The 56,893-nt window shown below is 63.2% G+C and carries 51 protein-coding genes, 1 tRNA gene and 1 pseudogene (1 of these 53 cut by a window edge); 21 read left to right on the top strand and 32 right to left on the bottom strand.

Annotated features, from left to right (window positions below; all coding sequences use genetic code 11):
• The 6 genes from NKI24_RS21090 to hisS form a co-directional block, all read right to left on the bottom strand.
• Positions 1-188: the start of a calcium:cation antiporter gene (locus tag NKI24_RS21090; RefSeq protein ID WP_352450970.1), read on the bottom strand. 916 nt of this gene lie to the left of the window's left edge; only the first 188 of its 1,104 coding nucleotides appear in the window; its start codon is at positions 186-188; its stop codon lies off the left edge, out of view.
• 175 nt (positions 189-363) lie between these two features.
• A complete protein-coding gene (locus NKI24_RS21085) occupies positions 364-585 on the bottom strand; it encodes a cysteine rich repeat-containing protein (RefSeq protein ID WP_352450969.1) in 222 nt (73 codons plus the stop codon).
• A gap of 67 nt (positions 586-652) precedes the next feature.
• On the bottom strand, positions 653-2,419 hold the full coding sequence (locus NKI24_RS21080; protein ID WP_352450968.1) for an AMP-binding protein: 1,767 nt from the start codon (positions 2,417-2,419) through the stop codon (positions 653-655).
• 407 nt (positions 2,420-2,826) lie between these two features.
• On the bottom strand, positions 2,827-3,528 hold the full coding sequence (hisG, locus tag NKI24_RS21075; protein WP_352744035.1) for an ATP phosphoribosyltransferase: 702 nt from the start codon (positions 3,526-3,528) through the stop codon (positions 2,827-2,829).
• Entirely contained in the window at positions 3,525-4,643 is a 1,119-nt protein-coding gene (locus NKI24_RS21070; RefSeq protein WP_352744036.1) for an ATP phosphoribosyltransferase regulatory subunit, read from the bottom strand. The genes hisG and NKI24_RS21070 overlap by 4 nt, the downstream gene beginning before the upstream one ends.
• Positions 4,644-4,814: 171 nt before the next feature.
• Positions 4,815-6,374: a histidine--tRNA ligase gene (gene hisS / locus NKI24_RS21065; RefSeq protein WP_352747994.1), complete on the bottom strand. Its 1,560-nt coding sequence runs from the start codon at positions 6,372-6,374 to the stop codon at positions 4,815-4,817.
• Positions 6,375-6,605: 231 nt separating this feature from the next.
• Between hisS and NKI24_RS21060 the strand changes: the two genes are divergently transcribed.
• The gene (locus NKI24_RS21060) at positions 6,606-6,857 is read left to right on the top strand and encodes a hypothetical protein (protein ID WP_352450964.1); all 252 of its coding nucleotides are present in this window, start codon (positions 6,606-6,608) and stop codon (positions 6,855-6,857) included.
• Between the two features lie 4 nt (positions 6,858-6,861).
• Here the strand turns inward: NKI24_RS21060 and NKI24_RS21055 are convergent, their stop codons facing one another.
• A complete protein-coding gene (locus NKI24_RS21055; RefSeq protein ID WP_352450963.1) occupies positions 6,862-7,497 on the bottom strand; it encodes a DNA-3-methyladenine glycosylase I in 636 nt (211 codons plus the stop codon).
• Positions 7,498-7,719: 222 nt separating this feature from the next.
• Between NKI24_RS21055 and NKI24_RS21050 the strand changes: the two genes are divergently transcribed.
• On the top strand, positions 7,720-8,454 hold the full coding sequence (locus NKI24_RS21050; protein WP_352450962.1) for a L,D-transpeptidase: 735 nt from the start codon (positions 7,720-7,722) through the stop codon (positions 8,452-8,454).
• 261 nt (positions 8,455-8,715) lie between these two features.
• The gene (locus NKI24_RS21045) at positions 8,716-9,636 is read left to right on the top strand and encodes a bifunctional 5,10-methylenetetrahydrofolate dehydrogenase/5,10-methenyltetrahydrofolate cyclohydrolase (RefSeq protein ID WP_352747990.1); all 921 of its coding nucleotides are present in this window, start codon (positions 8,716-8,718) and stop codon (positions 9,634-9,636) included.
• A 9-nt stretch (positions 9,637-9,645) separates the two neighbouring features.
• On the opposite strand, the gene NKI24_RS21040 is transcribed toward NKI24_RS21045, so the two are convergent.
• From NKI24_RS21040 to NKI24_RS21015, 6 genes are all read right to left on the bottom strand, one after another.
• Positions 9,646-10,653: a hypothetical protein gene (locus NKI24_RS21040; RefSeq protein ID WP_352747987.1), complete on the bottom strand. Its 1,008-nt coding sequence runs from the start codon at positions 10,651-10,653 to the stop codon at positions 9,646-9,648.
• A gap of 31 nt (positions 10,654-10,684) precedes the next feature.
• Entirely contained in the window at positions 10,685-11,986 is a 1,302-nt protein-coding gene (glcF, locus tag NKI24_RS21035) for a glycolate oxidase subunit GlcF (protein ID WP_352747984.1), read from the bottom strand.
• Between the two features lie 68 nt (positions 11,987-12,054).
• Entirely contained in the window at positions 12,055-12,438 is a 384-nt protein-coding gene (locus NKI24_RS21030) for a DUF4870 family protein (protein ID WP_352747982.1), read from the bottom strand.
• Positions 12,435-13,691: an FAD-binding protein gene (locus NKI24_RS21025; protein WP_352747979.1), complete on the bottom strand. Its 1,257-nt coding sequence runs from the start codon at positions 13,689-13,691 to the stop codon at positions 12,435-12,437. Before NKI24_RS21025 ends, NKI24_RS21030 begins: the two co-directional genes overlap by 4 nt.
• Positions 13,692-13,913: 222 nt before the next feature.
• Positions 13,914-15,410, bottom strand: coding sequence for an FAD-linked oxidase C-terminal domain-containing protein (locus NKI24_RS21020; RefSeq protein ID WP_352747976.1), 1,497 nt, complete (start codon positions 15,408-15,410; stop codon positions 13,914-13,916).
• 136 nt (positions 15,411-15,546) lie between these two features.
• Positions 15,547-16,881: a DUF3422 family protein gene (locus tag NKI24_RS21015; protein ID WP_352747974.1), complete on the bottom strand. Its 1,335-nt coding sequence runs from the start codon at positions 16,879-16,881 to the stop codon at positions 15,547-15,549.
• Between the two features lie 212 nt (positions 16,882-17,093).
• On the opposite strand from NKI24_RS21015, the gene NKI24_RS21010 reads away from it, so the two are divergent.
• From NKI24_RS21010 to NKI24_RS21000, 3 genes are read left to right on the top strand one after another with little or no spacing between them, the layout of a single operon-like run.
• Entirely contained in the window at positions 17,094-17,897 is an 804-nt protein-coding gene (locus NKI24_RS21010; RefSeq protein WP_352680841.1) for a FadR/GntR family transcriptional regulator, read from the top strand.
• Positions 17,898-17,953: 56 nt separating this feature from the next.
• Complete coding sequence (locus tag NKI24_RS21005) at positions 17,954-19,090, top strand: alpha-hydroxy acid oxidase (protein WP_254819311.1); 1,137 nt, start codon at positions 17,954-17,956, stop codon at positions 19,088-19,090.
• A gap of 38 nt (positions 19,091-19,128) precedes the next feature.
• Positions 19,129-19,899 carry a metallophosphoesterase gene (locus tag NKI24_RS21000; RefSeq protein WP_352748058.1) on the top strand — a complete coding sequence of 257 codons (771 nt, stop codon included), beginning with the start codon at positions 19,129-19,131 and terminating at the stop codon, positions 19,897-19,899.
• Between the two features lie 28 nt (positions 19,900-19,927).
• On the opposite strand, the gene NKI24_RS20995 is transcribed toward NKI24_RS21000, so the two are convergent.
• Together NKI24_RS20995 and NKI24_RS20990 are read right to left on the bottom strand one after the other, a co-directional pair.
• A complete protein-coding gene (locus tag NKI24_RS20995; protein ID WP_352748062.1) occupies positions 19,928-20,068 on the bottom strand; it encodes a hypothetical protein in 141 nt (46 codons plus the stop codon).
• Positions 20,069-20,355: 287 nt separating this feature from the next.
• Positions 20,356-21,054 (bottom strand): type 1 glutamine amidotransferase, encoded by a 699-nt coding sequence (locus tag NKI24_RS20990; RefSeq protein WP_352747971.1) that lies wholly within the window; start codon positions 21,052-21,054, stop codon positions 20,356-20,358.
• Between the two features lie 74 nt (positions 21,055-21,128).
• Between NKI24_RS20990 and NKI24_RS20985 the strand changes: the two genes are divergently transcribed.
• The 4 genes from NKI24_RS20985 (at position 21,129) to NKI24_RS20970 (ending at position 25,263) form a co-directional block, all read left to right on the top strand.
• Positions 21,129-21,776 carry a hypothetical protein gene (locus tag NKI24_RS20985; protein ID WP_352747968.1) on the top strand — a complete coding sequence of 216 codons (648 nt, stop codon included), beginning with the start codon at positions 21,129-21,131 and terminating at the stop codon, positions 21,774-21,776.
• Between the two features lie 32 nt (positions 21,777-21,808).
• Positions 21,809-22,543 (top strand): 16S rRNA (uracil(1498)-N(3))-methyltransferase, encoded by a 735-nt coding sequence (locus NKI24_RS20980; RefSeq protein WP_352748056.1) that lies wholly within the window; start codon positions 21,809-21,811, stop codon positions 22,541-22,543.
• Between the two features lie 185 nt (positions 22,544-22,728).
• Positions 22,729-24,102, top strand: coding sequence for a glutamate--cysteine ligase (locus NKI24_RS20975; RefSeq protein WP_352747966.1), 1,374 nt, complete (start codon positions 22,729-22,731; stop codon positions 24,100-24,102).
• Positions 24,103-24,204: 102 nt separating this feature from the next.
• Positions 24,205-25,263, top strand: a complete 1,059-nt coding sequence (locus NKI24_RS20970) for a DUF937 domain-containing protein (protein ID WP_352541775.1) — start codon at positions 24,205-24,207, stop codon at positions 25,261-25,263.
• A 174-nt stretch (positions 25,264-25,437) separates the two neighbouring features.
• Here the strand turns inward: NKI24_RS20970 and NKI24_RS20965 are convergent, their stop codons facing one another.
• Positions 25,438-25,728 carry a DUF1127 domain-containing protein gene (locus NKI24_RS20965; RefSeq protein WP_352450947.1) on the bottom strand — a complete coding sequence of 97 codons (291 nt, stop codon included), beginning with the start codon at positions 25,726-25,728 and terminating at the stop codon, positions 25,438-25,440.
• A gap of 178 nt (positions 25,729-25,906) precedes the next feature.
• Between NKI24_RS20965 and NKI24_RS20960 the strand changes: the two genes are divergently transcribed.
• From NKI24_RS20960 to NKI24_RS20950, 3 genes are all read left to right on the top strand, one after another.
• Positions 25,907-26,863, top strand: coding sequence for a LysR substrate-binding domain-containing protein (locus NKI24_RS20960; RefSeq protein ID WP_023680469.1), 957 nt, complete (start codon positions 25,907-25,909; stop codon positions 26,861-26,863).
• A gap of 70 nt (positions 26,864-26,933) precedes the next feature.
• Positions 26,934-28,499, top strand: coding sequence for an exodeoxyribonuclease VII large subunit (xseA, locus tag NKI24_RS20955; RefSeq protein WP_352747961.1), 1,566 nt, complete (start codon positions 26,934-26,936; stop codon positions 28,497-28,499).
• A 7-nt stretch (positions 28,500-28,506) separates the two neighbouring features.
• A complete protein-coding gene (locus NKI24_RS20950; protein ID WP_352683103.1) occupies positions 28,507-29,634 on the top strand; it encodes a DmpA family aminopeptidase in 1,128 nt (375 codons plus the stop codon).
• Positions 29,635-29,694: 60 nt separating this feature from the next.
• On the opposite strand, the gene NKI24_RS20945 is transcribed toward NKI24_RS20950, so the two are convergent.
• From NKI24_RS20945 to NKI24_RS20930, 4 genes are all read right to left on the bottom strand, one after another.
• A complete protein-coding gene (locus tag NKI24_RS20945; RefSeq protein ID WP_023719384.1) occupies positions 29,695-29,949 on the bottom strand; it encodes a DUF768 domain-containing protein in 255 nt (84 codons plus the stop codon).
• A 511-nt stretch (positions 29,950-30,460) separates the two neighbouring features.
• On the bottom strand, positions 30,461-30,805 hold the full coding sequence (locus tag NKI24_RS20940; RefSeq protein ID WP_352683105.1) for an Atu4866 domain-containing protein: 345 nt from the start codon (positions 30,803-30,805) through the stop codon (positions 30,461-30,463).
• On the bottom strand, positions 30,805-31,533 hold the full coding sequence (locus NKI24_RS20935; RefSeq protein ID WP_352683107.1) for an SDR family oxidoreductase: 729 nt from the start codon (positions 31,531-31,533) through the stop codon (positions 30,805-30,807). Before NKI24_RS20935 ends, NKI24_RS20940 begins: the two co-directional genes overlap by 1 nt.
• Before the next feature lie 77 nt (positions 31,534-31,610).
• Entirely contained in the window at positions 31,611-32,363 is a 753-nt protein-coding gene (locus NKI24_RS20930) for an SDR family NAD(P)-dependent oxidoreductase (RefSeq protein WP_352747957.1), read from the bottom strand.
• Positions 32,364-32,479: 116 nt separating this feature from the next.
• Here NKI24_RS20930 and NKI24_RS20925 point away from each other — a divergent pair, with 116 nt between their 5' ends.
• A complete protein-coding gene (locus tag NKI24_RS20925; protein ID WP_352747954.1) occupies positions 32,480-33,409 on the top strand; it encodes a LysR family transcriptional regulator in 930 nt (309 codons plus the stop codon).
• A 61-nt stretch (positions 33,410-33,470) separates the two neighbouring features.
• Here NKI24_RS20925 and NKI24_RS20920 read toward each other — a convergent pair.
• A tRNA-His gene (locus NKI24_RS20920) sits at positions 33,471-33,547 on the bottom strand.
• Positions 33,548-33,882: 335 nt separating this feature from the next.
• Complete coding sequence (locus tag NKI24_RS20915) at positions 33,883-34,341, bottom strand: phasin (RefSeq protein ID WP_254819298.1); 459 nt, start codon at positions 34,339-34,341, stop codon at positions 33,883-33,885.
• A gap of 253 nt (positions 34,342-34,594) precedes the next feature.
• Between NKI24_RS20915 and NKI24_RS20910 the strand changes: the two genes are divergently transcribed.
• Entirely contained in the window at positions 34,595-38,341 is a 3,747-nt protein-coding gene (locus NKI24_RS20910; protein ID WP_352747952.1) for a PAS domain S-box protein, read from the top strand.
• Between the two features lie 283 nt (positions 38,342-38,624).
• On the opposite strand, the gene NKI24_RS20905 is transcribed toward NKI24_RS20910, so the two are convergent.
• Positions 38,625-40,583: an acetoacetate--CoA ligase gene (locus NKI24_RS20905; RefSeq protein ID WP_352748054.1), complete on the bottom strand. Its 1,959-nt coding sequence runs from the start codon at positions 40,581-40,583 to the stop codon at positions 38,625-38,627.
• A 282-nt stretch (positions 40,584-40,865) separates the two neighbouring features.
• On the opposite strand from NKI24_RS20905, the gene NKI24_RS20900 reads away from it, so the two are divergent.
• Positions 40,866-42,716: an AsmA family protein gene (locus NKI24_RS20900; RefSeq protein ID WP_352747950.1), complete on the top strand. Its 1,851-nt coding sequence runs from the start codon at positions 40,866-40,868 to the stop codon at positions 42,714-42,716.
• 7 nt (positions 42,717-42,723) lie between these two features.
• Here NKI24_RS20900 and NKI24_RS20895 read toward each other — a convergent pair whose 3' ends face one another.
• The 7 genes and pseudogenes from NKI24_RS20895 to NKI24_RS20865 all read right to left on the bottom strand — a co-directional run bounded on the left by NKI24_RS20895 (position 42,724) and on the right by NKI24_RS20865 (position 50,859).
• Complete coding sequence (locus tag NKI24_RS20895; protein ID WP_352747826.1) at positions 42,724-43,542, bottom strand: ABC transporter permease; 819 nt, start codon at positions 43,540-43,542, stop codon at positions 42,724-42,726.
• Positions 43,539-44,507, bottom strand: a complete 969-nt coding sequence (locus NKI24_RS20890; protein WP_352747947.1) for an ABC transporter permease subunit — start codon at positions 44,505-44,507, stop codon at positions 43,539-43,541. The genes NKI24_RS20895 and NKI24_RS20890 overlap by 4 nt, the downstream gene beginning before the upstream one ends.
• Before the next feature lie 9 nt (positions 44,508-44,516).
• Positions 44,517-45,656, bottom strand: a complete 1,140-nt coding sequence (locus tag NKI24_RS20885; protein ID WP_352747944.1) for an ABC transporter ATP-binding protein — start codon at positions 45,654-45,656, stop codon at positions 44,517-44,519.
• A gap of 72 nt (positions 45,657-45,728) precedes the next feature.
• Complete coding sequence (locus tag NKI24_RS20880) at positions 45,729-46,826, bottom strand: polyamine ABC transporter substrate-binding protein (protein WP_352747941.1); 1,098 nt, start codon at positions 46,824-46,826, stop codon at positions 45,729-45,731.
• Between the two features lie 352 nt (positions 46,827-47,178).
• Positions 47,179-48,132, bottom strand: a complete 954-nt coding sequence (locus tag NKI24_RS20875) for a DMT family transporter (RefSeq protein ID WP_352457081.1) — start codon at positions 48,130-48,132, stop codon at positions 47,179-47,181.
• Positions 48,133-48,429: 297 nt separating this feature from the next.
• A pseudogene (locus NKI24_RS20870) lies at positions 48,430-49,212 on the bottom strand (DUF2167 domain-containing protein); the annotation flags it as partial.
• A gap of 195 nt (positions 49,213-49,407) precedes the next feature.
• Positions 49,408-50,859, bottom strand: a complete 1,452-nt coding sequence (locus NKI24_RS20865; protein ID WP_352577538.1) for a helix-turn-helix domain-containing protein — start codon at positions 50,857-50,859, stop codon at positions 49,408-49,410.
• A gap of 238 nt (positions 50,860-51,097) precedes the next feature.
• Between NKI24_RS20865 and aceA the strand changes: the two genes are divergently transcribed.
• Positions 51,098-52,387 carry an isocitrate lyase gene (aceA, locus tag NKI24_RS20860; RefSeq protein ID WP_352457079.1) on the top strand — a complete coding sequence of 430 codons (1,290 nt, stop codon included), beginning with the start codon at positions 51,098-51,100 and terminating at the stop codon, positions 52,385-52,387.
• A 78-nt stretch (positions 52,388-52,465) separates the two neighbouring features.
• Positions 52,466-52,720 (top strand): SMc00767 family acetate metabolism repressor, encoded by a 255-nt coding sequence (locus NKI24_RS20855; RefSeq protein WP_023677446.1) that lies wholly within the window; start codon positions 52,466-52,468, stop codon positions 52,718-52,720.
• A gap of 53 nt (positions 52,721-52,773) precedes the next feature.
• On the opposite strand, the gene NKI24_RS20850 is transcribed toward NKI24_RS20855, so the two are convergent.
• Positions 52,774-53,235 (bottom strand): RidA family protein, encoded by a 462-nt coding sequence (locus NKI24_RS20850; protein ID WP_352747936.1) that lies wholly within the window; start codon positions 53,233-53,235, stop codon positions 52,774-52,776.
• A gap of 432 nt (positions 53,236-53,667) precedes the next feature.
• Here NKI24_RS20850 and NKI24_RS20845 point away from each other — a divergent pair, with 432 nt between their 5' ends.
• Positions 53,668-54,057, top strand: coding sequence for an ANTAR domain-containing protein (locus tag NKI24_RS20845; protein ID WP_245274728.1), 390 nt, complete (start codon positions 53,668-53,670; stop codon positions 54,055-54,057).
• Positions 54,058-54,089: 32 nt separating this feature from the next.
• On the opposite strand, the gene NKI24_RS20840 is transcribed toward NKI24_RS20845, so the two are convergent.
• On the bottom strand, positions 54,090-54,806 hold the full coding sequence (locus NKI24_RS20840) for an HAD family hydrolase (protein ID WP_352450927.1): 717 nt from the start codon (positions 54,804-54,806) through the stop codon (positions 54,090-54,092).
• A 167-nt stretch (positions 54,807-54,973) separates the two neighbouring features.
• Here NKI24_RS20840 and NKI24_RS20835 point away from each other — a divergent pair, with 167 nt between their 5' ends.
• A complete protein-coding gene (locus tag NKI24_RS20835; protein WP_352450926.1) occupies positions 54,974-56,407 on the top strand; it encodes a glutamine synthetase family protein in 1,434 nt (477 codons plus the stop codon).
• Between the two features lie 32 nt (positions 56,408-56,439).
• Complete coding sequence (locus NKI24_RS20830; protein ID WP_352747930.1) at positions 56,440-56,808, top strand: four helix bundle protein; 369 nt, start codon at positions 56,440-56,442, stop codon at positions 56,806-56,808.
• The last annotated feature ends 85 nt before the right edge of the window (positions 56,809-56,893 follow it).

Raw genomic sequence — 56,893 nt, 5'->3', positions numbered from 1 at the left:
GCCTCGGCGTGGTCGAGCACCACGAAAATGGTGATGAACATGATCGCGCTCGACAGCGCGCCGATGAACATCCTGGTGCCCAGCGACCCTTCGTCGACCGACACCCCGCTGGCTCTGACCGCGACAGCCATCGCCAGCGCGGCCAACGGCATGCCGTAGGAAACCGCCGATCTTGCGAAACCACTCATTGTCACCTTCTTGCCTTCCCGCAAATCCCGTGGAAGGGCGATTTGCAACCACTGTTGCGCACCGCGACCATCCAGAGAAATCGCATATGACAGGTCATGACGCCATCGCCGCGTACCCCACCCCTAGCCCCTCCCGACAAGGGAAGGACAATCGCGTACGCAGGAAGCTCGCGCGCTAGCCGGGCGTGTTGGCCTTGACGACCTTCTTGCATTCGGGCGTCAGCTCGCTCATGTGACCGGCCAGGCATTTGACGACGCGGCCACCGCCCGGCAACACGCCCTTGCACAATCTTTGGTAATCCGCTTGGCAGGCCTCACGCTCGGCCGCCGTCTGCGCCAGCACCGCGGTGGCTGCCAGCTGAGTTGCCAGGAAAAGCACGCCTAACCCAATCCGCATGGAACACCCCTCAAATATGTTGCCCAAACAACGCCTCCGTCACGCGTAGATACAAACGGAAGCCTTTTCACGCCGTCTTCTGCGTCACCAATCCCAGCTCGTCGACCATCGCCTGGCGCATCAGGAATTTCTGCGGCTTGCCGGTCACGGTCATCGGCAATTCGGTGCGGAAGCGGATGTAGCGCGGGATCTTGAAATGGGCGATCTGGCCGGCGCAGAAGGCCTTGATCTCCTGCTCGGTGGTGATCTGGCCGGGCTTCAGCACGATCCAGGCGCACAGCTCCTCGCCGTATTTCGGGTCGGGAATGCCGAACACCTGCACCTCCTTGACCTTCGGGTGGCGATAGAGGAACTCCTCGACCTCGCGTGGATAGACGTTCTCGCCGCCGCGGATGACCATGTCCTTGACCCGGCCGACGATGTTGCAATAGCCCTCGGCATCGATGGTGGCGAGGTCGCCGGTGTGCATCCAGCCGTCGGCGTCGATCGCCTCGCGGGTCTTCTGCTCATCGTCCCAATAGCCCTTCATCACGGAGTAGCCGCGCGTGCAGAGCTCGCCCGGCGCGCCGACGGCGACGGTGGCACCTTCGGCGTCGATGGCCTTGACCTCGACATGCGGATGGACGCGGCCGACGGTCGAGACGCGCTTTTCCAAGGGATCGTCGACGCTGCTCTGGAACGAGACCGGGCTGGTCTCGGTCATGCCGTAGGCGATGGTCACCTCTGCCATGTGCATCAGCGACACCACCTTCTTCATCACCTCGATCGGGCATGGCGAGCCGGCCATGATGCCGGTGCGCAGGCTGGTGAGATCGAAGGAGGCGAACTCGGGATGGTCGAGCAGGCCGACGAACATGGTCGGCACGCCGTAGAGCGCGGTGCAGCGTTCCGTTGCCACCGCCTTCAGGGTGGCGCCCGCATCGAACCCCTCGCTCGGGAAAACCATGGTCGCGCCCTTGGTGACGCAGCCCATCGTGCCCATCGACATGCCGAAGCAATGATAGAGCGGCACCGGGATGCACAGCAGGTCGTCGACGGTGAGCCGGATCGCCGAAGTGACGAAATTGCCGTTGTTGACGATGTTGTTGTGGGTCAGCGTCGCGCCCTTGGGTGCGCCAGTCGTGCCGCTGGTGAACTGGATGTTGATGGCGTCGTCCGGTTTCAGCCCCGCTGAAATCCGGTCGAGCTTGTCATGCTCGTCGCGGCCGGCCATCGCCAGCACGTCGGCGAAATTGAACATGCCCGGCGAATTCTCCTCGTCCATGCGGATAACGGTCTTCAGCGTCGGCAGCTTGTTGGCGTCGAGCTTGCCGGGGGTGGCGTTGGCGATCTCTGGCGCCAGCGTCTCGATCATGCCGAGATAGTCGGAACTCTTGAATGTGGCGGCGGTGACCAGCGCCTTGCAGCCGACCTTGTTCAAGGCATATTCCAGCTCGACCAGCCGGTAGGCCGGGTTGATGTTGACCAGGACCAGGCCGATGCGGGCGGTGGCGAATTGCGTCACCAGCCATTCCCAGCGGTTCGGCGACCAGATGCCGACGCGATCGCCTTTCTCGAGGCCGAGCGCCAGGAAGCCGGCGGCGAGCGCATCGATGGTCTCCGACAGTTCCTCCCAGGTAAAGCGCTTGTCCTGCTCGACGAAGACGGCGGCATCGAGCGTGCCGTATTTGCCGACCGTATCGGCAAACAGCGCCGGGATGGTCAGGTTGAGCAGCGGCACACTGCGCTCGCCCGAGACATGCGCCGTGCCGTCGACCGGCGCAATGAACGAACCGCCATCGCGCTTGGAGCGCAGGTTGGTTGCATTCTTCAACTCGTCGAGATTGATCGGCATCGCCGTGTCCTCCGCAGACAGAACGAGCCTATCAGCCCGGCGGGGTGGTGGAAATCCCGCCGATGGTAGGGCTGGGTGGGAACTCGCCTGCAAGGGCCGAAAATAAAAAACCCGCCTCGGCGGGCGGGTCTTCGGGGCCAATTGGCACCGTAGCGAGATTAATAGCATAGCTGCCGGCACAAAGCAAGAACAAAATTGCTGTACGTCAAGAAAATCGCGTCAGGTCGGTGCCAGCGGCCAAGCTGCCAATCTCCCTCCTTGAGGGGGAGATGGCCGGCAGGCCAGAGGGGGTCGTCTCGCGTGGAGCACCTGCCTGTTCTGTCCGTTAGGAGAGTCGCGTCAAGACGTACCGACCCCCTCTGTCGCCTTCGGCGACATCTCCCCCTCAAGGGGGGAGATTGGCGACGTCAGCCTGAATTCACCGATGCCATCCTGGCCGCAATATCGCGCAAAGTCGCCTCGTCGGCCGCCGAACGCATCTTCCTCGACGCGACGAGGCAGGCCTGCGAGCGCAGGATGACGCCGTCGGCCAGCACCTTGAGATGGTTGGCGCGCAGCGTCGAACCTGAGGTGGTGATGTCGACGACGATATCGGCCAATCCGGCCGCCGGCGCACCCTCGGTGGCGCCGAGGCTTTCGACGATGCGGTAGACCTGGATGCCGTGCTTTTGCGAAAAGAACTGCTGGGTCAGGCGCCAGTATTTGGTGGCGATCCTGAGCCGGCGGCCGTGGCGCTGGCGGAAATCGGCGGCGACGTCGTCGAGGTCGGCCATCGTGTCGACATCGAGCCAGATGTCGGGCACGGCGACGACGACATCGGCATTGCCGAAACCGAGGCGGGCGATGATTTCGGCGCGCGCCTCGCAATCGGCAAGGTTTTCGCGCAAAAGGTCCTCGCCGGTGATGCCGAGATCGACCGACCCCTGGCCGATCTCGCCTGATATCTCCGAGGCGGACAGGAACGCTATCTCGACGCCGTCAAGGCCGTCGATGCGGGCGCGATATTTGCGCTCGTCGCCGGGCAGGCTGACGGCAAGCCCGGCCTTGGCCAGCACCTGCAGCGCCTGCTCCTTGAGCCGGCCTTTCGACGGGATCGCCAGCGTGATCATGGCGCCGTCTCCCGCAGCGCCTCGATGCGGTCGAGCCAGACGGAAAAACCGACGCCAGGGATCGGCGTTTTGGCGCCGAGCAGCGTCAGCAGCCGGTCGTAGCGGCCACCACCGGCGAGCGGCCGGTCGCCATCCTGCGCCGCGATCTCGAAGACCAGGCCGGTGTAGTAATCGAGCGGCCGGCCGAAGGCGGCGTCGTAGCTGATTTCAGACATCGGCAGGCCGAGGCTTGCGATGGCCGCGGCGCGGGCTGCGAAATTCTCCAGCGCAGCCCCCAGTGAAAGCCCGGCATCGGCTGCAAAACGTTCGAGCGCTCCGGCGGCGCTGTCGAGCGGCACGTCGATCGCCAGGAAACTCTTTAGTGCCGCGAATGCCTCGTTCGACAGCCGTACGCTGCGCAGTTCGGCTTTCTCGATCAGGCGCCGCGCAATCTCGGACGGCGAACGCCCGGCCGTTGCCGACAGGCCGGCCTCTTCCATGCCGCCGGCGATATGCGCCGAAAGACCGTCAAGATCGCCGTCGAGGACAAGGGCGGCGGCCGCGCCGGCAAGCTGGCTGTTGCGCGGTGGATTGGCGAGGTCGGCAAGGGCTGCCTCAAGCATCGGCGCCGAGCCGAAGGCGCGCGCCAGCCGCATGCGCCAGCCGCGCGGCAGGCCAAGCGCGGCCAGCACCGCCTCGAAGATGGTCTGGTCGCCGAGCGTCACCGCCAGCTCCCGGCCGGGCAGCACCAGCGACAGCAGCGCATGCGCATCGGCCAGCGAACGGGCGTCGGCGGCCGCCGTGTCGCGGTCGCCGAGATCCTCGATGCCGGCCTGGAAGAACTCGTTGCCGCCCTCGCGGCGCTGGCGAAACACCTCGCCGAGATAGGAATAGCGGCGCGGCGTGCCGGCCTGGCTGGCGATGTGGTCGAGGCAGACCGGAATGGTGAATTCCGGCCGCAGGCAAAGCGTCTGCCCGGTCTCGCTTTCGGTGAGAAAGATGCGGCGCCGCAAATCCTCGCCGGCCATGTCGAGGAACGGATCGGCCGGCTGCAGCACAGCGACCTCGACCGCGTGGGTGTTGCGCGCGGCGAAGAGGCTGGTGATGTCGGATGCGATGGCGGGGCGCGAGGTCACGGCAGGCGCCCTTCCCTTCTCCCCCTGTGGGAGAAGGTGGATTGGCGCGAAGCGCCAAGACGGATGAGGGGTGCCGGAAGAAATGAGGCGTCGGCGTTCCCTGGAACACCCCTCATCCGACCGAGCTTCGCTCGGCCACCTTCTCCCCCAGGGGGAGAAGGAAGCGGCGCCCTACTTGCCACGCGCCCGCTCCTCGGCCTGCGCCGCCAGTATCTTCTTCACCTCGGCGACCAGATCGCCTTGCGACACGGTCACCTGCGCCGGTCGTGCGGCGCGCCATTCGGCGTTGTCGGCGATCTCGGCCGACATTTTCGCGCCTTCGATCAGGTCCTTGATCTGCACCTCGCCCTTGGCGCGCTCGTCGCCGCCCTGGATGACGGCGACCGGGCTGCCGCGGCGGTCGGCATATTTCAACTGCGCCTTCATGCCGGCGCCGCCGAGATACATTTCCGAGCGGATGCCGGCGGCGCGCAGCTCGGCCACCATCTTCTGGTAGCGGCCGAGGCTTTCCGTGTCCTTGTCCATGGTCAGCACGACGACCGGCGCGATGACATCGGAAGTATCGAGCTTGCCGAGGTTCTTCAGCGCCGTCATCAGCCGCGAGACGCCGATCGAAAAACCGGTCGCCGGCACCGGCTCGCCACGAAAGCGCGAGACGAGGCCGTCATAACGTCCGCCGCCGCCAACCGAGCCGAAGCGCACGATCTGGCCGTCCTCGTTGGGGATTTCGGCCAGCAGCTCGGCCTCGTAGACCGGGCCGGTGTAATATTCGAGGCCACGCACAACGGAGGGATCGATGCGAATGCGATCCTCACCGTAGCCGCTTTGCGCGACCATGGTTCTTATCTGCTCCAACTCTGCAAGACCCTCGACAAACGAGGCGTTCGTGATGCCGAGATGTTCGAGTTTTCTTTCCTCGACAAGATTGCTGAGCCCTGGGGTGATAGATCCCAGTGTCTGGACAACTTGTTCGGGATCATGCTGCGCCATGACCGTGAAATAGCTGATCACAACATCGATTTGAGCGTTACCCAGCCCGGCGCCCTTGGTAAAATCACCGCTCTCGTCCTTGCGCCCGGCGCCCAATAGCAGGCGCACGCCCTCGACGCCCAGCTTGTCCAGCTTGTCGATCGCCCGCAGCACCTGCAGCCGGCGGCCAGCGTTCTCGTCGCCGCCGAGGCCGATCGCCTCGAGCACACCGTCGAGCACTTTGCGGTTGTTGACGCGGACGACGTAATCACCGCGCTTGATGCCGAGCGCCTCCATCACGTCGGCCATCATCATCGCCATCTCGGCATCGGCCGCGACACCCGGCGTGCCTACCGTGTCGGCGTCGAACTGCATGAACTGGCGGAAGCGGCCGGGACCGGGCTTCTCGTTGCGGAACACCCAGCCGGAACGATAGCTGCGATAGGGTTTCGGCAGGCGCTCGAAATTCTCGGCGACGAAGCGCGCCATCGGCGCGGTCAGGTCGTAGCGCAGCGACAGCCACTGGTCGTCATCGTCCTGGAACGAGAACACGCCCTCGTTCGGCCGGTCCTGGTCGGGCAGGAATTTGCCGAGCGCATCGGTGTATTCGATCAGCGGCTGGTCGACCGGCTCGAAACCGTAAAGCTCAAAGACCGAGCGGATCGTCGCCATCATCTTCTCGACGGTGCGCAGATCGTCGGCGCCGCGGTCGACAAAGCCGCGCGGCAGCCGCGCTTTCATCTTTTCGGATTTGTCGGCCATGGGATGGGTACTCGGTGTTTCGTGGCGCTCCGGGGATCGGTTAAATAACCGATTTCCACGGCGCGGGTGTCCTAACCGATGCAGCCCGGAGAAGGCAAGGGTTTGCGCTTCTCCCTGCTCCCCCTGCGCGAGAAGGCAAGAAAAAGAAGCTGAAACAATTGCGCCATGCGCGCGGCATCGTGCCGACACAATCCGGGCCGATAAGCGCGCCGAAACAAGGGGTTCGGGGCCATGGCCACGCTACAGAAGTTCGACATCATCGATAGCCGGGCACGCGACGCCTCGGTCCGGCTGCGGCCGGCCGATGGTTATGCCCCGAAGACGAAGCAAATCGCCGGACCGTTCGAGGTCGCGGCGCAACAGCGCAGCGGACCGACCATGCGCGACGTGCTGATGACCGGACTGCTGGTAATCTATCCGGTGTTCGCCGCGCTGGCGGCCATCCTTGCCGGGTTTTTCCTGGCCGGCGCCGGCGGCGCCTGAGCCGCTATTTCGGCCGCTTGAACGCTTTCCGTTCCGCCTCGACCGGTTCGCGGCAGACGCAGCCCTCGAGATGGTCGTTGACCAGCCCCATCGCCTGCATGAAGGCGTAGACGGTGGTCGGGCCGACAAAGCTCCAGCCGCGCTTCTTCAGCTCTTTCGAAATGCGGACCGAGACGGCCGTCGTCGGATTGGCGCGCAAATGCGCGAGGTCGACGATCTCGGGACGCTCGTGCGGGCCGGGCTCGAACTTCCAGAACCAGGCCGCCAGCGAGCCGGCCTCGTCGATGAGTTCGCGGGCGCGCTTGGCGTTCTTGATGGTCGACACGATCTTGCCGCGGTGACGGATGATGCCGGCATTGCCGAGCAGGCGCTCGACATCGGCGTCGGTGAAAGCCGCGATCTTGTCGACATCGAAGCCGGCAAACGCCTCGCGGAAATTGTCGCGCTTGCGCAATATGGTCAGCCAGGACAGGCCCGACTGAAAACCTTCGAGGCAGATCTTCTCGAACAGGCGGCGGTCGTCGGCGACCGGCCGGCCCCATTCGTGGTCGTGGTAGTGCAGATAATCCGGCAGGTTGCCGTGCCAGAAGCAGCGGGCGATGCCGTCGGGACCGGCAAGCAGACCTGTCTTTTCATCCATGGCGGAATTCCGTTCGTGTCTTGGCGTTGACGCGTTTTGACGCGGCCTTTACCGCGGCTTTACCAGATTCCTGAACCGGGCGGTAACCACACCAAAAGCTTTACTGACAGATCGGCATTTTACGCATTCCGATTCATGTTTCGGTTGCCGCTTCGCGCCCAATGTCGGCGAAATCGGGGAGGCTTTGCACCCCGGCATGTTCGACGATCAAGGTGCGTTGCGATGAAGACATTCTTGTTCCCACTGTTCGGCGCCGCGGCCGTGCTTGCGGCCGGCGCCGCCAATGCCAACGACCGCTATGCGGAGAGGCCGCCGGTGGTGGTCAGCCCAGATCTTTCGGCGCCCTGGGTGCTGCAGCTCGGCCATGCCCCGGGCACCGTGCGGCAGAGCCGGCAAGAGGCGCAGCCGCAACGGCGCTACCGGCGGCTGGCCGAACCCGATCAGCTGCGCACCGCAGCGGTGCAGGCGCCGGCCAAGCGCATGGTGATGCGGCCGCAGATCGACCCGATCTATCTGCCGCAGGAAGTCGCCTATGACGGCCCGCAGAAGCCGGGCACGATCGTCATCGATACGCGAGAGAATTTCCTCTATCTGGTCGGGAAGAACGGTAAGGCGCGGCGTTATGGCGTCGGCACCGGCAAGCCGGGCTTCGAATGGTCCGGCACCCACAAGATCACCAACAAGCGCGTCTGGCCGGATTGGCGGCCGCCGGCGGTGATGATCGCCCGCGAAGCCGCCAAGGGCCGTTATCTGCCGACCTATCTCGCCGGCGGCATGGAAAACCCGCTCGGCGCACGCGCGCTCTATCTCGGCTCGACCGAGTACCGTATCCACGGCACCAATCAGCCCTGGACGATCGGCGGCGCGGTGTCGTCGGGCTGCATCCGCATGCGCAACGAGGACGTGGTCGACCTTTACGAGCGGGTCAATGTTGGCACGACGGTTGTAGTGATGTAATCTGCGGTTGACCTCACCGATGATTCTGCTCAGAAGCCTCGGGAGCATTGAATAACGGGGGACGGGCCGTGTGGGGATGCGGCCAGTCACGAAAGGGCAGCGCGGCAAGCCGTGCTGCCCTTTTTGTTTCCGCCAGCAGGAATTGACGGGAAGATTTTGCCGGCACGTCGCGCGACCGGCATGACGGTTCGCTTTTCGCGCTGCCTTTTCGCGGTTGCTTTGCTATGTGGCGGCTAAAATCCAGATAAAGGCCCCATCCCGATGTCCCTTTCCGATGACAGCCGCTATCTCAGAGGCGGCCCGGTTGCCCAACGCATCATCGCCGGCGTGCGCGAGGACGCGGCGATCGCCACCGCCGAAGGCTTTCCGCCCAAGCTGGTGTCGGTCACCGTCGGCGATACCGCCGCGGTCGACGTCTATGTCCGCAACCAGCGCGCCAAGGCCGGGTTGGCCGGCATCGGCTTCGAGGAAAGGCGCTTTCGCGCCGACATCACCGCCGGCGAGCTGGAAGCGGCAATCCACGGGCTCAACGCCGACCCGCGCGTCACCGGCATCATCATCCAGCGGCCGGTGCCGGTGCACATTCCGATCAAGACGCTGCAGGCGGCGGTGCATCCGCTCAAGGATGTCGAGGGCATGCATCCGGCCTCGATCGGCAACATCGTCTACAACCAGCTCGACCTGGCGCCCTGCACCGCCGCCGCTTCGGTCGAACTGCTCAGGGAAACCGGCCTCGACCTCAAGGGGCTCGAGGTGGTGGTCGTCGGCCATTCCGAGATCGTCGGCAAGCCGATCGCGTTCCTTTTGATGAGCGAAGGCGCGACGGTGACCGTCTGTCACCACATGACGCGTTCGGTGGCGGCGCATGCGCGCCGCGCCGACGCGCTGTTCGTCGCCGTGGGCCGGCCGCGGCTGATCAAGGCCGACATGGTGAAGCCCGGCGCTGCCGTGATCGACATCGGCATCAATTCGGAGATCGGGCCGGACGGCGAAAGCCGCATCGTTGGCGACGTCGACACCGAAAGCGTCAAGGAAGTCGCCTCCTGGATCACGCCGGTGCCGGGCGGCGTCGGCCCGATCACGGTGGCGATCCTGCTGCGCAACACGATGGTGGCCCTCAGCCGGCAGCGTGCCCGCTATCAGGCAACCTACGGCACGGCAGACCGGCTGGCGGCGGAGTAGGCGCCTTCGTCACGTGTATTGCGGCACATGGCAGGTGATCCGGGACTCGTCATCCCAGAAGACGTAGAGCACGCCGCCGCTGCCCCAGAAGAAACCGGCGAGTGAATCGAACTGAAGAAGAAATTTCATTTCCCGGTCCGTTCCGGGAACGACTGGAAACTGCGGTCCCTGAATCCATGACGGCAGCCCAGCAAGCCGAAACAGGTTTTGCCTTGAATTGCTTATCCCGTACGACTGCCTGAGCCACCGTTTAGGGGTCGGTGCCAACCGAACAGTTCTTTTCTCGGCGGCTTTTGCAGGCCTCTCAATGTAGGGCGAATGCAGAGGCGCGATCGGCGTCGGCACACCGGCAGCGTCGTGGGAATAATAGGTCGGTTCGAGAGAATTCGCACAGGTCTCGATACGGAGTCTGGGAAGAGGCATCGTCAGCTCACTCCCAAGATCGTCCAGCGTAATCAGATGTATCAGTCGCTCTCGACAGGTCGGGCACACTGCCGATCCTTCGCCGCCGACCGTAAGTGGCCGGCCAGTCGCCGGCAGATGCCAGGTAGGATGATTGCGATGCGTCGGAAAAGATATGTCGCTCGGAGCGCCTTCCTCAAAGCTGAAATGATGACATGCCGGCGGCGAACGAGGATCATCATGCGTCAGCCAGTCTGCGAAATCGGGAATGTCGCCCAAGGTACTGTCTGGAAACAATTCCGGCACCTGCAAGGCGACGTGAGCCAGCAGATCCTCCACGTCTATTCCGCGTTTCACTTCCTCTTGCAGGAAAAATGCCAGACGAGCCAAATACGCGTCGTCGAGAAACGAAACGGCGTCGATAATCAGATTGTCTTGCTGGACGTCGGCTTCTACCGCTGCCTTTATGAGCGCAAACAGGAATTCGGACCCATCCTTGAGATGACGAGCGATGATTGTCTGGCATTCGCCATAGCTGGCCTGGAACGTCGCCGGCGATCTGTCCGACAGCAGCCGAACGACGGTTCCAATCTCTTCGGACTTTGGGTTGGGCATCTCGGCAGTCTCATCGGCGGGTGCGCAGCAATCAAACCAATTTTGGCGGCTCGCCGCCATAGGCCCAGTCGAGCAGCTTTATCGTATGCACCACCGGCAGCTTGGCGGCGGAAGCGATCTGGGTGATGCAGCCGATATTGCCGGTGGCGACGATTTCAGCACCGGTCGCCTCGATATTCCTGACCTTGCGGTCGCGCAACGTCGCCGAAATCTCGGGCTGCAGGATGTTGTAGGTGCCGGCCGAACCGCAGCACAAATGCCCTTCGCGCGGCTCGCGCACGACGAAGCCGGCTCTGGCCAGAAGCTCCTTCGGCTGGCGGGTGATCTTCTGGCCGTGCTGCATCGAGCAGGCTGAGTGATAGGCGACGATGGTGCCCGGCTTGCGGACCGGCTCGGGCAGGTCGAGGCTTGCCAGATATTCGGTGATGTCCCTGGCCAGCGCTGAGACGCGCGCGGCCTTGTCGGCATAGGCCGGATCGAGGCGCAGCATGAAGCCGTAATCCTTGATGGTGGTGCCGCACCCGGATGCGGTGATGACGATGGCGTCGAGTCCGCCCTGCTCGATGGCGCGCGTCCAGGCGTCGACGTTCCGTCGGGCCGACGCCAAGGCAGCGTCCTCGCGCCCCATATGATGCACCAGCGCGCCGCAGCAGCCCTCGCCCGCGGCCACCACGACCTCAACGCCAAGCCGGGTCAGCAGCGAAATCGTCGTGTCGTTGATGCCGGGATCGAGCACGGATTGCGCGCAGCCGGTGAGGATGGCGACGCGGCCATTTTTCTTCGCGCCCTGCCCGGCATGGACGCCCGGCGAGGCCATCGGCGAGACTGCCGGGACCGACGCCGGGGCCAGCTTCAACATCGCGCCCAAAGGCTTCAATGCCTGGATTTTCTCAAACAGGCGGGCGAATGGCTGGCCGAGCTTCGCCAGCTTGAGCGCCGCGCGGAAACGCGAGGGGTAGGGCAGCACGAAGGCCAGCATGGCGCGTGTCAGGCGATCGGCCAGCGGACGCTTGTAGGTCTCCTCGATATGGACGCGGGCGTGGTCGACCAGATGCATGTAGTTGACGCCCGACGGGCAGGTGGTCATGCAGGCGAGGCAGGACAGGCAGCGGTCGATATGGGTGACGATCTGCTTGTCGGCCGGCCGTCCGTTTTCCAGCATGTCCTTGATCAGATAAATCCGGCCGCGCGGCGAATCCAGTTCGTTGCCGAGCGTCACATAGGTCGGGCAGGTGGCGGTGCAGAAGCCGCAATGCACACATTTGCGCAGGATCTTCTCCGATTCCGCGACATGCGGATCGGCGAGCTGGGCAGCTGAGAAATTGGTCTGCACGTAAACGAATCCCTACCCTTTGAGCATGATCCTTTCCCAAAACCGGTACCCAGTTTTGGGGATCATGCTCATAATCCCAGGAACCGGCTTTCCGGGTTCTTGACCGCCTCGCCGCGCTGCAGCGCCTGCAGGCCGAGAATGCAGCGGGCGATGAACCAGACGGCGACGGCAACCATCAGCACGACACCGATGACCACGATCATCAGCAGCGCCGAGATCAGTGCATAGAGCAGGCCGATCCAGAAGGTGCGGATCAGGAATGTGTAGTGGCTTTCGACGAAGCCGCCGGCCTTGCCGCGATTGATATAGGCCAGGACGATGCCGACAATGCCGCTGACGCCGATGGCTAGGCCGGCGAGATAGAGGATGTAGATGACCAGCGCGTTGGTCGGGCCGGGCTCCAGCCAGCGGTCGGTCTGGCGTGACGTACCGTTTTGGCCTGGATCGCTCATTGTGCTCCTCCCTCGGTTGCCGGCGCGAGAGTAGCAGAGCTTGCGCCCGGCGCCATACGGCCGGGATTGAGGATATTCTTCGGGTCGAATTCGGCCTTCAGCCGCGCCGACAGTGCTGCCAGTTGCGGCGCTTGCGGTTCGAACACCGGCACGGCGGCGCGGTGCGAAGGAGTTGCGCGCACCAGCGTCGCATGGCCGCCGCCATGTCTTCTGATCAGGCCGCGCAACAGGCCAGCCTCGGGATCGTCCTGCTGCATGCGCAGCCAGATCAGCCCGCCCTGCCAATCGTAGAAGGCATCGACCGGGGCCTGCATGCGCAGCGCCAGCACCATCTGGTGGCCCCGCGACGGCGCCATCGAGACGCGCCACACCGGCCTTTCGCTGCCATCGGCGAACGGCGCGCAGTCGCGGACATCGCGCCAGACCGAGTACGAGACCGAACCGGAAATCTCCTGCAGCGGGCCAGCGTTTTTCAGCAGGTCTTTCAGCGCGGCAATGCGGTAAGCGACCGACGGGCCGAAGCCCTCGATGCGCAGCAGCGTCGCGGCATCGCTGCCGAGACTGCCGCCAGCGACCCTAGCTGCGACCCGTTCGGGAAGATGGGCAGCACTTGACACTTCGGCGCTGGAACCCAGCGCCAGCGCCATGGCGGCGGCGGCGTGATCGTCGAGCAGGCCGCGGATGGCGAGCGTGACTTCGGTCTCGGCAGCAGGCAGCACCTTGAAGGTGACGTCGGTGAGCACCGCCAGCGTGCCCCAGCTGTTGGCCATCAGCTTGGACAGATCATAGCCGGTGACGTTCTTGACGACGCGGCCGCCCGACTTGAAGGCCTCGCCGCGCCCGGAAACGGCCGCTATGCCGAGGATATGGTCGCGCGCAGCACCCACCTTCAGCCGGCGCGGGCCGGAAAGGTTCGCGGCGAGTGCGCCGCCGATCGTGCCTCGCGCTGGCCCACCGCCGAGCAGCGGGCCGTAATCCATCGGTTCGAAGGCAAGTTGCTGGCCGTTTTCGGCAAGCAGGCTTTCGATTTCGGCCAGCGGCGTGCCGGCTTTTGCCGACAGCACCAGTTCGGCCGGCTCGTAAAGCATGACGCCGGAGAGTCTGGAAAGGTCGAGCGTATGCTCACTCTGCTGCGGCCGGCCGATACCGCGCTTGGAGCCGTGGCCGAGGATTTCGAGCGGGGATTCCTCTGCGGCTGCCCAAGCGACGGTGGATAGGGTTTCCGCGGCTGTGGACGGGGTGAAGGTGGTCATGGGACGGACGCGGCATTTGCAAATGCGGGAACGTCGCGTTCCTTCGCGCCCCCCTCTGTCCTGCCGGACATCTCCCCCTCAAGGGGGGAGATCGGACGTCGCGTCTGGCTTCGCCAATCGTCAATATTGAAAGAAAGTTGAGGCGTGCAAGCTGCCAATCTCCCCCCTTGAGGGGGAGATGTCCGGCAGGACAGAGGGGGGTGTTCAAGTGCTGTCATCCCCTCAAAACCTCGGAATGTCCGGAAACGCCACTTGCCCGCGATGCACGTGCATCCGCCCGAGCTCGGCGCATCGCCTCAATTGCGGGAAGACCTTGCCGGGATTCAAAAGATGGTTGGGGTCGAAGGCGCATTTGACGCGCATCTGCTGGTCGAGGTCGATCTGGTTGAACATTTCCGGCATCAGGTCGCGCTTCTCGACGCCGACCCCGTGCTCGCCGGTCAGCACGCCACCGACCTTGACGCAGAGCCGCAATATGTCAGCGCCGAAACTCTCCGCCTTGTGGAGTTCGCCCGGCACGTTGGCGTCATAGAGGATGAGCGGGTGCAGATTGCCGTCGCCGGCGTGGAAGACATTGGCGACGCCGAGCCCGTATTTCTCCGACAGTTCGTGCATGCCGGCGAGCACGCGCGGCAGTTCCTTGCGCGGGATGGTGCCGTCCATGCAGTAGTAGTCGGGCGAGATGCGGCCGACCGCCGGGAACGCCGCCTTGCGGCCGGCCCAGAAGCTCAGCCGCTCCTGTTCCGATTGCGACGTGCGGCATGTGGTCGAGCCGTTCCTAAAAGCAATGGCTTCGACTAGGCCGATCAGGTGGTCGACCTCGACACCCGGCCCGTCCAGCTCGACGATCAGCAGCGCCTCGACATCGAGCGGATAGCCGGCCTGGACGAAATCCTCGGCGGCGTGGATGGCCGGACGGTCCATCATCTCCATGCCGCCCGGAATGATGCCGGCGCCGATGATGTCGGCAACGCATTGGCCGGCCTGCTCGCTGGTCGGGAAACCGATCAGCAGGGCACGCGCCGTCTCCGGCTTCTTCAGGATGCGTACGGTGACCTCGGTTACGACGCCGAGCAGTCCTTCGGAGCCGGTCATGACGCCGAGCAGGTCGTAGCCTTCCGCGTCGAGATGGCTGCCGCCGAGGCGCACCACCTCGCCATTCATCAGCACCATCTCGATGCCGAGCACATTGTTGGCGGTGAGACCGTATTTCAGGCAGTGCACGCCGCCGGAATTTTCCGCGACATTGCCGCCGATCGAGCAGGCGATCTGGGAGGATGGATCGGGGGCGTAATAGAAACCCTCCTGCTCGACGGCGGTGGTGATGCCGAGATTGGTGACGCCGGGCTGGGCGACGACGACGCGGTTCTGAAAATCGATCTCGAGGATGCGGTTGAAGCGGCTCATTACCAGCAGCACCGCGTCTTCGAGCGGCAGCGCACCGCCGGAGAGCGAGGTGCCGGAGCCGCGCGGCACGACGCGGATGTTGCGGTCGCTGCAATATTTCAGCACCCGCGAGACCTGGGCCACGGTTTGCGGCAGTACAACGACGAGCGGCAATTGCCGGTAGGCGGTGAGCCCGTCGCTCTCGAAGGCGCGCATTGCATTGGCGGCGTCGACGACGCCCTCGCCCGGCACGATGATGCGCATATCGGCGACGATCTCGTCGCGCCGGCGCATCGTGGTGTCGTCTGGTTTCGGCATGGCAAGGCCGGACATCGACAGCCTCCTTCGATCGACTGGTAAAAATCTTTTACCAGCGACCGCGGTCGGTTGCAAATGCCGCTTTGGCCGGGATGAGAGGCCTATGGCCGAGACAGCCTTCCGCAGCGGCAATCTGCCGCTGCGCCCCACACTACTCGCCCGGCTGCTTGCCTGGTTCGGAGTGCATGCGGCGGACGCGGCGCACGCCCCACCAGACGAGCACGATGGCGAGCGGCACCGAGGCGGCGGTGACCAGTTCCGGCGCGAAGGCATGGCCGAAGATCGAGGCGCCCTTGGCGACGTAGCCGATGAGGCCGACGACATAGTAGGAAACCGCGGCGACCGAGAGCCCCTCCACCGTCTGCTGCAGCCGCAATTGCAGGCGGGCGCGATTGTTCATCGATGCCAAAAGATCGCGGTTCTGCTTCTCGACCTCGACGTCGACCCAGGTGCGCAGCAGTGTGGTGGCACGGGTGAGCTTCGTCGACAGGTTGGCCTGACGCTCCTCGACCGAACGGCAGGTACGCATCGCCGGCGCCACGCGGCGCTGCAGAAAACCGCCCCAGGTGTCGTAGCCGGGCACCGCCTCTTCGTCGAGCGCCTCCAGCCGTTCGCGCACGATGCCGTCATAGGCGCGGCTGGCGCCGAAGCGGTAGAGGCTGGAGGCGGCATCGGCCTCCAGCTCGGCGGCCAGTTCGGTCAAGTCGGCAAGTAGCGTCTGGCTGTCGCGGGTCTCGGCAACCTTCATTTCCAACGTGGTCTGGGCCAGCCTGTCTTCGATGCGGCGGGCGCGACCGGACAGCGTCAGGGCCAGCGGCAGCCCAAGCATGGCCAGCGTGCGGTAGGTCTCGATGTCGATCAGCCGCTGCGACAGTGCCCCGGTGCGCGCCGGGGTCAGGCCGCGGTCGAGCACCAGCATGCGGGTCAAGCCGTCGCCATCCTGACGGAAATCGGTGATGATGGCCGCGTTGCCGCGCTCGACCAGCGAATAGCACAGGCTGGTCGGGTCGAAGCCGGCGATCAGTTTTTCGTTCGCCGGCGTCCATTTGCGGATCTCTAGCCTGATGCCGGAAATCACCGTGCCCGGCGGCGAAAACCCGTTGCCGAAGGGTGTGTCTTCTTGCCCCCTGCCGTTTTCGGCGAGCGGGCCTTCCCAGAGATAGGTCGAGAATTCCGTGTGGCGTTCCCAGCGCAGCGAGCCCTTGCCCCATTTCATCGCGTGGTGGCGGGCGTGAGGATCGGGCGCGGCGATGCCGAGGCGTCGCGACAATTCGGAAAGCACGGCCTGATCGATCCCGGATCCAGCTTCGGTCATGAAGGAAAGCTGCACCAGCACGCGCGGCTTTTCGACCAGCGGCTGCGGCCGGGCGTGGACCTCGCCGAGCGCGCCCGGCCGACCTTCATGCGCCGGAAAGCCCATAACGGTGCCGCCCACGGCTTTGGCGCGCAGCTGGAATTCGAGGTTGGAAGGGTCGGCGTCTGGCACGGCTGGTCCCCCGGGCTTCTGTGAGCCCTTTGGCAATGATGTCCCTCTAGAGGCAATCGCCAGGGGACGCAAACGCCCAATTTAGCTGAAGATGATATGGCGCCGCGGCTGTGAAACGGACCCGGCCCCCGGCGAATTGGATAAATAATTTGACCAGTTGGCGACGCCGGCTTTATCTTGCGCGACATCGGTTCAACCCCCAGGCATCCCGTTTGAGCGACATTTTCTCCCGGATCGAGCATTCGCGCACCGCCGACGAGGTGGTGCAGCAGATCGAGAGCCTGATCCTCGAAGGCGTCCTGCGCACCGGCGACCGGCTGCCGGGCGAGCGCGAACTGGCGCGCCAGTTCGAGGTGTCGCGGCCGATCCTGCGCGATGCTTTGAAAGCCTTGGAAGGGCGCGGGCTGTTGACGACACGGCCAGGCGGCGGCACCCATGTCGCCGATGTCATCGGCCAGCTGTTCACCAAGCCGGTGACCGACCTGATCTCGATGCATCGCAAGGCGGTGACCGACTATCTGGAGTACCGCCGCGAGATCGAGGCGGTGGCGGCGGAATATGCGGCGCGGCGTGCCACATCGGACGATCTGGCGCTGCTCGACCGCATCATGGCACGTATGGACGAGGCGCACCGGACCGGCAATTTCGACGACGAGGCGGAAATCGACGTCGAGTTCCACCACGCGATCTGCGAATGCGCGCACAACATCATCCTGCTGCACACGCTGCGCTCCTGCTATCGGCTGCTGTCGGAAGGCGTGTTCCAGAACCGGCGGCTGGTGTTCAACGTGCCGGGCGCGCGCGAGGCGCTGCTTTCGCAGCACCGGGCAATCTATGCGGCGGTCAAGGCCGGCGATCCGGCCGCGGCGCGGCAGGCGGCGATGGACCACATCTCCTATGTCGAACGATCGATGGCCGAGGCCGAGCGCAGCGGCGACTGGCAGCGCGTGTCGCGGCTGAGGCTCAGGCAACGCTCCGAGCCCGGTGACGGTGAGGCGGCAAGAAAACAGCCGTAGGCACCGCCCAGAAAATTCAACGACGAAGCAGCGAAGAACCAGCGGAAAAAAGATCCATGAGCAGCATTCTCACCATCGCCGACCTCAAGGACCTGGCGCGCCGCCGCGTGCCGAAGATGTTCTTCGACTATGCCGATTCCGGCGCCTGGACCGAAAGCACCTACCGCGCCAACGAAGAGGATTTCCAGAAGATCAAGTTCCGCCAGCGCGTGCTTGTCGACATGGACAACCGCTCGCTGGAATCGACCATGATCGGCGAGAAGGTGACGATGCCGGTGGCGCTGGCGCCGACCGGCATGACCGGCATGCAGCATCCGGACGGCGAGATGCTGGCGGCCCAGGCGGCGGAAGAATTCGGTGTGCCGTTCACGCTGTCGACAATGAGCATCTGCTCGATCGAGGATGTCGCGTCGGTGACCAGGAAGCCGTTCTGGTTCCAGCTCTATGTGCTGCGCGACAAGGACTTCGTCTTCGATTTGATCGATCGCGCAAAAGCGGCGAAATGTTCGGCGCTGGTGCTGACGCTCGACCTGCAGATCCTCGGTCAGCGCCACAAGGATATCCGCAACGGGCTTTCGGCGCCGCCGCGGATGACGCCGAAGCACATCTGGCAGATGGCGACAAGGCCGCGCTGGTGCGTCGGCATGGCCGGGACCAAGCGCCGGAGCTTCCGCAACATCGTCGGCCATGCCAAGGGCGTCGGCGACCTCGCCTCGCTGTCGTCGTGGACGAAGGAGCAGTTCGATCCGCATCTGTCGTGGAAGGACGTCGCCTGGATCAAGGAGCGCTGGGGCGGCAAGCTGATCCTGAAAGGCATACTCGACAAGGAGGATGCGCTGATGGCGGCCAGGACAGGCGCCGACGCGATCATCGTATCCAACCATGGCGGCCGCCAGCTCGACGGCGCCTCGTCGTCGATCATGGCGCTCGAAGAGATCGCCGATGCCGTCGGCGACACGATCGAGGTGCATATGGACGGCGGCATCCGCTCCGGCCAGGACGTGCTCAAGGCGCTGTGCCTCGGCGCCAAGGGCACCTATATCGGCCGGCCTTTCCTGTATGGCCTCGGCGCACTCGGCAAGGAAGGGGTTACCAAGGCGCTGGAAATCATCCGCAAGGAGATGGACATAACGCTGGCTCTGTGCGGAAAGCGTCTGGTCACCGACATGGGCAAGGATCAGCTTCGGCGCTAAAGTCCCGTGACGGCATGACCACGGAGGCGACGCAGGCATTGACGGAGCCCGGCATCAGTTTCTACGAGGCGCGCGGACCGCAAGGCATGCGCCTTTACGCGATCGGCGATGTGCACGGCCGGCGCGATTTGCTGACCGCCATGCACCGGCGGATCGAGGCGGAGCTCAGTCAAAGGCCGTCGGCCGATTGGCGCGTGATCCATCTCGGCGACTATGTCGATCGCGGCCCGGACTCCAGGGGCGTCATCGATTTCCTGATCGACGCGCAAAAACGCGATCCGCGTCACCTGATGCTCGCCGGAAATCATGATCTCGGCTTTCTCGATTTTCTCGATGTCCCCGATCCGGACGGGCTGTTCATGCGCTATGGCGGCATCCAGACGGCGCTATCGTATGGTGTCTCACTCGGTGGGAGCAGCGCCTGGTTTGGCCGCGCCGATGCGGCATTGCGGCAAGGGCACGCCGCGCTGGTCGAGGCGGTGCCGCAGAACCATGTCGAGTTCCTGCGCTCGCTGCCCTTCTCAGTGACGTTCGGCGACTTCTTCTTCTGCCATGCCGGCATCCGGCCCGGCGTTGCGCTGGAAAGCCAGAGCCGGCAGGACCTGATCTGGATCCGCGAGGTCTTCCACGACCACACCGGCCTTCATCCCAAGATCGTGGTGCACGGCCATACGCCGGTGCCCAAGGCCGAGATCACCGGGAACCGCGTCAATGTCGACACCCTCGCCTGGCAGTCGGGAAACCTCACCGCGCTCGTGGTGGACGGCGCGGACAAGCATATCCTGACAGTGACGGGTGAGCGGGCATAGGTAAGGCGTGGAGTTATGTGCAGAGGGTCTAGCGAAGCGCCGCGGTGACGCCGTAGCCGTCGACGGCATTGTGGTCGTTGGCCGCGTCGGCGGAATAAATGCCGAGGCCGCACAAGACGATGGCCGACAACATGGCAAAGGACAAAAAGGCTGCTTTCACGGACGTCATCTCTTGTTGAGCTTCCTGCATCTAGGCACGAGCGGGTTACCAATGCGTTGAAACGCAAAATACGTCGCAAATGTCTGACGGTTTCGCGCTTCTAGGCATGTTCTGTATCGGCGGTGTGTCGCGCGGGTCACAGGAAAGGTTCATCGCGGTTGCACGCAAGATGCAGAGCGGGCGCCTTTTAGGCTGGCGGACAGACACAGGCCAAGGATGAAACGCGTTATCCCCGGCGGATTTGCCGCCGCGTGCCAAATATGCAACGTCGCCAAATACGTTGACTATATGGGCCGTCAGATCGTCGCCACCCAGGCGCGGGCGATGGCCAGGCCGGCGGCATCGGCTTGCGGTCCGTTGCGGGCCAATTCCTCGTCGAGCCGGACGGCCCAATCCGGATGGCGTTCGGCGATCAGCGGTGCGAAGGACGTGCTCCAGTCGCGAACCATCGGCCGGTCGGCCTCGAAATGGAACTGGAAGCCGTAGACGGCGCGGCCGATGCGGAACGCCTGGTTCTCGGCGACGGCATTGCCTGCCAGCCGCACGGCAGTCTCGGGCAAGACAAAGGTGTCGTCGTGCCATTGGAAGATCGGGAATTTTTCGGGCAAGGCGGCGAGCACCGGATCGGCCTGCGCCGCCGCAGTGAGCGCGACCTCGTGCCAGCCGAACTCCGACGCGCCGCCGATCTGGTTCTCGCCGCCAAAGGCGCGCGCGACCAACTGGCTGCCGAGGCAGATACCAAGCACCGCGCGATCCCTCTCGGCAAAGTCGCGTGTCAGATCGAGCAGACCCGGAAAATAAGGACAGAGCTCGTCGTCCAGCGCATTCTGGGCGCCGCCGAGCACCACCATGGCGTCATGCCCGCCGCTATCTTGCGGCAGCGCGTCGCCGCAGTAGGGACGGCGCAGGTCGATAGCGGCACCCGCCTCGACAAGGGCCGCGCCGATCTGGCCAAGGCCCTCATTGTCGAAGTTCTGGACAACCAAGACCCGCATCGAAACCTGCTGACATGAAATTGATGCAACGAGCGATATCATGGCGCCAGCATTGCAGCCAACAGGGAACGCCTATGCCACTGCAAAACCGGATCGACCCGTTCGGCACCATCCATGCCGTGCCGGAGCGCGGCCTGTTCATGGGCAATCGCGGCATCATTCACGACCCCGAGACGAGAACGCTGTTGAAGAAGCGCTGGGCGCTGCAAGCCTGGATCATCTGCGTCTGCGAATTCGGCAACGTGCGGCGCGAGCCGATGGGGCGCAACCGGGCTGGCGGCAAGGCCGGCTGGACCGAGCTGTTTTTCCTCGACGAGGTGACGGCGCTTGCCGCCGGCCACCGTCCCTGCTTCTTCTGCCGGCGCGAGCGGGCCAGGGATTTTGTCCGGCGTTTCGGCGACGCCTGCGGCATTGCCGAGCCACGCGCGCCGCAACTCGACAAGCGCCTGCACAAGGAGCGCCTGGCATCGGGCGGGCGGGCGACGAGACTGGAACCGGAAGCGCTTGCGGACTTGCCGGACGGCGCAATGATCTCGTCAGGAAACAGGGCGTTCGTCCTGTTTGATGGCGCCGCGCTGCCCTGGAGTTTCGGCGGTTATGGCGAACCGGTGGGGTTCGGCGGTTTTACCGACGGTCCAATCCGCCTGCTCACGCCAGCGACAACTGTTTCGGTGCTGCAGAAAGGCTACGAGCCTGTCTGGCATCCTTCCGCCGAGGCTTGACGCCGAGGGTGACGTTGCCGCATTCCTCGGCGATGCGCGCCAATTACAAGATGCAGCGGCTGTTCGTGCCGGACGGGCTTGGACCGGACATCGAGTTCGACGTCGGCCCGCAGCAGAGCCATTATCTCTCGCACGTGCTGCGGCTCGGCGAAGGCGCCGAAATTCTGGTCTTCAACGGGCGCGACGGCGAATGGTCGGCGGCGATCGCCATGAAGTCGAAGAAGGCGTTGCGCCTGAAGTTGCTGGCATTGCAGCGGCCGCAGCCGCCGTTGCCCGATCTCGTCTATTGCTTCGCGCCGCTGAAGCAGGGGCGGCTCGACTACCTCGTGCAAAAGGCGGTCGAGATGGGCGCCGGCATCCTGCAGCCGGTCATCACCCAGCATACGCAAGTGGCAAAACCCGGCATCGAGCGCCTGCGCGCCAATGTCGTCGAGGCGGCCGAACAATGCGGCATATTGGCGGTGCCGGAGCTGCGCGAAGCGGAAAAATTCGAACGCCTGCTCAGCAACTGGGACGGCGAGCGGCGGCTGATCTTCTGCGACGAGGATGCATCGACCAACAATCCCCTGCCGGCATTGCAGGCGGTGCGGGAGAGAAAGCTCGGCCTGCTGGTCGGACCGGAGGGCGGCTTTTCCGACGAGGAACGCAAGATGCTGAGAGCGCTGCCTTTCGTTACCGCGATTCCGCTCGGGCCGCGCATCCTGCGAGCGGATACGGCGGCGGTGGCGGCACTGGCGCTGATCCAGGCGACAATCGGCGATTGGTGATCAATTCCAATTACCCGCTGGCTCAGGATTTTTCGCTTGATCGGCTACTGACATTTCGTCCATCTAGCGCCGGCAGCGGCCGCGTGTCCTTTCGGGCGCGCAAAGGACGCTGTAGCATTTGATTGGGCACCTGATCCGTTCCGAAAATCGAAGCCGATTTTCAGGGTCATGTGCGGAGGGCTCCTATGGCGCGCGATACAACCGATTTCCGGCCGATAGAAAGCGTCGACGAACTCGTCGAGCACCTGGCCGAAGGCAACAAGCCGCGCGACAAATGGCGCATCGGCACCGAGCACGAGAAATTCCCGTTCTATGTCGACGGCAATGCGCCGGTGCCCTATGGCGGCGAGCACGGCATCCGCGCCATCCTCGAAGGCATGCAGGACAAACTCGGCTGGGACCCGATCATGGATGCCGGCCGCATCATCGGACTGGTCGAGCCGACCGGCCAGGGCGCGATCTCGCTGGAGCCCGGCGGCCAGTTCGAACTGTCCGGCGCGCCGCTGGAGACGATCCACCAGACCTGCCGCGAAGGCAATGCGCATCTGGCGCAGGTGCGCGAGATCGCCGAACCGATGGGCATTCGTTTTCTCGGCCTTGGCGGCAGCCCGAAATGGTCGCTGGCCGAGACGCCGAAAATGCCGAAATCGCGCTACGAGATCATGACCCGCTACATGCCCAAGATCGGCACCAAAGGTCTCGACATGATGTACCGGACCTGCACCATCCAGGTGAACCTCGACTTCGAAAGCGAAGCCGACATGCGCCGCAAGATGCAGGTGTCGCTGAAGCTGCAGCCGCTGTCGACGGCGCTGTTTGCCAACTCGCCCTTCACCGAAAGCCGGCCGAACGGCTTGCAGAGCTGGCGCGGCGAGATCTGGCGCGACACCGACAATCAGCGCTCCGGTCTGCTCGAATTCTGCTTCTCGCCCGATTTCGGCTTTGCCGATTATGTCGAATGGGCGCTCGACGTGCCGATGTATTTCGTCATCCGCGACGGCCAGTATCACGACATGACGCACATCACCTTCCGCCAGTTCATGGCGGGCGCCGCCCGCCATGAACTGCCGGACGGGCTGCCGACGATGGGCGACTGGGCAAACCATCTGTCGACGCTGTTCCCCGACGTGCGGCTGAAGCGCTTTCTCGAAATGCGCGGCGCCGATGGCGGGCCGTGGCGGCGCATCTGCGCGCTGCCGGCCTTCTGGGTCGGGCTGCTCTACGATGCGGCTGCGCTCGACGCCGCCGAGGCGCTGACCTCGAGCTGGAGCTATGACGAAGTGCTGGCAATGCGCAACGCGGTGCCGGAACAGGGCATTTCGGCGCCCTTCCGCAACACGACATTGCGCGAGATCGCCCGCGACGTGCTCGTCATCTCGCGCATGGGACTGAAGAACCGCGGCCGCAAGAACCGCGACGGCTATGACGAGACGTCGTTCCTCAACACGCTGGACGAGGTCGTCGCGCGTGGCACCACCAGCGCCGAAGAGATGCTCTCGGCCTACCACACACGCTGGGGCGGCTCGATCGAGCCGGTGTTCATGGAATACGCGTATTAACGCTTCGCTATCCGCTTGGCCGATGGTCCGGCAAATTCGCTTCAATCAGTGATGGAAACGAACTAGGCTTCTCCAACGAGGATTTTCCCGGAGGAGAAAACAATGCCTTCCTTGTTCGATATTCTGGCACAGGCCCAGAACGGCAACGGCATGCAGGCGCTGGCCCAGCAGTTCGGGCTTTCGCAGCAGCAGACGCAGGCGGCGGTCGCGGCGCTGCTGCCGGCCTTTTCGCAGGGGCTGAAGCGCAACACGGCGGACCCTTATGGGCTCGGCTCCTTCATGACGGCGATGGCCAGCGGCCAGCACGCCAAATATTTCGAGGATGCAAGCCGGGCCTTCTCGCCGCAGGGCCTCGATGAAGGCAACGGCATTCTGGGCCATTTGTTCGGCTCGAAGGATTTGTCGCGGGCCGTCGCCAGCCAGGCCGCGCAGGCGAGCGGCGTCAGCCAGCAGGTGTTGCAGCAGATGCTGCCGGCAATCGCCTCGATGATGATGGGCGGGCTATTCAAGCAGACCACCAACCAGCTAGGCGGGCAGATGCATGCGGCAGGCGGTGGCGGCAATCCGCTTGGCGAGCTCATCGAGCAGATGATGCGGCAGGCTGGCGGCGGCAGCCAGGCACCGACCCCTCAGCCTGCAGGCCCCACGGATAACCCGCTCGGCAAGGTGCTGCAGGATATGTTCGGCGGGCAGCAGCCGCAACAGACGCAGAGCCCTTACGGCGACAATCCGCTGGGCAAGGTGTTGCAGGACATGTTCGGCGGCGGGCAGCAGCCACAAAGCCAGCCGCAACAGACACAGAACCCTTATGGTGACAATCCGCTCGGCAAGGTGCTGCAGGATATGTTCGGCGGCGGTGCACCACAGCCACAGCAGCCGCAGAACCAACCCCAGCAGACACAGAACCCTTATGGTGACAATCCGCTCGGCAAGGTGCTGCAGGACATGTTCGGCGGTGGCGCACAACAGTCTCAGCCGCGTCAGGCGCCGCAGCAACCCCAGGCGCCGCAGCCGCAGGCCAATCCGAGCGGCAGGCCGAGAAATCCGTTTGACGACCTGTTCGGCAAGATGTTCGAGACAGGCGCCCAGCAGCGCGACGACTACCAGAAAGGCATGGAGTCGATCTTCGACCAGTTCAAGCAGGGCATGGGCCGGCGCTAGACCAGACACCGGCAACCAATCATCAGTGCCGCCCAAAAAAGAAAGCCCGGTCCTGGGAGGACCGGGCAGCGCGCAGGCTGGCCGGGGGATCCGGCAGGGAGTGGGGAGCCTGCGTAACTTGGTGGCGTCGTGCCTCAAAAAGGTTCAACGCGCCCGAACGGCGAAACCACGCGATCACGCCACCTTGCGGGCAATATCCTCGATCGTTTCGGCGCGCTCGATCGCGATGACGCGAAGCCTTTCGGTCGGATCGCGGCCAAAGGGTACACCGACAGCGACGTGCAGGTCGGCGCGGGTCAGGCCGATGTCGGCGAGCTCGGCATCCGACATCTCGCCGAGGCGATAAAAGGCGCGGCGGTTTTTCCAGGCGCGGTAAACATTGGCAGCGGCGTTGGCCACGCGCGTCGCAACGGCCGGACGCGAAGTGATGCGCGAGGTCTCGGTAGCGAAATCAAACGTAGCCATGTCGGTCTCCTTCACATTCGGACGGGCGAAACCGGTCGATCGGGCGCTGGCGAAAGCGGCCGTTCCGGCTTCGATTCACATGCCTTCATGTGGACAATGCGAATTTGCCATGGCCCGATTGATTAATCCAACGAATGTTTCTAATCTTTAGCATCAGCATCAATGATGGATTAGGCCAATGAAAGCGCCGCTCGATCTCGATCAGTTGCAGACCTTCATCTCGATTGTCGACACCGGCAGCTTTACCCGCGCGGCGGAAGCGGTGCATCGGACCCAGTCTGCGGTGTCGATGCAGATGCGGCGGCTGGAGGAACGGATCGGCAAGCCGCTGTTCGAAAAAGACGGCCGCACCAACAGGCTGACCGAGGAAGGCGACAGACTGCTCTCCTACGCAAGGCGGCTGCTCTATCTCAACAAGGAAACACTGGCCGCCTTCGACGACCGCCGGCTCGAAGGCACCATCCGCATCGGCACGCCGGACGATTATGCCGATCGCTTCCTGCCAGAGATCATGGCGCGGTTTGCCCGTTCCAACCCGCATGTCGAACTGACCGTTATCTGCGAACCGACGCCGGGACTGGTCGAACACATCAAGCGCGGCAATCTCGACCTGGCGCTGGTGACGCACAACGACGCGCGTGGCCAGTCGGAAGTGGTGCGGCGCGAACCGCTGCTGTGGGTTACCTCGGCCAACCATGCGACGCATGAGCAGCCGATCCTGCCGATGGCCTTCGGCCGGCCGAACTGCATCTGGCGGCGGGCCGCCGCCGACGTGCTCGATCAGCAGAGCCGCGACTATCGCATCCTGTTCACCAGCTTCTCTGCCACCGTCATCGCAGCCGCGGTGCTTTCCGGTCTGGCGATCTCGGTGCTGCCGGAATGCGCCCTGCGGCCCGGCATGCGGGTGCTGGGCGAGGCCGACGGTTTCGGCGCCCTGCCCGATTGCCGCATCGGCATCATGCGCGGTCAGACCTCGCGGCCGGAGATCGTCGACGCGCTTGCGCGCCACATTTCGGAGAGCCTCGACAATATTTCCGTGCCACTCGGCGAGGAGACCGGCACGTTCGATTTCGCCGCCCTCGCCTTCGCCAAGATGAAGCGGACCAAGCCGAACCAGATCCTGCCGGGCTGGTGATCGCGCGATTGGGGCGGACATCGAACACGGCCGCCTTGACGCCGGCCAGCAATCGTCCCCCAATCGGCCGATGAGCGACGCAGCATCCGAATCACGCACCAACGCCACCGAATATACGGTGAGCGAAATTTCCGGCGCGCTGAAGCGTACGGTCGAGGACGTCTTCGGCAATGTACGGGTGCGCGGCGAGATTTCCGGCTATCGCGGACCGCATTCCTCCGGCCATGCCTATTTCTGCCTGAAGGACGATCGCGCGCGGCTCGACGCCGTGGTGTGGAAGACCACGATGAGCCGGCTGAAATTCCGTCCAGAGGAAGGCATGGAGGTGATCGCCACCGGCCGGCTCACCACCTATCCCGGAAAGTCGAACTACCAGATCGTTATTGACAATCTCGAGCCGGCCGGTGCCGGTGCGCTGATGGCGCTGCTGGACGAGCGCAAGCGCCGGCTGCAGGCCGAAGGCCTGTTCGACGCGGCACGCAAGCGGCGTCTGCCGTTCATGCCCTGCGTCATCGGCGTCATCACCTCGCCGACAGGCGCCGTCATCCGCGACATCATCCACCGCATCAAGGATCGGTTTCCACTGCACGTGCTGGTCTGGCCGGTGCGGGTGCAGGGCGAGACGGCTGGTGCGGAAGTGACCGCTGCCGTCAACGGCTTCAACGCACTGCCATGGGACGGCGCCATCGCGCGGCCCGATCTGTTGATCGTGGCGCGCGGCGGCGGCAGCCTGGAGGATCTGTGGGGCTTCAATGACGAAGCGCTCGCCCGGGCCGTCGCCGCTTCGGGCATTCCGGTGATTTCCGCGGTCGGCCACGAGACCGACTGGACATTGATCGATCTGGCGGCGGATGTACGGGCGCCGACGCCGACAGGCGCCGCCGAGATCGCCGTGCCGGTCAAGGTCGACCTCGAAGCGACGCTTGCCGGCCTTGGCGCGCGGTTGAAGACCGCACTGTCGCGCAATTTCGAACGCAAGCGGCAGGCGGCACGCGCGGCCGCCCGTGCGCTGCCCTCGCCCGACCAGTTGCTGGCGCTGCCACGGCGGCGCTTCGACGAGGCGACGAGCCGGCTCGGCCGGGCGCTGTCGGTCAGCGTCGAGCGCAAGCGAGCCAGGCTTCTGGGGCAGCGGCTGACGCCGGCGACTTTGTCGCGGCGCATGAACGAAGCCCGCACTCTGACGCGCCGCGACCTCGCCCGTGCGCAAGCGGCTTTCTTCGCCATCGTGCGCGAGCGTCGAGCGCGGTTTTCGCGCACGGCGACTAGACTGTCACCGGCGCCGATCGCAAGACGGCAGAAACTGCAAGGCGATGCCCTGCTGGCGCTGACGCGGCGTCAGGACCAGGCAATTTCGCGGCGGCTGGACCGTCTGCGTGGAAAACTGACGCAGGCAGACCGGCTGCTGGCGACGCTCTCGCACAAGGCCGTGCTGGCGCGAGGCTTCGCGCTGGTCAAGGATGCGGACGGCGCGGTGGTCAAGCATGCGGCGGAAGTGGTGTCGGGAATGGCGCTTTCGCTGGAGTTCGCCGACGGCACCGCCGATGCAGTCGCCATCAGTGGCACGGCGCGGCCGAAGACGGTTGCCAAGCCCGCGGCCAAGCTCAAGGCGCCGGGCGGCCAAGGTTCGCTTTTCTGAGGAAAAAATGACCGACCCGCATCTTGCGACGCCCTCGGGCAAACTGCGCGCCCGCGCCTTCGCGATCCCATTCGATGGCACGCCAGGCCGCTTCAATGCCATCACCGATGTGCCCGGCGTGACGGTCGGCTATACGACGCTGATCTCAGGGGACGGGCCGCTCGTCGTCGGCAAGGGTCCGGTACGCACCGGCGTGACCGCGATCCTGCCACGGCCCAGAGACGAGTTGGCCGTCCCTGCGTTTGCCGGCGTGTTCAGCGCCAATGGCAATGGCGAACTGACCGGCTCACATCTGATAGAGGAACTCGGAGCGTTCAATCTTCCCATCACCATCACCAACACCCATTCCTGCGGCGTCAGCCGCGACGCAACGTTGCGCTGGATGCAGACAGTGCTGCCGCAATCGCTCGACAGCGCCTGGGCTCTGCCGGTGGCGGGCGAGACTTATGATGGCTTCCTGAATGATATCAACGGCCACCATGTGGGCTTCGAGCACGTGTTTTCCGCGCTCGAAACGGCTGAAAGCGGGCCGATCGAAGAGGGCAGCGTCGGCGGCGGCACCGGCATGATCACCTTCGGCTTCAAGGCGGGATCGGGCACATCCTCGCGCAGCGTCGACTGGAATGGAGAGCATTTCACGATCGGCTGCTTCGTCCAGTCGAATTTCGGTACACGGCGAAACCTCGTGATCCGTGGCATCAGAGCCGGAGCGGAACTCGCCGAACCGGCGACCCGGGACAACACGCCGCGAGCGGAAAAGAGCTCGATCATCGCGATCGTCGCCACCGATGCGCCATTCATGCCGCATCAGTTGAAAAGACTGGCGAAACGCGTGCCGCTCGGCGTGGCGCTGACCGGCGGCTATGGATACAATTCGTCCGGCGATATCTTTCTGGCCTTCAGCACGGCCAATCCCGACGCGGCGCGCGGCGCGGCCGGCAAATTGGTCAGCGCCGGCTACATACCGGATGCCGACATCAACCCGTTCTTCGACGCCGTCGTTCAGAGCGTGGAGGAAGCGATCCTCAACGCACTGGTCGCCAATGAAGACATGACCGGGCGCGACGGCAATTTCGTGCCGGCATTGCCGAAAGAGTGGCTCAAGGAGAGATTTGGCAAGGCTGCGCGGCGATAGGACCGCGCAACTGCATCAGACAGGCATTGTTCGCCCGGCAGGTTTTGCCGGGGCGGTCCGTCAGCCGGCAGGCTTGTTGGAATTCTGCTCGTCCTGGTCGGCCTCGGCCGCCTCTTCGAGCCTCGAAGCAATGAGCTCCTGAATGTCGCCGACCTCTTCCTGGATATCCTCCAGGGGTATGCCGGCTTCGGCAGCCTTGGCCGCACATTCCCTGGCGAGGGTCTCGGCCTGCTTCTCGATTCTGGCTGGCGAGGGCTGGCAGTGGACTTTTTCGCCGATCCACCCGCGCAAGAACTCGATCGCGTGTTCACTCATACTGCTGTTTCCCTAGCGGCTATGCCGGTTGGTAATCATAAACGTCGGCATCTTCGAAAAGATGCGTGCTGCCATTCGAGCCGAGTCGGCTTCGCCCGGCAAGCCGAACTTGTCCGAGGTCCACAGAGCTGAAGGGAATGGAGGGTTCAAGGAGCACGTTCTAGTTCTTGAGGACTGATTCTCTCGACGAAACTCGTTCGACCCGCGCTATTGTTTCTATTCGCTTTTTTTCGGTTTTCAAGCCGTTTTAGATCACAATAGATGTCGCAATGACTAGCACATTTACCGCGCTCTCGCCGGCACCATGTAAGAGGCGAGCCGTCAAAGCCGCCGCTATATAGTGACAACCATTTGCAATGTCGACTCTGCTCGCGATCCTGCTTCTTTCCGCCGCGCTTGCTGGGACATATGTGGTGGTGGCGAGGCTTGCGGTGCAAACTGCCGAGCGCCTCATGCAAGGCGTGCAATAGCGCCTTGTGGAACCCTGAAGTGCTTTTCTCAGGGTGGCTCTCTACCGCTGGCGGTAAAGGATCATGCCGGCATGATAGAGGACGCCTTCGACGAACTCACCATCCGCGGTGAAGCCCGTATCGTCCCAGTATTCTATGTGGCTGCCGTGCACTTCATAGCGTCCCCGATAGGCGCTCTCGCGGTCACCGCGCGCTTCGTCATAACGGCCGTTCGGCAGGAGTTCGTGCCTGATATGGCGATCCTCGGTGACCCACATTCCGACATAGGGATGATCTTGGTGCGGCATTGGTTCCTCCGCAAGGATTGGAGTTGAAGGAAGGGTCAGGCCGGTTGGAGCTACAGCAACGGCAATACCCGTAAGCACTGCGGCCAAAGTGGATCGCATCAATGCGCCGCCTTCGTCGGACGCACGACGATCTCGTTGACGTCGACATCGTCGGGCTGTTCGATTGCGTAGCGCACTGCCCTGGCGATTGCATCGGGTTGCAGGGCAATAGCACGCCAGGTTTTCATGGCGGCGGCAGCGGCTTCGTCGGAGATCGTGTTCGCCAGCTCGCTTTCCACCACGCCAGGATGAATGCAGGTTACGCGGATATCGTCACTCTCCTGGCGGAGCCCATCGGAAATCGCGCGGACAGCGTATTTCGTTGCGCAATAGACGGCAGCCGTGGGCGAGACGGCCAGTGCGCCGATGGAACCGATATTGATGATGTGACCGGAGCCGCGTGCCGTCATCTCCGGCAGAACCGCCGCGACGCCGTACAGAACACCCTTGATGTTGACGTCCACCATCAGCTCCCATTCGTCGATCTTCATGGCTGCGATGGCCGACAGCGGCATGACGCCCGCATTGTTGACGATGACATCGACCTGGCCCCATTCGGCCCGGGCGGCATCGGCGAATGCTGCGACATCCTCCCTCCTGGTGACGTCGAGCGCTCGCACGCGAACCGTTCCACCAGCTGCCTCGATTTCGGCCGCAAGCGCTTCAAGGCGGTCGGTGCGGCGTGCGCCGAGCATCAGCTTCGCACCTGCCGCGCCAAGCTCGCGGGCAATGCCAGCGCCGATGCCGCTGGAGGCACCGGTGATCAGAACAACTCTGTTCATGGTCATCGAGATGATCCTTTTGGTTCTGTGATTATTTTCACGATGTGAAGGGATGGCGTGCGGTGCGTCAGCCTTATTTGGGCTCACTGGGCGGTGTAGCCGCCATCGACCAGAAGCAAGGCCCCGGTGATGAAGCTGGATGCCGGCGAGGCAAGAAAGGCGATGGCCTCGGCAACTTCTTGCGGCTGGCCGATCCGGCCGATTGGATGCGCGCCGCCGAAGCTGCGCAGCATCTCCCGGCCATTCTCCACCACGCCTTCCATGATGTCGGTTTCGATCACGCCAGGGGCAACGGCGTTGCAGCGAATGCCCATGCGCCCGTATTCGATCGCGATCACCTTGGTCAGCTGTGCGACAGCCGCCTTGGAGGAGGCATAGGCCGCCTGCGTCTCGAAGGCCGCGACGGCCGAGATCGACGAGACATTGACGATCGCGCCGCTACCGCCGGCGGCCATCAATTCCACTGCGGCACGGGCAGTGACGAAGCTGCCGCGCGCGTTGATCTGCAGGATGCGGTCATAGTCGTCGACCGAGGTCTCAGTCAGTCGTTTGTTGAGCGTGCGACCGGCATTGTTCACGACGATGTCGAGTCGACCGAAGCGCTTCGCGGCGAGTTCGACCGAGCGTCTGGCCAGATCCTCGTCGGCGACATCGCCGACCAGGGTCGCCACATCCTCGGCTTCCAATTCGCGTACGCTGTCGCTGAGATCGCTCGCCACGATCCGGGCGCCCCGCGCCCGCAGCAGTTCCGCCGTGCAGCGGCCGATGCCGCGTGCCGCGCCGGTCACGAGGGCGACTTTTCCATCCAGGTCCCAGGAGGAAGGGAGTGATGTCATGGGATATCTCCTTGTCGGTCGGCTTCGGCTTGGATCGGGAGGATCAAGCCTTCTTGCCGTTGCGACAGAGATAGAGCCATGGCATTGTCGCGATAACCCGCCTGCCGTTAACCTCGATGGTAAGTTTGACTAACCAATGGGACATCGATCTCAATGCAATTGTCGTCTTCGTCGCCGTGGCCGAGGAACGCAATTTTCGCGCTGCGGCAGACCGGTTGGGCGTGACGCGCTCAGCGGTCAGCCAGAGCATCCTCAGGCTTGAACAGCGCCTTGGCATCGCATTGCTGCAGCGCACGACACGCAGCGTCAACCTGACCGAAGCGGGCGAGCGCCTGCTGGCGAGCGTCGCACCGGCGATCGCCGACGTGAACGCGGCAATCGAAGCCACCACGGAGTTTCTGGACCGCCCGCGCGGCCGCCTGCGGATCGCGGTTTCGTCGATCGCAGAGGCCTTTCTGTCAGGACCGTTGCTGGCGTCCTTTGCAGAAAGGTTTCCCGAGGTGCATCTGGATATTGTGGTCACCGACGAGGAATTCGACATCGTTGCCGAAGGCTATGATGCGGGAGTGAGGCTCGGCGAAGTGATCGAGCAGGACATGATTGCCGTGCCGGTATCGGGCGATCAGCGGCAGATGGCCGTCTGCGCCCCGCGCTATCTCGAAAAGTTCGGAGCACCCGCCCATCCGCGCGAGCTTGTGGCACATCGATGTATCGGCTGGCGGCCGGCGCCGGGAGTTTCGCCCTATCGGTGGGAGTTCGGCGAGGACGGGCGCGAGTTCGACGTGGCGGTTGCGCCCGAGATCACTACCAACGACATGTGGCTGATGATCCGGCTGGCCGTTGCAGGCGCCGGGATCACGTTCGGCATGGCCGATACATTCCGCCCCTGGCTCGACCGCGGCGAGCTCGTGCCAATCCTCGACGGCTATTTTCCGCCGTTTGCGGGTTTCTATCTTTATTTCCCCAGCAGACGGAATATCGCGCCGAAGCTGAGAGCCCTCGTGGATCACCTGCGCGGCGCGCGTCAGGCGCGGGACCGTGGGTGAGCGCTACGGGATCGTAGTGAACGCTCGGCGCTATTGGTCAGAAGCCTGGCTGAAAGCTGAATGGTACCGTTGGCTGGGATCGAACCAGCGACCTCCGGATCCACAATCCGGCGCTCTAACCATCTGAGCTACAACGGCACGTTTGCCTGAGCGGGATCGAGATGAAACGTTCGGGACCCGCTCTGTCGTTCGGCGATGCGTCCATACGGGCTATCGGAGTTTAATTCAAGGCTTTTGGCAAGGCAAAAGACTGCTTCCCAGCGCAAGCTTTCGCCGGACAAAGAAAAGGCCGGCGGGAGGAGGTGCCGGCCTTTTCCTGTTACGAGCCAGCGGGAGGAGGTGCTGGCTGGTCACCCCGGTGAGCAGAGGGAGGAGGTTCCACCCGCCGGGTATTCACTTAAACCACTATATCGCACATCTATTTGTCTGACGAAATGCGACCTTTTGATGCATCGTCAAACTGTGCGCAAATATTAGGCGATCTTGATTTCTTTCACGGCCTTCTCGAAGGCGGTCTTGATCGGCTTGGATACGTCCTCGGCCGCCTTGGCAGCAACCGCCTGGAAGTCCTTAGCCTGCTCGACGGTCATTTCGACGCGCTTGCGCAGGAAAGCGGTCTGCAACTCGACGACTTCCGACAGCGACTTGGCGCCGATCAGCGCTTCGAAATGCGAGAAGCCGGCTTCGGCATTGGCGCGCAGGGCGGCGATGGTCTTGAGCGACAGGTCGCTGGAAACGGACTTGGCGGTCTCGTAGGTCGATTCTAGAGCCTTCTGGGTCTCCTCGGCGCCGGTCTTCAGCTTGGCGTAGGCCTCTTTCGACTGCTCAACGCCCTTTTCGGCGAAGGCACGGATCTGGTCGGTGGCCTTGGAAGCGTCGAAGCTCGGGAATTCAACGTTTTCGATCGTTTCAGCGGTCTTGGTCCTGGACATTTTCCATCCTTTTCAGCGGCAGCGGCTTTGACAAAATGCCGTCTTGTTCATCTATCATGGCAATATAAAGGCAAATTTTGTGCATTGCAACATGTTTGTTGCATCGCACCATAAAATATTTGGTTCGCGGCGTTAACCACGCGCCTAGAGATTCCGCTGGTTGCACGCTATGACTTGTGGACCTTCGCGCCGTCGGCTTTTATTAACAAAGCGTTAACCGCAAATTGCCCGCTCTGTGAGGGTCGCCAAGCGCATGCCGGCTGAAAACTACTCCTTCCTTGACGTCGCCGTGCTCGATGCCGTCCGCCGGCGCTTCGCCGCAGGCGACGCGATCGCCATTCTGTCGGCAGACCTCGAACAGGTGATCTGGGCCAACGGGCCCGGCGCGGCGGTATTCGGCTATCCGGACATCGGCGCTATCATCGGCGCCTCGGCAGGTTTGCCGCTGATCGCCCGGCGCCAGATCATGGCAACCAGCGGTTTTCCGCAGATCGGCCGCGACCGTGCCATCACGGTCCGGCTGGCGACCGGCCTGACCAGCCGCGCCGTCGGTTTCCTGGCCAGCGCGGTGACCATGCCCGATGGCGAGGAAGCAATCATGCTGGCGCTGCCGGCGGCGCAGACCGGCTCGCGAAGCGCCGCCGAGATCGCCGACCGCGCGATCGGTGGCTTTACGGAAGACGGCCACTACATCGCCTTTGTCGATGCCAAGGGCAATATCGACGCCGCATCGGACGGCTTTTCGGCGCTCGGCATCCGGCCTGAGACGCTGGCCGCGCTTGTCGCCGACGTGGCGAACGAGAGCGACCGCATCGTCAAGCGCCTGGTTCCGGGTGGGTCCAGCTCCTATCCCGCGGGCCTTGCCCGGCTGACGGAAGAGCGGCACCTGCTGGTGGTGATCGACGAGGACCGGCTTGACGGCGAGGCCCCCGATGGCGAGCGCGCCGGCGGGGAAACCGAGGCGGCAGCGGCACTGAGCGGTGGCGATCTTCCCCAGCCAACGGACCAGGACAACGAGCAGCCGATCGCCAGCACCGGCGCGGCGGAGATCGATCTTGCAGCGATGGAAGGCACCTCGGCATCGGCGGAGCACGAACCTGCCGACGCGGCCGACGATCACCGCACGGTAGGCGAAGCGCCGACGCAGCATGACCATTGGTACTTCAATGCCGGCGACGACGCGCAGGGGCCGCCCGGGGCAACTGCGTCCGGCAAAGTCGAGACCAGCCCGGACGCTTCGCAGGCCGGCGCGGATACTTCGCCGGAAAGCGCCGCAAAAGCCACCAAAGCCGCCTCCCCGGCCGAACACCGCGCTTCGGCGATCGATCGCACCGCCGCGCCCATGCGTTTCGTCTGGCGTACCGACGCGGAGGGCCGGTTCAGCGCCCTGTCGCCGGAATTTGCCGAGCTCGTCGGCAAGCCTGCAGCCGACGTGATCGGACGTCGCTTCGAGGATGTTTCGGCCGCCTATGGCCTCGATGCTTCTGGCGAGATTGCCGGCCTGCTTGAACGGCGCGACACCTGGTCCGGCCGCTCCGTGCTGTGGCCGGTCGCCGGCACCGATCTGAAGATACCCGTCGATCTGGCGGCGCTCCCGGTTTACAGCCGCAGCCGCGTTTTCGAAGGTTTTCGCGGTTTCGGCGTCGCCCGCAGCGGCGATGCGGTGGTCGATCCGGACGCGGCCGGCATGGCCCTTGTCGCCGAGGAGAAGCCCGCCGCGAGCGTTGGGCCGGAAGCCGTCGAACCTCTCCCCGAGACACCTAAATCCGCCGATCCGTTCAGGGGCGAAGTGCCGGCGTTGACCATCGTGCCAAAGCCCGAGCGGCGCTTTGCCGACAAGGTGATCCGGCTGGCCGAGCACCGGCAGCCGGCCAACGACAAAGGCCTGTCGACGCTGGAACGCAGCGCGTTTCGCGAGATTGGCGAGCGTCTCAAGAAGGACAGCACCCCGGCCGAAAAACAGCCCAGCGCCGGAAAGCAGAAGCCGGTTGAGAAAGTCGAGGCAGCAGGCAAGGCCGACGAGCCAAAGCTGAAAGAAGCCGGCCCGACGGACAAGGGTGAGATGCCGGCGCAAGGTCCGGAAAGCGGGGCGGCTGCCGCCGAACCGCCCGAGGCCGATGCCGAAGACCAGAAGGATCTTGCCCGGCTCGACGGCGAGCAGCCGGATGAGGTGGAAGCAGAGGCGCAAGCCGGCGAACCCGTCACACGCCCTGTTTCCGGATCGCTGCTCGACTATGCCGACCGCGAACCCAGCGATGAGGCGCAGGAAGGCGTTGAGCCCAGCACGAACCGTCGAACGATCGTCGCCGAAGCGCCGCGGGATGGCGACGACGACAGCATGACGGCCGAAGACTTCCGTGACGCCGAAGACAGCGAGGATTGGTCCGAGGACAGCGCAGCCGCAGCCGACGCTGCCGGCCAGGTGCCGCCCGTCGAGCGGCCGCAGGCACCACCGCTCAAACTCGACGGCTTCGTGCCGTCGGCGTTTGCCGGAGAGGACAACACGGGGCCGGATACCTCGATCCTCGGCAAGCTGCCAGTGCCGGTGCTTATCCATTCTGGCGACCAGCTGCATTACGCGAACGACGAATTCCTCGGATTGACCGGCTATGCGACGCTCAATGCCCTGGACGAGGCCGGCGGGCTCGGCGCGCTGTTTGCCGACCCTTATGCCGACGACGGCAGTTCGGATGGCGGCGACCGCGCTCTGCGGCTGAAAACGCGCGAAGGTCAGGAGTTTCCGATCGATGCGATTTTACGCTCCGTGCCCTGGGGAAACGGCAAGGCGCTGATGCTGGTCGTACGTCGTTCCGGCGACGACGAGGCAGCAGCCATTCCACATGGCGCCGCCGAAGACCAAACGCAGCCGGATGTTTCCGAGCTCAAGGCACGCATTGCCGAAATGCGCACTATCATCGACACCGCCACCGACGGCGTCGTGCTGATCGGCCGTAACGGAACGATCCGTTCAATTAGCCGTCCGGCGGAAGCGCTGTTCGGCTTCGACAGCGACGAGGTGACCGGCAAACCGTTCGTCTCGCTGTTTGCGATCGAAAGCCAGCGCGCGGCGCGCGACTATCTCGAGGGGTTGTCGGAGCCCGGCGTTGCAAGCGTGATGAACGATGGCCGCGAGGTGATCGGGCGCGAGGCGCAGGGGCGTTTCATTCCGCTGTTCATGACCATCGGCAGGCTGCCCAACGACAGCGGCTTCTGTGCGGTGGTGCGCGATATCACCCAGTGGAAGCGGGCCGAAGAGGACTTGACCCAGGCGCGCGCGGTCGCCGAACGCGCCTCGTCGCAGAAGACCGATTTTCTGGCCCGCATCAGCCACGAGATCCGCACGCCGCTCAACGCCATAATCGGCTTTTCCGAGCTGATGGTCGACGAGAAATTCGGGCCGGTGGCCAATGACCGCTATCGCGACTATCTACGCGACATCAACCGTTCGGGCAACCACGTGCTCGATCTGGTCAACGACCTGCTCGACATTTCGAAAATCGAGGCCGGCCAGCAGGAGATGGCCTATGAGGCGGTGTCGCTTAACGACACGCTGGCCGAAACCGTGGCGATGATGCAGCCGCAAGCCAACCGGGAACGCGTCATCATCCGCTCCAGCTTCGCCTCGCGGCTGCCGGAAGTGGTGGCCGATCTGCGCAGCGTGCGGCAGATCGCGCTCAACATCCTGTCGAACGCCGTCCGCTACACGCAGGCCGGCGGCCAGGTGATCGTGTCGACGGCTTACGAGATCTCCGGCGATGTCGTCATGCGCGTTCGCGATACCGGCATCGGCATGAGCCAGTCCGAGATCGAGCAGGCGCTGAAGCCGTTCAAGCAGATCAATGCGCTGAAGCGCGGCCGTGGCGACGGCACGGGTCTTGGGCTGCCGCTGACCAAGGCGATGGTCGAAGCGAACCGGGCCCGGTTCACCATCAACTCGACGCCCGGCGAGGGAACCCTTGTCGAAGTCGCCTTTCCCTCGACCCGCGTGCTCGCCGGTTAGCTATGGTTGCGCAAAGAAAAAAGGCGTCCAACAGGACGCCTTGAGAAATTGGAATTGCTGTCACAACGGGGCTTGAGCGAATCAGATCCTCTCGGGGCTAAAAGGAACGGGATTTCTCCCTCAAGTTACGCACGACTATTGATGCCGGGCCTTAACAAATCCTTACCGGCACGCCGGAAAATTTACCAATGTGTACCACTCATGAAATCTAGGTAAATTCCGAAGAGATAATTTGTTAACGATACCTGAGACCTCAAAACGGCTCCCACCTTGGATCCCGTGGTCAGTCGGCAAGCTGCGGCAGGTTGCGGAACAGCTCGAGCGCTTCGGGATTGGCGAGCGCTTCCTTGTTCTTGATGGCGCGGCCGTGCACCATGTCGCGTACCGCGAGCTCGGTGATCTTGCCCGATTTGGTTCGCGGAATATCGCTGACGGCGACGATCTTGGCCGGCACGTGGCGCGGGCTCGCCCCGGTGCGGATTTTCGCGCGGATGCGTTTTTCCAGCTCGGCATCGAGCTCAACGCCGGCCGCCAGCCGCACGAACAGCACGACACGCACGTCATTGTCGAAATCCTGGCCGATGCACAGCGCTTCGAGGATTTCCGGCATCTGCTCGACCTGATTGTAGATCTCCGCCGTGCCGATCCTGACACCGCCCGGATTGAGCGTGGCGTCGGAACGGCCATGGATGATCAGGCCGCCATGGACGGTCCATTCGGCGAAATCGCCGTGGCACCAGACATCGTCGAAACGTTCGAAATAGGCGGCTTTGTATTTCCTGCCGTTAGGGTCGTTCCAGAAGCCGATCGGCATTGCCGGAAACGCCTTGGTGCAGACGAGCTCGCCCTTCTCCTGGCGGAGCGGGCGGCCGTCATCGGCCCAGACATCGACGGCAAGGCCGAGCCCGGGCCCTTGGATCTCGCCGGTCCATACCGGTTCGATCGGCACGCCGAGCACGAAGCAGGAGACGATATCGGTGCCGCCGGAAATCGAAGCCAGATGCACGTCCTTCTTGATGCCTTCATAGACGAAGCGGAAATCTTCCGGCGATAGCGGCGAGCCGGTCGATGAGATGGTGCGCACGCTGGAAAGATCATGCGTGCGGATCGGCTTCAGGCCGGCCTTGCGCACGGAATCGATGAATTTGGCCGAGGTGCCGAAATAGGTCATCTTTTCGGCATCGGCGAAGTCGAACAGCGCATTGCCGTCCGGGTAGAACGGCGAGCCGTCGTAGAGCAGCAAGGTGGCGCCCGATGCCAGGCCCGACACCAGCCAGTTCCACATCATCCAGCCGCAGGTGGTGAAGTAGAAGAAGCGGTCGCCGTCGAGCAGGCCGGCATGCAGCCGTTCTTCCTTGACGTGCTGGATCAGCGTTCCGCCGGCCGAATGGACAATGCATTTGGGAATGCCGGTCGTGCCCGATGAAAACAGGATGTACAGCGGATGCGAAAACGGCAGCCTTTCGTAGGCGACAGGCCTTGCGGCAAAGGGTGACAGCGCCTCTTCCAGCGCAGCCGCCTTGCCGATGGTCGCGGCGACGTCGAGCGAGGTGCCGAGATAGTCGACAATGAGGACTTTGCGGACGGTGGCGAGCTTGCCCGCCACGGCCGCGATCTTGTCGGCGACTTCGATCGCCTTGCCATTGTACCAGTAGCCGTCCGGCGCGATGAACACGACAGGCTCGATCTGGCCGAACCGGTCGAGAACTCCCTGCTCGCCGAAATCTGGGGAGCAGGACGACCAGACGGCGCCGATCGAGGCGGCCGCCAGCATTGCAGCAACCGTCTCCGGCATGTTGGGCATCATCGCGGCGATGCGGTCGCCCTTCTTCACCTTGAGCGACAGGAAAAGCTGCTGCAGGCGCGAGGTCAGCGCATGCAGCTCGTTCCAGGACAGCCGCCGCTCGACCTTGTCCTCGCCGCGAAAGACGATTGCGTCGCCAAGCCCGGGTTTCTTCAGGAGATTCTCGGCGAAGTTCAGCTTCGCATCAGGGAAGAAGGTCGCGCCGGGCATCTTGTCGCCATCGACCAGCACGCGTTCGCCCTTGTCGCCGACGATGCCACAAAAGTCCCAGACCAGGCTCCAGAAGGTCTCGCGGTGATCGATCGACCAGCGATGCAGGTCGGTATAGGAGGAGAAAGCCTCGCCGGCCATGTTCGCCGCGGCGTTCATGAAGGCGGTCATCGGCGCCGCATCGATCTGCTCTTGCGTCGGGATCCAGAGCGGTGCGTCGTCAGCCATCATTGTTCCTCCTTAAAGCACGTCACGTTTGAAGAGATTCACGCGACGCGCTTTAAACTTTTGTCTTTATGCATGTCGTTTATCCCAAACCGCTGCGCACTTTTGGGCGACATGCATTGGCATCGCTTATGCATATCGCGATGCAGCAGAGCAAGATTTTGTTGGACCGCGCCGGTCAGGGTGTGCGCAAATGCCATCGCCGGGCCATAAAGACTTGAAATGCGTCAGCCGTCGGTTACACCCGTCGGGCGATTTTGTCGGAATGGAAGCATACGGGGCGATATGCCATCACCTTTGATCCGACGCGGAATATGGGCGATCGGCGCAGCCGTCATCGTCATCGCGCTGGTTGTCGCAGCCTTGCCGTTGATCGCCTCGACCCGCATCGTACGCGACCGTATCGCGTGGGAAATGAGCGCGTGGAGCGGTTTCCGGGTCACCATCGACGGCGCGCCGCGTATCGAGGTCTGGCCGAATTTCCGGGCGATCCTGAGCGACGTGACGCTGTCGCAATGGACAGAGACGGATGCGCCGCCCGTGGTCGAGGCCGAACGGGTCGAGGTCGACCTCTCAGCGATGGCGGCGCTGCGTGGCGATGTGGTGTTTTCGACGGCGCGGCTGGTACGACCGACGATCCGGGTTCAGCGTACCGCGAGCGGGTTTTTCCTGCCTGCGATTCCCAGCGGCGGGCGGATTACGCGTTCGATCGATGCTGCCCGCGCGGTGATCAACACAAATCCCGCCAAGCCGGATCTCGCCAAGCTGCCGACAGATCCGTTCGGCACAGTCGAGTTCAGGGACGGCCGCGTAGTGGCTGCCATCGGCGGCAAGGACCAGGAGATATTGAGCAGCCTGAGCGGCCAGGCGAACTGGGCCGCGATGAACAGCAATGCGACGCTGTCGGCGACCGGGATATGGCGCGGCGAAAGTGTTGCCATCGACGCCGCATCGCCGAACCCGCTCGTGCTGTTTGGTGGCGGCACAGCACCTGCCACATTTTCCTTCAAGGCGGCGCCGGCCAGTTTTTCGTTCGACGGCCGCGCCAGCATGTCGGAGAACGGCTATTTCGACGGCCAGGCAAAATTCGCCGCACCTTCGCTCCGACGCGTGCTCGAATGGTCGCAGGCCGGCATCGCGCCCGGTGCCGCAATCGGCTCGATCTCGGTTTCAAGCAAGATCACGGCGACGGCCGGGCGCGTCAAATTTGAAAACACGGCCCTGACCCTCGACAACAACCCGGGAATGGGTGCGCTGGACTTCACCTATGGTGAGGCACTGCCGGTGATCTCCGGCACACTTGCCTTCGATACGCTCGACCTCAGATCATTTCTCTCCGCCTTTACGCCGGTACCATCCGCCGGCGGCACCGGCCCGGGCGAAATCGACACAAGCTTCGCCGACCGGATCAATCTCGATCTCAGGCTGTCGGCGGCGCATGCCACCGCCGGCGCCATCCAGCTTGCCGACGTCGCTGCCACTGCCCAGGTCAAGAACGGCCTTGCCGTCTTCGACATCTCGGATGCATCCGCCTTTGGCGGCAACGTCCAGAGCAGCGTCCGTTTCGACCGCAAGCCCGCCGGCACGGAAGTCGAGATCCGGCTGCTTGCTTCCGATATCGACGGCGGCGCTTTCGGCACCGCGGCCGGGATGACGCGGCTGGTGCCGATCGGCACTGGAACCGTTTCGGTCATCCTCAAAGGGCCTGGCAGAACCTGGGACTCGATTTTCGAAAACGCCAATGGCTCGCTGTCCGCGACGTTCGGCGCGGGTGCGCTGAGCCGGCTTAACCTGCCGGCGTTCCTTAAGCACACCGAACAGGGCGGATTCTTCGCGCTGGACGACGTCTCGGACGGAACGCTGCCGATCGACGGGGCCGAACTCAAGGCGAGCGTTTCGAACGGCGTGGCGCGTATCGACAAGGCCGAGGTGAATTCCGCGCAATACAAGATCTGGCTTTCCGGCATCGCATCCTATGCCGGACGCGGGCTGGCGCTGTCCGGCGGCATCGTCCAGCCGAGCCAGGCTGCCACGCAGACGAACGGCCAGGCGCCCAAGCAGTCGTCGTTCTTCGTCGGCGGCACGTGGAGCACGCCGTTCATCTCGCCGATAAGCCGCGGCGTTTCGGGAGAGTAGCGAGCCTTCAACCTCGCTGCGCCGCCCGCTCGTCGCGCTGGCGCTGCACCTCGCGGCGTTTGTTTGCGAGCGAAGCGATGATCACGCCAACTGCGACGACCGCGATCAGGATGGTGCACGCTGCGTTGATTTCCGGCGTCACGCCAAGGCGGACCTGGCTGTAGATCTTCATCGGCAGCGTCGTGGCGCCGGGTCCCGAGGTGAAGCTGGCAATAACCAAATCATCGAGCGACAGCGTGAAGGCCAGCATCCAGCCGGAGACGATAGCCGGCATGATAACCGGCAGCGTGATCTGGAAGAAGGTCTTCACCGGTGGCGCACCGAGGTCCATCGCGGCCTCTTCCAGCGAACGATCAAAAGTGATCAGGCGCGACTGAACCACCACCGCAACGAAGCACATGGTTAGCGTGGTGTGGGCAAGCGTCACCGTCAGAAAGCCGCGGTCAAGGCCGACGGCGACGAAGAGCAGCAGCAGCGACAGGCCGGTGATGACTTCCGGCATGACCAGCGGCGCAAACACCATGCCGGAAAACAGAAGCCGGCCGCGAAAGCGCGTGTAGCGTGTCAAGGTGAGCGCCGCCAGCGTGCCGAGCACGGTCGCCACGCTTGCCGAGATGACGCCGACGCGGGCCGTCACCCAGGTGGCGTCCATCAGACCCCGGTTGTGGAACAGCGACACGTACCATTTCGTCGAGAAGCCACCCCAGACGGTGACCAGCTTCGATTCGTTGAAAGAGAACACAACGAGCAGGACGATCGGCAGGTAAAGAAAGGCAAAGCCGAGCACGATCGAAATGATGTTGAAGCGGCTCCAGGTCGCGTTCATTGGTCCTGCTCCTGGGCGCGCGCCTGGGCTCGCTGGAAGAGCATGATCGGCACGATCAGCAGCAGCAGCAAGATAACGGCAACCGCGGACGACACCGGCCAGTCGCGGTTGCCGAAGAACTCGTTCCACAGCGTCCTGCCGATCATCAGCGTCTGCGAGCCGCCGAGCAGATCGGGAATGACGAACTCGCCGACGGCGGGAATGAACACCAGAAGGCAGCCGGCGATGACGCCGGGCAGCGACAGCGGGAAGGTGATCTTCCAGAAGGCGCTGGTCGGCGGACAGCCGAGATCCTTGGCGGCCTCGATCAGCGAATTGTCCATCTTCTCCAAGGCCGAATAGAGCGGCAGCACCATGAACGGCAGATAGGAGTAGACGATGCCGATGAAGATCGCCGTGTAGGTGTTGAGGATGATCAGCCGATGGCTGATGATGCCGGTGGCGAGCAGCAGCTCATTGAGCAGGCCCTCGGGCTTGAGAATGCCGATCCAGGCATAGACTCGGATCAGGAACGAGGTCCAGAACGGCAGGATCACCAGCATCAGCAAGGTCGGGCGGATCGTCGCCGGAGCGCGCGCCATGCCATAGGCTATGGGATAGCCGATCAGCAATGTCAGGACGGTCGAAATGGCGGCGACGATGACGCTCGTCACATAGGCGTTGAAGTAGAGCGCATCCTGCGTCAGCAAGATGTAGTTGTCGAAATTGAGGGTGCCAAACCACGCGATAACCCCGGAAATGCCGCCGCGGAAATCGAGCACCGGCGTGTAGGGAGGCATGGCGATCGCCGTCTGCGACAGCGAAATCTTGAAGACGATGATGAAGGGGACGAGAAAGAAGAACAGCAGCCAGAGGTAGGGGACGATGATGACGAGCCGGCTAACGAAGGCCGCTCCCAGCCTGACCAAGGCGGATTTGCCGGCAGCGCTTGCCGGAGAGCTTGTTGCGGCGGTGACAGCGGACATGATCAGTCCCTACCGTGTCAGGACGACGCCGGCGTCGGGGCGGAAAGAAACCCAGGCGCGGTCGTTCCAGGTCAATGGGTCCTCGGTGAGGCGTGCCGCGTTCATGGTGCTCGCCCGCACCACCTGACCGTCGTCCAGCCTGACGTGATAGACGGTCATGTCGCCGAGATAGGCTATGTCGTAGACCTCGCCCTCGATGGCGTTGACGGCACCGGCCGGTTTCGTGGAGGACACCTTGATCTTCTCCGGCCTGATGGCGAAGGTGACGGATGTTCCGGCGGCGGCACTGCCGGCATTTTCGGTCCGGATGGTGATGCCGTTGCCGGCATCGATGCTCGCGCTGCCGGCCTCGCCAGCCGCGATCTTGCCGTCGAACATATTCACATTGCCGACGAAGCCGGCGACGAAGCGGGAACCCGGCGCCTCGTAGACCTCGGCCGGAGTCGCCACCTGCATCACCTCGCCCTTGTCGATGATGGCGATGCGGTCGGCCATCGTCATCGCCTCTTCCTGGTCATGGGTGACGACGACGAAGGTTAGGCCGAGGTTCTGCTGCAAATCCATCAGCTCGAACTGGGTCTCCTCGCGCAGCTTCTTGTCCAGCGCGCCAAGCGGCTCGTCGAGCAGCAGGACTTTCGGGCGCTTTGCCACGGAGCGGGCGAGTGCGACGCGCTGGCGCTGGCCGCCCGACAATTGGTGCGGTTTGCGCTTGGCGAACTGCTCGAGCTTGACCAGCTTCAGCATCTCGGCGACGCGCTTGTCGATGTCGGCCTTGGCCATGCCTTCCTGCTTGAGGCCGAAGGCGATGTTGTTCTCGACCGTCATGTGCGGAAACAAGGCGTAGGACTGGAACATCATGTTGACCGGCCGCCGGTAGGGCGGAATGCCGCGCAGATCCTGGCCATCGAGCAGGATGCGGCCGGCGGTCGGCTCCTCGAAGCCGGCGAGCATCCTGAGCAGCGTCGATTTCCCGCAGCCTGAGGCCCCGAGCAAGGCAAAGAATTCGCGTTCGAAGATGGTCAGCGACAGACTGTTGACGGCGGTGAAGTCACCGAACTTCTTGGTGACCTTTTCGAACTGGATGTATGGCTTGGCGTTCGGATCGTTCCATGGCGCAAAATCCCTGCGGATGCTGCCAAGCGATTTCATGTCCCACTCCGTCCTGCTGCTTGCCCATGAGAAAGCGGCCCCGGCAACGGCTGCCGGGGCCTGGTCAGATTGCTATTGCCCGGTGACGATCTTGGTCCAGGTGCGGGTGATGATCCGCTGGGTCTTGGGATCGTAAGGCGATACGGTGTAGAGCTTCTGCAAGGTGGCTGCATCCGGATAGATCGCCGGATCTTCCAGGATCGCCTTGTCGATGAACTGCTGCGAAGCCTTGTTGCCGTTGGCATAGAGCACATAGTTCGACGATTTGGCGATCACTTCGGGTTTCATCATGTAGTTCAGGAACTCATGCGCTTCGGCGACATGCGGCGCATCGGCCGGGATCGCCATCTGGTCGAACCACATCTGGGCACCTTCCTTCGGCACGGAGTAGCCGATCTCGACGCCCTGCTTGGCTTCGTCGGCGCGGTTGCGGGCCTGGAAGACGTCACCCGACCAGCCGACCGCCAGGCAGATGTCGCCATTGGCCAGGGCGTTGATGTATTCGGAAGAGTGGAACTTGCGGATATAGGGCCGGACCTTCAGCAAGGTTTCTTCGGCCTTGGCAATCTCATCGGGCGACGTGCTGTTTGGATCGAGGCCCAGATATTTCAGTGCCGCCGGTATGATGTCGGCCGGCGAATCCAGCACATAGACGCCGCAGTCCTTCAATTTGGCCAGGCTTTCGGGATTGAAGAACACGTCCCAGCTGTCGATCTTGTCGGTGCCGAGCGCTGCCTGCACCTTCTTGATGTTGTAGCCGATGCCAACCGTACCCCACATGTAGTTGATCGAATATTCGTTGCCGGGATCATATTTGGCGGTCCGTTCCATGACCGTGTCCCACATATTTGAAATATTCGGCAGTTTCGACTTGTCGAGCTTCTGGAACACACCCGCCTGGATCTGGCGTGCAAGGAAATTGCCGCTGGGCACGACGACATCGTAGCCGCTGCCGCCGGCGAGCAGTTTCGTTTCCAGGATCTCGTTGGAATCGAAAGTGTCGTAGACGACCTTGATGCCGGTTTCCTTGGTGAAGTCGTCGATGATCGAACTGTCGATATAGTCCGACCAGTTGAAGACGTTGATGACGCGATCCTCGGCATGCGCGCCCAAGGTGAAAACTGCCAGAAACGCCGAAGTCGCCGAAAGCCAGAGCGCTTTGCGGGTCATGCTATTCTCCTTTGATGAGTGTTCCGTCGCCAGCTCGTCGCGGCGTCCGCGCGGCTGGGCATTTGCTTCAAGGTATTGGGCTTGCAGGCAGGCGACAAGCGCGAATTGCCGGCGCCATTATCGTTCGGCGGCGAGCCGACAGCGAAGACCTGGCGTGGCGTTGGTGGTGTTCCGGCGGCGTCGGAAGCTTTCGCTACGGCGCGGGCAGGGAGACGACGATATTGTCCGGCCTCGATGCGGCCGGCATGGAGACTTGGCAAGATACGCCTGTCTTGTTGTTGCCGTGATCGCAACCTGCCCGCGCGGCTGCGACGTTGTCAATGGTTCATCTCAATTTGACGCGCGCACTGCATCAATTAGGTGACGGCACACCGGTGACGCCCGCTCGCGCGGGCCGCGTCTGACGCTTGAACTCGAGCCCGATATGGACGAGCAGCGTGGTGACCACGACCGCACCGCCGACGATGGTGCGCGCCGACGGCACCTCGGAATGGATGAGCCAGACCCAGATCGGGCCAAGGATCGGTTCGAACGTGCCGAGCAGCGCCGCGACGGCGGCCGGAACAAGCCGGGCTCCGGTGGCGAAGAAGGCGAGACCGAGTCCCAGATTGATCACGCCAAAGGCAAAGAGGAAGCCCATATCGTGGCTGGAGACGCCCAGCGCCGACGCCTGCGATGCCGCAAAGGCGGCCGCCAGCATCGTGCCGAGGCAGGTCGCCGGCGTCATGCGCACATGGGCAAAGCGGCGCGTGATGACGGTGGCGATCGAGAACATGACAGCGATGAGCAGCGCCAGCCCGTCGCCGATCGGCGACACCGCGCCATCGAGCGATTCCGACACCATGATGGCGACGCCGGCAATGACGGCGGCGATCGCCACCCAGGTCGTCACGGCCACCCGTTCGCGAAACAGCGCCCAGGCAAACAGCGCCGCCAGAAGCGGCACGCCGGCCTGCATCAACAGGATGTTGGCGACGGTGGTATAGGCAAGCGCCACGACGAAAGAGGTCGACGCCGTGGCGAAGCAGAACGCCACCGCAAGGCCGGCCAGGCCCATGCCGCGAAACAGCTTCAGCGTGCCACGCCAGCCGTCGCGCCAGACCATGAAGCAGAGCAGGAAGGCGGCGGCCCAGACCGAGCGCCAGAACACCACCGTCCAGCTGTCGGCGTTGTCGATGAAGCGCGCAATGCTGCCGCCGAAGCTCCACATCAACGCCGACAGGAATACCAGCAGGAAACCGACGCGTTCCCCTTGCGGCGACACGATTGGCGAAGCGGCAACCGGAGATGATGCGGTATCGGTCATGGGTACGACTGTCGGCGAATTCGGAGCAGCACGATGTGCAATGGACGACAGAGACGTGCCTAATTCGCGTAACGCAAAGCAGAAGGCCGGGCGTGATCCAGTTCGATGTTCCGTTTGGCGCACTGATGAGGGCGCCTCGCCCCTCGCCCGGCGATGATCCGAGGCGACCTGTCGATGATGCGTTACGAGGTGCTCTTGTTGCCGCGGATAAAACGCCAGAGACCGGCCAGCGGAATCAGCAGGAGCAGGCCAAACTTTTTCAGCGCGATCAGCGCCACGAGCAGAACCTGCTTTCGCCGCCAGCTTGCCGGCAATCAGGCCACCGACGCCAATCGCCGCAACCGTATCGACGCCAGGCACGAAATCGGCGTATGTCTTGCCGGTATTGAAGTCCGCGAGGCCAAGCACTTCATCCAGGCTTTGCCTTATCTCCGGCAGTTGTTCCACCGTCGCGATATAGCTCATCACGAAGACGCCCTCCCTGCCAAGGAAACGGACGTCGTAGTTGAGCGTATGGGCGGCATCGTTGCCAAATTGCAGCTCCTTGGCCCAGTGCAGGCGCTTGTGGGCCGCGTCATAAACCGGCGGCGACGCCCAGCCGATCAGCGTAATGGGCGCATAGCCATCCTTTACCCTCTGATCGTTGCCGGACAGAGTGTCTGACTGCATGTTGCGCAGCAGTTCATTGTAATCGATGGACGCGGCGTCGCTGTCGTCGACGTAACCGATCTTTTCCCAGCGCAGCTCTATCCCCCAATTGTTGTCGGCAATGGGATCATGGGAGACTGGAAAGATCATGCCGAGGGCATCGGAACCAGAGTCGGGCGGATTGCCCCAGGCTTCGGTGAGGACGGAGAGCGTGTCCTTCTTGTCCAGAAAATAGAACTTGTCCTTGAGGTCGAGATGGATGCCTTCGGCAAGATTTATCGCGCCGGTCTTCGGATCGATCTTGTCCTGGAACGCCTTGCCGGCATCATTGTAGTGTTGATAGGAATTGAAGAAATCCGAGGACTTTTCAGCCAATGCGGGATCGGCCGAAAACGCGAGCGCCAAGCCAAGCCAAAAAACTGTCCTGCCCATGATTGATCCCCCGACCGTTGCGCAGTTCTTTTTTTTGATACCTACCGTCAATGCTGAATCAATATTCGGCTGAATCAATATTTTGGCTGAACCAATATTTTGGCCGGCAACCGCGAACCAGCTTACTGGTTGCCGCCGCAGGAACAGATGAGGTCCTTTGGTCGAAGATTCAGCCGCAATATTGCTGGAGCCGAATCACTGGAAATCGAACGCCGACAGTCCCGTGACCATCTCGTCGAGGCCGAGCGGACGTGTAACGGGTGGCTCGGCGCGGGCGAGGCAGCCGATGCGTTCGCACAGCCGGCAGGCAGGGCCGACCGGCGTCGCCAGCGCAGCGGCGCTCTGTCCGGTCTTGCCGATGGCGGCCGGCCCCGGCAATGCCGCTCCATAGACGACCTCGTCGCGAAAACCGATGTCGCAGCCGAGCAACAGCGCCGTGCGCCGCGGGCGCTCGGCAAACGAGCCCTGCGGCCCTTCGAGCGTGCGGGCCATGCAGAGGAACGCCGCACCGTCGGGCATTTCCACTGCCTCGACCAGGATCTGGCCGGGCTGGGCGAAGGCGGCATGGACCGGCAGCTTCGGACAGCCGCCGCCGAAGCGGCTTTGCGGAAAGCCATGGCTGCCCGCCTTGCGGAACCGATTGCCGGCACTGTCGACCTCGAGCATGAAGAACGGCACACCCGACGCACCCGGCCGCTGCAGCGTGGTCAGCCGGTTCGCCGCCTGCTCGAAAGAGACGCCGAAGCGCGACCGCAACATGTCGATGTCATAGCGGGCACGGACCGCAGCGGCGCGAAAAGGTTGATAAGGCATCATCAGAGCGTGCGCGGCATAGCGGCCGAGCTCGAAACGCGCCAGCCGGCGGGCTTCGTCCGTGGTCAGCTTCAGCACCTGGATCTCGGCAGCGACAGCGACGCTCATGCGGATCAGGCAGGCCTCCATCGCCACCTCGCGCAGTTGATCGAATGGCGACAGCCGCTCGGACAGGAACAGGCGTTGCGAGTGACGGTCATAGCGACGGCGCCAGTTGGGCATCGTGGCGACCGGCAGTACCTTGACGACGATGCCGAATTCACGCCGCAGCCAAGCCTTCAACGCACTGAACAGATCGTCGCCGGGATCGAGCACCGACGTGAATGCCTCGGCTTCCTCTTCGAGCGCGGCAAAATGGTTCGGCCGGCGTTCGAAAATCTCATGCACCTCGTCGATCGGCAGCCTGGCACCGGAGAGGGCGGTGGCCTTGCCCTCACGCGCGAGCAGCTCGTTGATATCTGACAATCGCTCGGCCTGCTCGCGATAGGCGCGAAACAGCTTTATGACAGCGGCGGAAGCGTTTGGCGCCGCCTCGGCAAGCTCGATGAGTTCCTGGTCGCCCGGCAGTTCGCCGGCCAGCAGCGGATCTGAAAACACTTCCTTCAAATCGGCGACCGACCCCCTCGCCTCGCCCTGCAATTCATGTGGGTCGACCTTGTAGACGGTTGCCAGCCTCAGGATCAGTTGCACCGTCAGCGGCCGCTGGTTGCGCTCGATGAGATTGAGATAGGACGGCGAGATGCCGAGCCCTTCGGCCATCGCCGTCTGGGTCAGCCCCTTGGCGTTGCGGATGCGACGAATGCGCGGCCCGGCAAAGATTTTGTGGTCGGCCAATCGAGTTTCCTTGACAGAAATTTACATCCGCCGATGGCATGGCTGTCTTTACAATCATGACAGATTTACAGCTCTCATCAGTCAAACACAACACAGGTTTTCCCTTATTTTATGGCTGATCAGGAGGTTTACCTCGCTTGCGTCGTGCCGACGTGTAAATGGTGTCACACATATGGCGCACATATTTTCCCTCTGCGACGCCTTCCTAAACCGGCATCAAAACCGCCTGGAGTGATCAATGACCGACTTTTACAACCTCGTCCCGTCGGCGCCGCAAGGCCGCTTTGATGGCATCGAAAGGCCCTATTCGCCGGACGACGTGAAGCGGCTGCGCGGCTCGGCGCAGATCCGGCAGAGTCTCGCCGAAATGGGGGCAAACCGGCTGTGGCAGCTCATCCATGAAGAGGATTTCGTCAACGCGCTGGGTGCCATGTCGGGCAACCAGGCGATGCAGCAGGTGCGGGCCGGGCTGAAAGCGATCTATCTGTCAGGATGGCAGGTCGCCGCCGATGCCAACACCGCTTCCGCCATGTACCCGGACCAGTCGCTTTATCCCGCAAATGCCGCGCCCGAACTGGTCAAGCGCATAAACCGCACCTTACAGCGCGCCGACCAGATCGAGACTTCGGAAGGCAACGGGCTGTCGGTCGACACCTGGTTCGCGCCGATCGTCGCCGACGCGGAAGCCGGCTTCGGCGGGCCGCTCAACGCCTTCGAAATCATGAAGGCGTTCATCGAGGCGGGTGCGGCCGGCGTCCATTACGAGGACCAGCTGGCTTCGGAGAAGAAATGCGGCCATCTCGGCGGCAAGGTACTGATCCCGACCGCCGCACACATCCGCAACCTCAACGCGGCGCGGCTTGCCGCCGACGTCATGGGCACGCCGACGCTGGTCGTGGCGCGCACCGACGCTGAAGCGGCAAAGCTCTTGACCTCCGACATCGACGAACGCGACCGGCCCTTCGTCGATTATGGCGCCGGCCGCACCGCGGAGGGCTTCTACCATGTCAGCAACGGCATCGAGCCCTGTATCGCCCGCGCCGTCGCCTATGCGCCCTATGCGGACCTGATCTGGTGTGAGACTTCCAAGCCCGATCTGGCGCAGGCCAGGACGTTTGCCGAGGGCGTGCGCAAGCATCATCCAGGCAAGCTGCTTGCCTATAATTGCTCGCCGTCTTTCAACTGGAAGAAGAATCTCGATGACGCGACGATTGCGAACTTCCAGAAGGAACTCGGCGCCATGGGTTACAAGTTCCAGTTCATTACGCTGGCCGGTTTCCACCAGCTCAATTTCGGCATGTTCGAGCTCGCCCGCGGCTACAAGGAGCGGCAGATGGCAGCCTATTCGGAACTGCAGGAGGCGGAATTCGCCGCGGAAGCCAATGGCTACACCGCCACCAAGCACCAGCGCGAGGTCGGCACCGGCTATTTCGACGCCGTCTCAATGGCGATCACCGGTGGCCAGTCTTCGACCACGGCCATGCGTGGATCGACCGAGCACGCCCAGTTCAGGCCGGCGGCGGAATAGCGGGGTAGCAGACAAACAGAGGGAACGCCCAAACGGGCATGGCAACACAACAGTCATGGCAACACAGGGAGAAGACCAATGGCTTCGATAAGCCGCGTCAAGGAACGGGCCGAAGAGCAGGCCACCAGCATGAATGTCGACCAGCAGGCAACCATCCGAATGCTGGCGAACGATCTGCACAGGCTCAATCAGTCGGTGATGAAGGCGGTCGAGGCCGGCGTCTCGGTCGAGCTGGTGCGCTCGGCACGACACCATGGCGGCGACGGCAACTGGGGAGATCTGCTGATCCCGGTCATCGTCACGCAGCGTAGCCACGACAGACAAACTCGATAGCACCGCGCCTCTTTTGAGCGCATGCTATCGCACCTTGCACGCCGCGGCTTTGCCTAATCCGGCAGAGCCGCTAATGCAACGATTTCAATGACAAGATCAGGCTGCGCAAGCGCTGCAACGCCAATAACTTGCGAGGGCGGCGGGTTGTTGTAGCTGCAGTGCTTCGGGCAGTGCACGGCAAAGAATTCGTCCAGGACGTCCAGGCGAAAATTGGGAGAGCTCAGCACGCCGCCATCGGGAAATGGCCCCTTAACAAAGAAGGTCAGCCTGATGAGATGGTCGAGCGCACTGCCAAGCTCTTCCAGATCTGATTTGATGTTGGTGAGAATTGCGCGCCACTGCGCGGCCGCATCGCCAACGGCGCCGCCGCCGCTTTTGCCGATCGGATCGTAGTCCTCGGCGGTCGCGGTGTTTCCGGAAAGGTAGACAGACCCCTTTGCGCCGGTAACGACCGTACCCTTTCCCCATGGCATCAACCGGCCATTTTTGAATTTCTTGTGAGTCACGAGTTCCATTGTCATCTCCCGTCGATCAAAGAGACGTGCTTAGCCGACGAGGAAAGGGTAGTCCGGCGAGGCGATCCGACAAGCTCGCGACAGGCCTGACTCGCCTTCGTCCAACCTTACGTCAACCCGGCTACGGCTGCGTAGTTGGTGCGTTCGCGCTGCACAGCCAAACTTAGCTGAGCCTGCCCGGTTGTGGTGGCAGCTTCTTCTTCGGGCGACGGCAAAGAAAAGCACTTAATTTTAATTTTAATGTTTCTTGCGATATTCTCCTGATACGCCATTTGAGCTTGACATGAGCAGTTATCTCACGCCAATTACCTCTCGAGTTTCAACCCTGCATTGAAACATTGAACAACGGCCTGCCCCGCCATGTGCCCAGCGAATCGCGATATCGAGACTGCAAAACAGCTGCCTTTCGTCAGCCGGGACATGGAGACGCGGATGCTCCCGGATTTCTCGCGGGTGCTGGTGGTCGGAAAATCACCGATCAACCGCGTCGTGGTTTCAAAAATCGTGGAGCGGTCCGGCCTCAAACCGATCTCGGAAACTCCCGAAACCGCGGCAAAGGCCTTGCACGCGCTGATTCCCGGGACTGTCGTTCTCGACGGCGGTGCGGAGAATGGGGACTGCGACGCCTTGCTGTCGGGTATCGATGCACTGCGAAGGGCGTCAGGCAGATCGCTTCCGTCGGTGATCCTGCTTTCAGTCAAGACCGGCACGCCGGAGAGCCTGGGCCTGTCCAGCGTCATCGATGCAGTGGTCGTCAAGCCGATCACCACCGAACGGCTGCAGCCGGTGATCGACCGGCTGATCGCAATTAGCCGCAATTGACGCCTACCGTGATGCCTCGGCTGCCGACCTGATCAATCAATCTCGCCGATACGCTCGATCAAGCCCGGCAGTTCACCGAGATTGGCTATCTGGCGAAAGCGTGGTGCCGAGACCGGCGGCTCGACATGTTCCAGCACCCAGGTCAGATCATGCGGAACGTGGATGCCCCAACTGCCGGCTTCGATGGCCGGCACGACGTCCGATTTGAGCGAGTTGCCGACCATCATGCCCTTTTCCGGGCCGTCGCCGTGGCGGCTGAAGATGCGGCTATAGGTGGCCGCGCTCTTGTCGCTGACGATCTCGACGGCATCAAACAGCTCGCCCAGCCCGGATTGCGCGAGCTTGCGTTCCTGGTCGAACAGGTCGCCCTTGGTGATCAGCACCAGGCGGTAGGCGCCGGCCAGCTTTTCCACGGTTTCGCGCGCATGCGGAAGCGGCTCGATCGGATGGCTGAGCATCTCGCGGCCCGCGGCGAGAATTTCGGCGATAGTCGAGGCCCGCACCTGGCCGTTGGTGACGTCGATCGCCGTCTCGATCATCGACAGCGTGAACCCCTTGATGCCGAAGCCGTAGACCGCGAGGTTGCGCTTCTCGGCCTCCAGCAATCTTGCTGAAATCCGGTCCTCCTCGGCGTGATCGGCGAGCAGTGCGGCAAAGCGCTGCTCGGTCACGCGGAAGAACTGTTCGTTCTGCCACAGCGTGTCATCGGCGTCGAAGCCGATCGTCGTCAGTTTGCGGCTGTGTTGCATGCGGCCCATTAATTGCAGCGTTGCGGGATGCCGACCCTAAACCATGAGGGTTTTATCCGGAAGTCGTTGTGTTCCCCCGGTTATCGAGGCGGACGCCAGCCGGCTCCCCTTTCCTTTCGTCGTCGGCAACGGCTATACTCCACAATCTGCAACAAATCTGGTGATTGATGCCGCCTGCAAAAAAGGAAGTCCGTCCGTCGAGCCGCGGAGGACGCGCCCGCACACCTGCCTTCGTGAAAAACCAACGTGGCGTCAAGAACTGGAAGGAAGTCAGCGCCTGGCTGGAATGGCGCGGCATCGAAGATATCGAATGCATCACACCCGACCAGGCCGGGGTTGCGCGCGGCAAGATGATGCCGTCGAAGAAGTTCACCTCCAACACCTCGCTGGCGCTGCCTTCGGCGGTGTTCATGACAACGATTTCCGGCGGCTATCCGGAGGACGGCAACGGCTTCCATTATCCGGAGGACGACGGCGATCTCAAGCTGATGCCTGACCTCTCGACGCTGACGGTGGTGCCGTGGGAGGAGGACCCTACCGCGGCGGTTATCTGCGACCTCGTCCACCAGGACGGCCGCTCGGTCGAGTTCACGCCGCGCAACGTGCTGAAGCGCGTGCTTGCCGCCTATGACAAGCGTGGGCTGAGGCCGGTCGTGGCACCCGAGATCGAGTTCTACCTGGTGCGCAAGAACCCCGATCCGGACTATCCGCTGACCCCGCCGGTAGGTCGATCGGGACGGCCGATCGGCGGCGGTGCCGGCTATTCGATCGCCGGGGTCAACGAATTCGACGAACTGATCGACGACATCTACCATTTCTCCGAAAGCCAGGGCCTGGAGATCGACACGCTGATCCACGAGGAGGGCGCCGGCCAGCTCGAAATCAATCTGCGTCACGGCGATCCGATCGAACTCGCCGACCAGGTGTTCATGTTCAAGCGCACCATCCGCGAGGCGGCGCTCAAGCACGAAATCTACGCCACATTCATGGCCAAGCCGATCCAGGGGCAGCCCGGTTCGGCCATGCATATCCATCAGTCGATCATCGACAAGAAGACCGGCAAGAACGTCTTTTCGGCAGAGGACGGCTCGGAGACCGAGGCCTTCTTCCATTTCATCGGCGGCATGCAGAAACATGTGCCGAACGCGCTGGTGATGTTTGCGCCCTACGTCAATTCCTACCGGCGGCTGACGCAGTCGGCCTCGGCGCCGGTCAACAACAAATGGGGCTACGACAACCGCACCACGGCCTTCCGCGTGCCCCGCTCCGACCCGGCGGCGCGGCGCGTCGAAAACCGCATTCCCTCCTCTGACGCCAACCCCTATCTGGCGATGGCGGCATCGCTCGCCTGCGGGCTGATCGGCATGACCAACAAGATCCAGGCCGAGCCGCCGGTTCTGACGACCGCCAACGAGGACCAGATCGACCTGCCGCGCAGCCTGCTCGAAGCCGTCGACCTGTTCGAGGCCGACGAGGAACTCTGCGCCCTGCTCGGCAAGTCATTTGCCGCCACCTATGCGGCGATCAAGCGAGCGGAATTCGAGACCTTCATGGAAGTGATCAGCCCGTGGGAGAGGGAGTATTTGCTGCTGAATGTGTAGTAGGGAGTAGGGGAGTAGGGGAGTAGGGACGAATGGCTGAGAAAACGGGTTCCTACAAGGATTTGATAGTCTGGCAGCAGGCAATGGACCTTGCTGTGGCCGTTTACGGCGCGACGAAATCATGGCCCAAGGAAGAACTTTATGGACTCACCAGCCAAGTGCGGCGCGCTGCAAGCTCGGTGCCATCGAACATTGCGGAGGGATATGGCAGAGAGATCCGAGGTTCCTATCAACAATTTCTCCGTATCGCTCAAGGATCATTGAAGGAACTGGAAACTCAGCTTCTGATCGCCGAGCGTACCTGCATCGCGCCGAAGGCGACGGCGGCTTCATTGTTGGCGAGTACCGAAAGCGTTGGGAAGCTTCTTCGCCTCCTGATCCGCAAACTGTCACCCGACTAGCTCCCTACTCCCCTACTCCCCTACTCCCCTACTCCCCTACTCCCCTACTCCCCTACTCCCCTACTCCCCTACTCCCCTACTCCCC

This window comes from Mesorhizobium sp. M0701 (assembly GCF_040320365.1).
Taxonomy (GTDB): domain Bacteria; phylum Pseudomonadota; class Alphaproteobacteria; order Rhizobiales; family Rhizobiaceae; genus Mesorhizobium.
Note: the sequence above shows the minus strand (reverse complement) of the source record. Positions and strands in the feature narration are given on the sequence as shown.

Excerpts from the sequence above, each read along its gene's own strand:
- NKI24_RS20830 (WP_352747930.1), top strand. The coding sequence starts at position 56,440 with ATGGCTGAGAAAACGGGTTCCTACAAGGATTTGATAGTCTGGCAGCAG.
- NKI24_RS21005 (WP_254819311.1), top strand. The coding sequence starts at position 17,954 with ATGAGCAGCATTCTCACCATCGCCGACCTCAAGGACCTGGCGCGCCGC.
- NKI24_RS20855 (WP_023677446.1), top strand. The coding sequence starts at position 52,466 with ATGGCTTCGATAAGCCGCGTCAAGGAACGGGCCGAAGAGCAGGCCACC.
- NKI24_RS20875 (WP_352457081.1), bottom strand. The coding sequence starts at position 48,132 with ATGACCGATACCGCATCATCTCCGGTTGCCGCTTCGCCAATCGTGTCG.
- NKI24_RS20910 (WP_352747952.1), top strand. The coding sequence starts at position 34,595 with ATGCCGGCTGAAAACTACTCCTTCCTTGACGTCGCCGTGCTCGATGCC.
- NKI24_RS21080 (WP_352450968.1), bottom strand. The coding sequence starts at position 2,419 with ATGCCGATCAATCTCGACGAGTTGAAGAATGCAACCAACCTGCGCTCC.
- NKI24_RS20905 (WP_352748054.1), bottom strand. The coding sequence starts at position 40,583 with ATGGCTGACGACGCACCGCTCTGGATCCCGACGCAAGAGCAGATCGAT.
- NKI24_RS21045 (WP_352747990.1), top strand. The coding sequence starts at position 8,716 with ATGTCCCTTTCCGATGACAGCCGCTATCTCAGAGGCGGCCCGGTTGCC.
- NKI24_RS20975 (WP_352747966.1), top strand. The coding sequence starts at position 22,729 with ATGGCGCGCGATACAACCGATTTCCGGCCGATAGAAAGCGTCGACGAA.
- NKI24_RS20850 (WP_352747936.1), bottom strand. The coding sequence starts at position 53,235 with ATGGAACTCGTGACTCACAAGAAATTCAAAAATGGCCGGTTGATGCCA.
- NKI24_RS21020 (WP_352747976.1), bottom strand. The coding sequence starts at position 15,410 with ATGTCCGGCCTTGCCATGCCGAAACCAGACGACACCACGATGCGCCGG.
- NKI24_RS21040 (WP_352747987.1), bottom strand. The coding sequence starts at position 10,653 with ATGCCCAACCCAAAGTCCGAAGAGATTGGAACCGTCGTTCGGCTGCTG.
- NKI24_RS21030 (WP_352747982.1), bottom strand. The coding sequence starts at position 12,438 with ATGAGCGATCCAGGCCAAAACGGTACGTCACGCCAGACCGACCGCTGG.
- NKI24_RS20835 (WP_352450926.1), top strand. The coding sequence starts at position 54,974 with ATGCCGCCTGCAAAAAAGGAAGTCCGTCCGTCGAGCCGCGGAGGACGC.
- aceA (WP_352457079.1), top strand. The coding sequence starts at position 51,098 with ATGACCGACTTTTACAACCTCGTCCCGTCGGCGCCGCAAGGCCGCTTT.
- NKI24_RS20990 (WP_352747971.1), bottom strand. The coding sequence starts at position 21,054 with ATGCGGGTCTTGGTTGTCCAGAACTTCGACAATGAGGGCCTTGGCCAG.
- NKI24_RS20950 (WP_352683103.1), top strand. The coding sequence starts at position 28,507 with ATGACCGACCCGCATCTTGCGACGCCCTCGGGCAAACTGCGCGCCCGC.
- NKI24_RS21060 (WP_352450964.1), top strand. The coding sequence starts at position 6,606 with ATGGCCACGCTACAGAAGTTCGACATCATCGATAGCCGGGCACGCGAC.
- NKI24_RS20935 (WP_352683107.1), bottom strand. The coding sequence starts at position 31,533 with ATGACCATGAACAGAGTTGTTCTGATCACCGGTGCCTCCAGCGGCATC.
- NKI24_RS20960 (WP_023680469.1), top strand. The coding sequence starts at position 25,907 with ATGAAAGCGCCGCTCGATCTCGATCAGTTGCAGACCTTCATCTCGATT.
- NKI24_RS21025 (WP_352747979.1), bottom strand. The coding sequence starts at position 13,691 with ATGACCACCTTCACCCCGTCCACAGCCGCGGAAACCCTATCCACCGTC.
- NKI24_RS20985 (WP_352747968.1), top strand. The coding sequence starts at position 21,129 with ATGCCACTGCAAAACCGGATCGACCCGTTCGGCACCATCCATGCCGTG.
- NKI24_RS20995 (WP_352748062.1), bottom strand. The coding sequence starts at position 20,068 with ATGACGTCCGTGAAAGCAGCCTTTTTGTCCTTTGCCATGTTGTCGGCC.
- NKI24_RS20965 (WP_352450947.1), bottom strand. The coding sequence starts at position 25,728 with ATGGCTACGTTTGATTTCGCTACCGAGACCTCGCGCATCACTTCGCGT.
- NKI24_RS20900 (WP_352747950.1), top strand. The coding sequence starts at position 40,866 with ATGCCATCACCTTTGATCCGACGCGGAATATGGGCGATCGGCGCAGCC.
- NKI24_RS20895 (WP_352747826.1), bottom strand. The coding sequence starts at position 43,542 with ATGAACGCGACCTGGAGCCGCTTCAACATCATTTCGATCGTGCTCGGC.
- NKI24_RS20890 (WP_352747947.1), bottom strand. The coding sequence starts at position 44,507 with ATGTCCGCTGTCACCGCCGCAACAAGCTCTCCGGCAAGCGCTGCCGGC.
- NKI24_RS20845 (WP_245274728.1), top strand. The coding sequence starts at position 53,668 with ATGCTCCCGGATTTCTCGCGGGTGCTGGTGGTCGGAAAATCACCGATC.
- NKI24_RS21050 (WP_352450962.1), top strand. The coding sequence starts at position 7,720 with ATGAAGACATTCTTGTTCCCACTGTTCGGCGCCGCGGCCGTGCTTGCG.
- NKI24_RS20840 (WP_352450927.1), bottom strand. The coding sequence starts at position 54,806 with ATGCAACACAGCCGCAAACTGACGACGATCGGCTTCGACGCCGATGAC.
- xseA (WP_352747961.1), top strand. The coding sequence starts at position 26,934 with ATGAGCGACGCAGCATCCGAATCACGCACCAACGCCACCGAATATACG.
- NKI24_RS20885 (WP_352747944.1), bottom strand. The coding sequence starts at position 45,656 with ATGAAATCGCTTGGCAGCATCCGCAGGGATTTTGCGCCATGGAACGAT.
- NKI24_RS20925 (WP_352747954.1), top strand. The coding sequence starts at position 32,480 with ATGGTAAGTTTGACTAACCAATGGGACATCGATCTCAATGCAATTGTC.
- NKI24_RS21055 (WP_352450963.1), bottom strand. The coding sequence starts at position 7,497 with ATGGATGAAAAGACAGGTCTGCTTGCCGGTCCCGACGGCATCGCCCGC.
- NKI24_RS20930 (WP_352747957.1), bottom strand. The coding sequence starts at position 32,363 with ATGACATCACTCCCTTCCTCCTGGGACCTGGATGGAAAAGTCGCCCTC.
- NKI24_RS20980 (WP_352748056.1), top strand. The coding sequence starts at position 21,809 with ATGCGCGCCAATTACAAGATGCAGCGGCTGTTCGTGCCGGACGGGCTT.
- NKI24_RS21085 (WP_352450969.1), bottom strand. The coding sequence starts at position 585 with ATGCGGATTGGGTTAGGCGTGCTTTTCCTGGCAACTCAGCTGGCAGCC.
- NKI24_RS20915 (WP_254819298.1), bottom strand. The coding sequence starts at position 34,341 with ATGTCCAGGACCAAGACCGCTGAAACGATCGAAAACGTTGAATTCCCG.
- hisS (WP_352747994.1), bottom strand. The coding sequence starts at position 6,374 with ATGGCCGACAAATCCGAAAAGATGAAAGCGCGGCTGCCGCGCGGCTTT.
- NKI24_RS20970 (WP_352541775.1), top strand. The coding sequence starts at position 24,205 with ATGCCTTCCTTGTTCGATATTCTGGCACAGGCCCAGAACGGCAACGGC.
- hisG (WP_352744035.1), bottom strand. The coding sequence starts at position 3,528 with ATGATCACGCTGGCGATCCCGTCGAAAGGCCGGCTCAAGGAGCAGGCG.
- NKI24_RS20940 (WP_352683105.1), bottom strand. The coding sequence starts at position 30,805 with ATGCGATCCACTTTGGCCGCAGTGCTTACGGGTATTGCCGTTGCTGTA.
- NKI24_RS20880 (WP_352747941.1), bottom strand. The coding sequence starts at position 46,826 with ATGACCCGCAAAGCGCTCTGGCTTTCGGCGACTTCGGCGTTTCTGGCA.
- NKI24_RS20945 (WP_023719384.1), bottom strand. The coding sequence starts at position 29,949 with ATGAGTGAACACGCGATCGAGTTCTTGCGCGGGTGGATCGGCGAAAAA.